This window comes from Litoreibacter albidus (genome assembly GCF_900107015.1).
GTDB lineage: Bacteria > Pseudomonadota > Alphaproteobacteria > Rhodobacterales > Rhodobacteraceae > Litoreibacter > Litoreibacter albidus.
The window spans coordinates 1-54,868 of the sequence record NZ_FNOI01000002.1; the positions used below are offsets into that span (position 1 = coordinate 1).

Genomic DNA, 54,868 nt, shown 5'->3' on the forward strand with positions numbered 1-54,868 from the left:
ATTGCTGCTGTCAGCGTGGTTTTACCGTGGTCAACGTGGCCGATTGTGCCGATGTTAACGTGCGGTTTAGAGCGTTCAAACTTTTCCTTAGCCATATCGGTAGGCGCCTTAAAATTAGGGGGTACAAAAGACCCGGTTCACTTCGCGCGCTACCTATGCAGGATCGACGGAAAAATCAAGCGTCAGTTAACCGCAGGTTTCGCAGGTGTAGCCGTTGTCGCACTGCTGCCCGCAGCCGCGTCCGCTTTGGCCTGCGCGGCCAACGCGGCAAGGTCGTCTTTGGCGGAGGCATCTTTCGCGTCTGCGTCCACATCCAGCCCAAACAAATCACCGTTTGCAACAAGCCAGCGCTCCACTGCTTTGGCGAATTGTGCACCCAGATTCTCCATCTGCTGTTCTTTGGTGTTGAAAAAGCCCGACCCTACGAATGTTTCGCCATCCAGTTGTTCCAGCACCAATATCTGCTTGGAGCGGTCTTTCAGAATTGTCTTGGTCTCACTGTCCCAAATATGCACGGTCATGCTCAATGCGGATCGAGGCGCGAGGGCCAAACGCCCCCCTTTCGTCGCAAGGATGTATCCGTCGAGGCTGTAGCTGATATGATAAAGCTTCTCGCCATCGTAGCGGCGGAACCGCTTGTCTATCGCCGCCTCAAGAACCTGCTCCCATTCCTCGGCCGTGGCCGCCCGCGTGACGCCCATCTTTTTGGCCTGATCCGTGACAGCCACATTGAGATCGAGTTTGAAGTCACCCAGCGGGACCTGCTCATCGGTGTCGGGGTTTGGCACGGCGCAGGCCGACAAAAAAGTGGCCGCAAACAAAGCGGTGAGAATGGCGCGCATGGATAGGTCCCCCCAACAGGTTTAGCCAAATGGATAGCCGAGCCGCACGCAGGGTGCAATCATACGCCGCGTTGCCGTGACGCAAAGGCCACTTATATTAGGACAGATGACGCACCAAAAACCCGAATACCCGCCACGCGCCCAGCTCGTTACCGAGAAATGGGGGATATTGCAGTCCCTGCGCGCCGCCCAACGAAACCTGTTGGAGATCATACCGGAGATCGCCCTGCACCAGCCTATAGTCACAGGAAAGATGGGCAAGCCATGGCATATGGTGATGGATCCGGACGCCATCCGACACATCCTGCGCGACCGGCTTGACGACTATCCGAAGTCCGACGTCACCAAGAACATTCTGCGCCCCGCCATTGGCGACAGCATGTTTGTCGCCGAGGGCGCGCATTGGCGGTGGCAACGACGCGCGGCCGCGCCCGTTTTCTCCCACCGCAATGTCGCCAACCTTGCGCCGATCATGAGCGCCGCTGCCGACAGATCATGCGCACGGATCGGCGCACATGGGGGGCGGGCAGCAGATATGTATTCCGAGATGGTCACAGCCACCTTTGAAGTCATCTCGGATGTAACGTTCTCCGGCGACGAAGGGTTCGACCGCTCCGCCATCCACCGTGCCATTGACGGTTACATCGACAGCACCGCGCGGGTCTCCCTATTCGATGTTCTGGGATTGCCCACATGGATACCAAGGCCTGGCCGGATGCTCTCATCTGGCAGCATGAAGACAATGAAATCCATGGCGGATGATGTGATCAGAAGTCGTGCCAGCAAGGGCGAGGACGAACTACCCGACCTTCTGGATTTGCTGCTGGCAGGGGAAGACCCCGAAACCAAAAGGTCCATGAACCCATCCGAGCTACGCGACAACCTGCTGACGTTTATCGTTGCAGGCCATGAGACCACAGCCCTGACGTTAGGGTGGGCATTGTATCTGTGCGCCTTTGACGAGGCGGCGCAGGATCGCGCCCGCGAAGAGGCGCAATCGGTATTAGCTGGACGCACGGCCACCGAGTCCGATATAGCCAACCTGCCCTATATTCGGCAGATCATAGATGAGACCTTGCGGCTTTATCCGCCTGCCGCGTTCTTATCACGCACAGCGCAAAAGTCGGACGAGCTTTGCGGGCGGCCCATCGCAACTGGCGACACAGTAATGCTGCCTGTGTATGCCCTCCATCGCTCCCGATTGCTGTGGGACGACCCCGATGCTTTCGATCCGGACCGCTTTGCCAAAGACCGTAAGGTTGACAGGTTCGCTTACTTGCCGTTCGGCGACGGGCCTCGCATCTGCATTGGGATGAGCTTTGCGGTGCAAGAGGCCGTGATCATTCTGGCCACGATCCTGTCACGGTTCAAGTTCACACGGGTTCAGGGTAAAGACCCTGATCCTGTCTTGATCCTGACGCTCCGGCCAGAAGGCGGAGTATGGTTGAACGTCGAGAAGGCGTGACACACTCGCCTGTCATTCAAGGTCCGTCGAACTCTGCCGGTGCACCCCAGCCGCGTCCAGCGTCCGCCCATCCACCACCACCGGCTCTGCGTTGTAATTGAACCAGAACCGCTCCTCGGCGCAGTCGCGGACACGAACGCCGTCGGGCAAATCCATCGTCGCAATACCCGCCGCCGCACATTTGCGCTTGATGAGTCTCCGCAGCGCGTTTTGGTCCAGCCACGCTCCCACGTAACTCAACCGGTCACTCCCCATGATAACGGGCGCTCCATCGACGCTACGCTCTTCGACATCGGCCGCGCCGTGCAAGGCCTCGCGGTAGATATGCAAGCACCCGCCGCCCTGAAGCCCAACGGGCATATCCGGTCGCAGGCTTTCGACATGGGTCACAGTAACATCAAGCCCCGGCATCGCGGGTGGCAGCGGGACAGGCATGGACATATCGACGTCACGCGCACCGCTTCTGGGCCCGAAGACAACTTGCGCCGCGCAGGATGACAGCGCGGCCTTCATAGCGTCCGGCATGTGCATCAAGCCCGGGGCCACGACCAGCTTGTAGCCCGTCAAATCAGGCTTTCCGGCTGGGACAATATCCAACGACAACCCAAGGCTACGCAGCGCTTTGTACCACTCAAAAACCAGCCCGAAGTAAGTCAGCCCTTGCCCGTGCGGTTGAACCGTCCAAGCGAAGTCCGCATCATAGTCGAACACGATGGCCACATCAGCGCGGCCTTGCGCAACATCGGGCGCGCTGGCAAGTTCCTCTGCCACTTGCCGCGCCTCTTGCAAGCCCGGGGCATCAACGCTGTCGGGTCGCAAAAGACCCGCGTGCATCTGTTCTTGCGCGAAAGGTGCCTGCCGCCACCGAAAGAAGCACACCGCCTCCGCGCCGTGGGCGAAGGCCTCCCAACTCCAGAGACGAACCATGCCTGGCCATGGCGCGGGGTTATAGGGGGCCCAATTCACGGGGCCGGGCTGCTGCTCCATGACCCACCACCGCCCGCGCCCGACGGCGCGGTACAAATCGTGGTGCATGGCCTGAAAGTCCGGATCCCCTTGCTGCGCGTAACGGCGTTGCCAGTCATCTTTTGCCCCGACGCGGTCCTCTAGAAAGCCCAACGGGTAGCTGTCCCATGATGCGATATCCAAATCTGCTCCGACGGCGAAATGGTCGAAGTCCGTGATCCGCCCCATGTAGTTGTGCGTGATCGGCGCATCCGTATGCGCCCGCAGGATATCCACCTGAAGCCTGTTAAACGCGACCACTTGATCAGAACTAAAGCGTCGGAACGCCAGACTGTGCGCGGGGTTCGGTTCTGTCACCGTCAGGTTTGGCAGATCGATCTGCCCGAAGTCATCATACTCCATCGACCAAAACTTGTTGCCCCAAGCACGGTTGAGCGCGTCAATGTCGCCAGAGTTACCGTTCCCTAAGTATCGGCCACGAAGCCATGATTGAAAAGCTTTGCGTGCCGCGTCGCTGTACGAAATCGTCGTGTCGTGACACCCGTACTCGTTATCTGTCTGCCATGCGCCCACATGCGGATTGTCACCGTAACGCTTCGCCATCGCGGTAACGATCCGCGCACACTCCGATTTGTACCCCTCATGGCTGAAGCAGTAGTGCCTGCGCGAGCCAAACTTGCGCGGGCGGCCCTCCACATCGACGGCCAGCATGTCAGGGTAACGGTCAATCATCCAGCGAGGGGGCGTGGCCGTCGGTGTACCCAACACGACCTTCAATCCAGCAGCACCCAAAACCGCAATGGCGTCATCCAGCCATTCAAAATGATAGTCGCCCCGCGCAGGCTCCAGCTGGCTCCACGAAAACTCCCCGATGCGGACCCACGTCAGGCCAAGCTCCGCCATGCGGCGGGCGTCGTCTTCCCAAATCTCACGCGGCCAGTGCTCTGGGTAGTAGCACGTCCCAAGGGTTCTTTTCATTACGCCAACTCGTCGTAGGCCGCGACGATCTCCGCCGCGCGCGCCTTGACATCGGCGACCGAAAATCCGGGTTTGTAAATGCCCGTACCAATGCCAAACCCAGCCGCCCCAGCCGCGATCCATTCGGCAAAGTTGGCTGGGCCAACCCCGCCCACAGCATACATTTCTGTCTTAGGAGGCAGGACTGCCGATATGGCTTTCAACCCGTCGGTCCCCATCAGGAATGAGGGAAAAATCTTTAACCCGTCAGCCCCTGCCCGCAGCGCGGCGAAGCACTCGGTCGGGGTCAGAACGCCCGGGTAGGACGCCATGCCCGCAGCTTTGGACGCCGCAATTACGTCTGTATTCGCGTCCGGAGACACGATCATCTTGCCGCCCGCTGTTGCCACATCCGCCACGTCTTGAGCACTTAACACGGTGCCCGCGCCAATTAGGGCATCTTGTCCGAAGGCATCCGCCATTCGCTGAATACTAACCAACGGATCGGGCGAATTCAGCGGCACCTCAATCCGGTCAATCCCTGCATCAATCAGCGCGGCGCATACGCCCACAGCTTCATCTGGCTGAACACCCCGCAATATGGCGATGACTTTACGGCTCATAGAGATGTCTCCTTCAATGTTTCAAACGCCGACTTCAGCCCGCTCAGCGTAGTGGCTTCTACGTTGGCGCAGGCCGCATCAACGCCTTGCTCTTGCAGCGCCGAGCGATACAAATCAGATAATCCACCGTCGCCAATGATGGCCACGTTCTGGCCCAGCCAGTAAGGCCGTGCACCAGCCAACTCGGCACCGATCAACAACCCCGACAACCTCGAACGCGCGGCAACCGGTGACATGTCAGCCACCAATGCGCCCGCACGCAAACCAAACAACGCCGCCGTCACGGATTGAGGCCGCGACATCGCGTCGGTCAACGCGTCTTTAAACACGCCTGAATCGAAGCCTTCCGCGGACACGCTGTGGCGCAATACGGATTGCTGCGACAGCAGCGCAAACACCTCACCAGTCATGAAGGTCTGAAAGCTAACGACCTCCCCGAGGCTGATGTGCACCCACTTCGTGTGCGTACCCGGCATGCAGAGCACGCCGTCAAAGTCCGGATTGTCCGCCAGATATCCGGAGATCTGAGTTTCCTCACCACGCATAACATCTGGCGGCGTCATCTGCTTTATTCCCGGTAGGATATGGACAGAAATGCGTGGGTCAGTCGCCACGACGTGAAAAGCGTTCTGACCGTCAGCAGGCGCACACGGCGTGCTTAAGTACGCCGCTTCGGCCCAACCCTGACGGGAGCCCACCATGCCACAGCACAGCACCGGCAAGGTTTTCCCTGTTTTCAAATATGGCTCAATCAGCGCGAGTAATGCGCCCTCGAACGCATCACGGGTGAGCACCCCCATACCCTGATCTGATGTATGGCTGGCGATTGCATTACCAGCCGCGTCAATTGCCCAGACGCGCAGGTTTGACGTCCCCCAATCAACCGCAATCCACGCAGCATGTTCCATCACCCAGTCACCACCACGCCGCCGTCAATAACAAGCGCTTGCCCGGTCATCATCCGGCTGGTGTTCGACGCCAAGAACAATACCGCATCCACCATGTCTTGTGGGGCCAGCGTATCCTTCAGGCATTGACGGGCCATATGCGCCTCCAAGCCTTCAGGCGTCACCCAGAGTTCCTTTTGCTTATCGGTCAACACCCAACCCGGTGCCAATGCGTTCACACGAATTCTGTCCGGCCCGAATTCGCGCGCAAGACTGCGCGTCATACCGTTGATGCCGGAGTTGGCTGTCGTGTAGGCAACGTAGCCTGCGTTGCCCATCATATAGCTGGTCGACGAGAAGTTGATGATAGAGCCACCGCCAGCCGCGCGCATCCCCTCAATAACCGCCTGACAGGTAAAGAAGTACGCCTTCAGGTTAATCGCCATCGACCAATCCCAGTAGTCCTCATCGACATCCAAGGACGCGTGGCGTTGGTCATTCGCTGCATTGTTGACCAGCACGGTGATCGGTCCATGCGCTTCGCTGGCCTCTGCAATGCAACTTTTCAGGCGATCAGTATCAGTGATGTCACATTGCAAAAACATAGGACGCACGCCGTGCTTCGCCTCCATCTCATCCGCAAATTCGGTCGCATCGGAGCGCTGCACAAAAGCGACTTTTGCGCCCTGTGCCATCAGCCCATCCGTCAGAGACGCACCAATACCCGAGCCACCACCGGTCACAAAAACCGAAGCGCCTTTAAGGTCGTGAAATGTCGCCGTCTGAGTCATATCCGTGTTCCTTCGATAACCCACATTGTTTCGGGAAAGGACCATGGCAGGGTCAGGCCATGGCTCATCAGGTAAGTACCGCTTAGTTCCAACGGGGTCGTTTTGATCGCCTGATCCCCGCGCGACAACGCAGTTGCATCATCACGGTTCACCAGTTCTATGCGGTACTTGGCATTGGGCGTAAGACGGGTCAGACGCAAGGGGCGCGGTGATATCTGGCGGCTCGTATCTGCCTTGCCTGCAAACACGATAAACTTGCCGCCGCCTTCAGCCAGTTGTTGCTCTGCGATCATCGCGGGGTCGGCGCTATCGAGCCGCAGAATGTCGGCCCGCAGCATCCAATCTCTGTTGGATTTCCACCACGCGGTCACATCTGTCAGAACTTCGGCCTCGACCTCGGTTAGCTCGCGCGGGTCCATCTCGAAGCCCATGTGTCGCTGCGCCGCGACCCACGCGCGAAAGCGGATATCCAAGACCCGTCCAGAGGTGTGACACGTGCGTGGACCCACGTGGCTGCCTGTGACGGCCATTGGTAGAAAAATTGCCGCGTTGTGCTGCATCCGGAGGCGCTCAAGCGCGTCGTTGCTGTCGGACAACCAAACGCGGTGGGTGCGCTTTAGAATGCCAAAGTCAATGCGTCCGCCACCGGACGCGCAGCTTTCGATCTCGACCTGCGGGAACGCCTCCTGCAAGCGGTCGATCAACTGGTAGGAGCCGCGTGTCTGTGCCGCATCAGGCATAGGCAGAACGCGGTTGTGGTCCCACTTGATGTAGTCGATCGCGTTGTCACGGAGGACTTTGCTGATCCGGTCAAACAGGAACGCCTGCACTTCAGGCAACGCCATATTCAGCGCTTTCTGGTTGCGGCCCAAGGTCTGATCCTCTGCGCCCAGTGCCCAGTCGGGGTGCGCTCGGTGAATGTCGCTGTCAGGGTTGATCATCTCCGGCTCAAACCAGATGCCGAATGTCATTCCAAGCCCGTGCACATGGTCGATTAGCGGCGTCAAGCCGTCGGGGTATTTACGTGGATCGACCTCCCAATCGCTCAGGGCGCGGGTATCATCATCACGACCGCCGAACCAACCGTCGTCCAAGACAAACCGCTCCGCACCCAGCTTGGCCGCACGGGTCGCGATGTCTTTCAACTCTGGCAGGTTATGGTCGAAATAAACGGCCTCCCAACAATTGAAATGGACTGGCCGCGTGCGATTGGGGTCGGGAAACTGCACTATCTCGTCACGCGTATGACGTTGAAATGCAACCGCGCAGCCGTTGATACCGTCGTCGGAGAACACAGCATAAAGCGGTGCTGTCTCGAAGCGGGTTTGCGGGGCGCTTTCCACCCGCGCGGCATGGCCGAACTGGATTTGCCTACGACCGTCCGGCAACTCCTCCGCCACCATCCGGTGACCACCCGACCAGCCGTAATGGAATGCATAGGCGTGCCCTTGTACATTCGTTGCGCCGCGGCAGGGCACGATCAGGCCGGGGAAATGCTCATGGCCGGTGCGCCCCGTGCGGTTCTCGCGGTACCGTATGCCAGCAGACCACGGTGTGCGGTTCAACTGAAACTCGCCACACCAGCGCCCCGCAACATCTATCATCTCATCCGATAGCTGGGGGGCGGGAAACACTGGCGCACTGAGCCAATGGAGGTGGACAGGATCCACAGCCTCCAATGTCGCGCGCGCCTCTATGATGTGGGTACGTCGGTTGATCGCAAACTGCGCGGTGTACGTTAGCGCGTTCACCTCATCAGTATACGTAAGCGTTAAGCTATCAGGCCCGCTGTCCGCTTTGGCAAAACAAAACTTCGGCAAAAGCGGCGTGCCGTCTTTCGCCCGCAAGATCAGCCCCGGTTGCCCGGGGAAGGTGCGCGTCGCCTCTGGGCACAGCGACAGCTCCGGATTGGCATCCAGCATGCCACCTGTGACGTCGATAGCGTAGGCATGGTAGAGGGTGGTGAGGTCTTCGTCCTCCGCCAGATGCGGCCCCCAATAGACCACCTCTGCGAGGCGATCATTATAGGAAGCGAGCACCAGCGATTGGCGGTCATCATCCAGTCGCCAGCATTGGATCATTTAACAGCTCCGAGAGTGAGGCCCGCGATGAAGTGCTTTTGCATCAAGAAAAACATCGCGACTGGTGGGAGTGCGGCGACAATCGCGCCTGCGCTCATCAAATGATAGGCGGCGCGGTATTGCGCGTTGAACGAGGTGATGCCCGCCGTCACGGGCTGCGATTCAGCGCCCTGCGTCAATACGACTGCCCAAAAGTAATCGTTCCAGATGAACGTAAAGATCAGCACCGCTAGCGCCGCGATTGCAGGCTTCATCAACGGCAGCACGACGTAAACGAAAATCTTCCATTCGGCGACACCCTCCACCCGCGCGGCTTCGATCAACGCAAACGGTAGCCCCTTGATGAAGTTGCGCATGAAGAGCGTGCAGAACCCTGTTTGAAACGCGATGTGAAACAGCACAAGTCCGGTCTTGGTGTTGTAAAGCCCAAGGTCCAGCGTCAGATCCCGCACGGGCACCATCAGGATTTGGAACGGCACAAAGTTACCCGCCACAAACATGAAAAACAGCCAAAGGTTAGCTTTGAATTTGTAGATCCCCAACGCAAAGCCCGCCATGCAGGACAACGCAACCGCACCTATGGCGGTCGGGACTGTGATAAGGATCGAGTTCAGCAAATACCGTGGCATGTCGGACTCGAAGAACACTTTTCCGTAGTTCTCCCAGCCGCCAAATTGCGACGGCAGCGTCCAGTAATCCCCGCTGGAAAAATCTGCCGCTGGCTTGACCGAGAAAAGAGCAACCGCGATCAGCGGCAGCAACCACAAGATCAGCGCGACGGGCAGCAGTGACTGATACCCCAGCTGAATGGAGCGCGAAGACTTCTCAATCGGTTTCGGAAACATCTCAGCGCCCTTTCTGGTCTTTGTACATCGAGTAGAGGAAATACGTGATGAAGCAGAGCATAATCAGGAACAAGACAACCGCGATTGCTGCGCCGTAGCCCATGCGGAAGCCGTACTCAGAGAGCGCCACCTCGAACATGTAAAAACTCAAGACTCGGCTTTCCCCGAATGGGCCACCGTTGGTCATGATCGAGATCAAGTCAAACGAGCGAAGCGCCCCCACGATGGTTACAACGAAAGCAATAAAAGTGGCAGGCTTCAATTGTGGAACGATGACGTACCACAGCATTTTCCAGCCCTTCGCGCCGTCCAGCCGCGCCGCCTCCACTTGCTCCGGATCGACTGCGTTCAGTCCTGTCAAATACAGGATCATGCAATACGCCGTCTGCGGCCATAGGCCTGCGGCGATGATGCCGTAAGTCACATATGCCGGATCACCCAGCACGTTCACCGGCCCAAGCCCAACAAGGCCCAGCGCCGAGTTCAGCAACCCAAAACTGGGATCGTAGAACCACGTGAAAACCAGCCCAACCACCACCTGACTGATCACGAACGGGAAGAAAAATAGCGATTTATAGATGCGGATACCGGTGACCGTCTGATTAAGGAACAGCGCTATAAACAGCCCTGCTGGTATCGCCAGCAGATACAGCAGCAACCAAATCAGGTTGTTGCGCAGCGACGTATAAAACGCCGGATCGTCCCACAGCTCCCTGTAGTTGCTTAGGCCTACGTATTCCTTTTCACCCAGCCCGTCCCATTGGAAGGCGGATAGCTGGAAGCTCTGTATGATCGGAAAGACGACGTACAAAAGAAAGAACAGGATTGCGGGGATCAAAAATAGCCAAGGCGTTAGGCTAATCTCATTCCGCTTATACCAAGAACGCGGTCTCTGCGGCGGCGGGGGGACTGCGGTAGATGTCATGGGAACCTCGGCTCACTGTACCGCCAAATCGCGAAGCGCGATTCAAACAGTTTGGGCGTCGAATGTCGGAACGGGGCGGGCTCGAATGCCCGCCCCGAAGGGTCAGTGCTTATTTGTAGATACGGCCGCGTGCTTTCTCCAGACGCGCAAGGATCGCCTCCAGATTGTCTGGGCGCACCATGAACTCCTGCAGGCCTTCCATGGCAACTTTTGCCATCTCGGCAGGGAAGTCGCGATCGAAGAACTGCGCAACACCACCCGGCGAGTTCGAGGAGAGCATTGTGAAGCCCTCATTCAGGAACTTATCATCGTCGACAGTCGACTTAGCGTTAACCGGCAGCTGCCCCAGTGCGTCACCCGCGTTGATGGTGGTTTGCACCTCAGGCGACACCATAAAGCGCAAGAACGCCTTGGCATTGTCCTTGTTGCTGGCTCCGGACGGGATGTGGAACGTGTCGGTCGGCGCGTCTTCCGCCAATGCAACGTCTGGGTTGATCACAGGGAACTGATAGAAGTCTAGCTGGTCATCTGTCAGGCCTGCCTCGCGCAACGGCGCAACTGCGAAGTTCCCGATCAGGTAAGACGCGGCTTCGCCTTGAACCATGAAGGGCAGCGCTTCTTGCCAGCTGTAGGACTGGTGGTTCTCGAGGAAGCCCCCCATGTCGATCAGTTCGCGCCAGTTCGCGAAGGTCTTTTGAACGCGCTCATCTTCCCAGCTTACGTTGCCGTTGGCGAGATCCATGTGGAAGTCAAAGCCGTTGGTACGAAGGTTCAGGTAGTCAAACCAGCCACCAGCAGTCCAAAGAAACTTGGAGCCAATCGCGTAGCATGCGCGCCCCGACTCGACGATCTTTGCGCAGTTGGCTTTTTCTTCTTCCCAGTTGGTAGGCTCTGTCAGGCCCAACTCCTCAAAGATATCTTTACGGTAGTAGATGCCCCACTGGTAATATGTGTATGGAACGCCCCATTGCTTCCCGTCGATGGTCATTGCGCCTTTGGTCGAAGCAAGGTTCTCGGCGATCTCGGGCTCGGCCCATAGGTCAGACACGTCCTCGAACAGGCCAGCCTCCACATATGGCTTCATCCGGTTCGCGGCATACCAGTTCGCAACATCCGGCGAGTTCGCCGTCAGGAAGTTACGGATCTGTGTTTTGTAGGCCTCGCGGTCAATGATCGTCGTCTCAATGTTGAGATCGGGGTGCATCTCGCCAAACTTGGCAATTGCGCCCTCCATTGTCGCGCGCGGCGCCGGATTTGACGTATCGAGAAAAATCTTCAGATCGCCGGTCAGCTGTTCAGCCGACGCGCTGAACGCGCCGCCCGATAGCACTGCCGCCGTGGATAGCGCAGCAATTGACGCCTTATAAGTGAAACGCATGGTGTCCTCCCTGAGTGTTTCAAATAGTGGAATCTTAGTTTATATATTGAAAACTGATCACGAATCGCCCTAACCTGTCAATAGGAGGCTCGACGGATCACACCTGTTGAGATTGGGAGGAACCAGCCAGATGCAAAGCTCGCAAACCGCTAGCGGCACTGTGAAGAAAGCGCTGCTTGTGCTTGATCAAGTCGCGTCGTTTGAGCGGCCTGTGCGCTTTCACGAGTTGTTGGATGGAAGCCCCTACCCGAAGGGCACGCTCTACCGGATGCTGCAAACCCTGCGCTCTGAGGGCATGTTATCCTACGACGAAATGATGCAGACTTATTCGCTAGGCATCCGGCTCGTCCGCCTCGCGCATACGGCGTGGACACAATCGTCACTTGCACCCGTCGCGCGGCCTATTCTTGACGCGCTAAGCAAATCACTTGGTGAGACGATCCACCTCGCACAGCTCGACAATGCGCAGGTTTTGTACGTCGACAAGCGCAACGCGAAAAGCGCTATCGAGATGTTTTCCCAAGCCGGAAAAGTAGGGCCCGCGTATTGCACTGGGGTTGGCAAGGCGATGCTTGCGTTCCTACCCGAGAACGAGTTGAGCCGAGCACTGGAATTGCAATCTTACCACCGTTTCACACCCCACACCTTAGGGACCGAGCAAGAGCTAAGCGCAGAGCTGGAAAACATCCGCAGCCGCGGCTACGCCTTCGACCGTGAAGAGCATGAGCCGGGCATCATATGCATCGCCATGCCAATACTGACGCAGGCCAAGCAGGTCATCGGTGCAATTTCTGTCACCAGCACAACCTCGCGCACGTCACTTGATCAATTGGAAACGCTGGCCCCCAAAATGCAGGACGCTGCCTCCGACATCGCCCGAACGGCAGAGCACTGGCGCTTCCCCGTCGAGCAGAAAACCAAAGAACCATTGGAGAACTGAAACATGTCAGGTGTAACGCTGCAAAACGTAATCAAACGCTATGGCGACGTTCAGGTGATCCACGGGATCGACCTCGATATCAAGGACGGCGAATTTTGCGTTTTCGTAGGGCCGTCAGGATGCGGGAAGTCGACACTGCTGCGGATGGTGGCCGGCCTAGAAGAGACAACACAGGGCGCGATCCACATTGGCGAGCGCGACGTCACCAGCATGGATCCGGCGGAGCGCGGGGTCGCAATGGTCTTCCAAACCTATGCGCTGTACCCGCACATGACTGTTCGCGACAACATGGGCTTTGGCCTGAAAATGAATGGCCACCCGAAGGCCGAGATTGCCTCCAAAGTGGCCGAGGCCACGCGCATTTTGAAACTGGAAGACTACCTCGACCGCAAGCCCTCCGCCCTGTCGGGCGGGCAACGCCAGCGCGTCTCTATTGGACGTGCGATTGTTCGCGGGCCGGAAGTCTTCTTGTTCGATGAACCCCTGTCAAACCTTGACGCGGAGCTACGTGTAGAGATGCGCGTAGAGATTGCGCGCCTCCACAAGGAAATTGGCGCCACGATGATCTACGTGACGCACGATCAGGTGGAGGCGATGACACTTGCGGACAAGATCGTAGTTCTACGCGCAGGCAACATCGAACAGGTCGGCGCACCGCTTGATCTGTACCGGAACCCGAACAATAAGTTCGTTGCGGGCTTCATCGGGTCACCAGCGATGAACTTCCTTGACGGGACTGTTGACGCAAAGGGCGTCGTGCTGCCGTCGCTGAAGGAAACCGTTAGCTTGCCTCTGACCCTGCCAGCGATCGGCACGGAGGTCTCGTTCGGAATCAGGCCTGAGCACATCCAAATAAACCCTGACGGCGACACCCATACCATTGAGATGACCGAAGCCTTAGGCGGCGTATCCTTCGCGCATCTCGTGTCGGACAGCGGCGAGAAAATAATCGTGGAAGAACGCGGCGATGAGCGCTCCCGCGAGGGCGCGCGGGTCGGTGTTAAACTTCCCCTAGAGCGTGCGATGTTGTTCGACCGCGAAACCGAAGCGCGTATCAGATAGGCGGTACGGCCCTACACCTCGCGGGTAGGGCCGTACCGCCATATCGCCTAGCTAAACTTGTAGTTCTTGGGGAACCCGTAAGGTGGGCGCTTGCCGACACCTGCACGCTTGCCCAACCATTCAGACATGTCTGGCTCGTGACGCGTTTTGCCGCCGCCCATGCCCCATGTCAGGCCGTCTTCCCAGTTAAACGTCGTCAAATCCGAAAGGCCGCCATCAAGCTCGAGCGATCCTTGCTTGCCCCGCGCCATGTTATACTTCTGGAGCCGGACGCCTTTGCCGCGGCCCATCTCTGGCAATTCGGACGATGGGAACACAAGGAACTTCCCGTTCTCGCTGACGATAGCAACGTGGTCGCCAGTGGCCGGCTTACAGATAACCGCGCGGGCGTCATCCTTGACGTTCAGCGCCTGTTTGCCCGTGCGCGTCTGCGCCACGATATCATCCTCTGGCACAACGAAGCCGTTGCCCTCGGACGACGCAACCAACAGCTTGCGGCCTGGAACGTGGATAAACATGTCAACAATCTCGGCCTCGTTCGGCAGGTCGACCATCAAGCGCAACGGCTCGCCCATGCCGCGACCGCCCGGTAAGTTCGCGGCCAAAACGGTATAGAAGCGGCCGTTAGAACCGAAGATCAAAAGTTTGTCGGTGGTTTCCGCGTGGAACGCGAACCGCGCTTCATCGCCGTCTTTGAACTTCAGCTCGCGGGCAAGATCAATGTGGCCGGTCATCGCGCGGACCCAGCCCATTTTAGAACATACAATCGTCACCGGCTCGCGGTCGATCATGGCCTCCAATGGGACTTCCGCGATCTCGGTTGCCTCAGCGAAGATCGTGCGCCGCGCGCCACCTTCACTGTCTTTGCCAAACAGTTTGCGGACGTCGCGCAATTGCTCCGTGATTTTCTTCCACTGCAGGTCATCATTGTCGAGCAGGTCTTCAAGCTCCGCCCGCTCCAGCATCAGCGCGTCGCGTTCGCGCTTCAATTCCATCTCTTCCAAGCGCCGCAACGAGCGCAGGCGCATGTTCAAGATCGCGTCTGCTTGAACTTCGGTCAGGGACGTCTCGCCAGTACGCGGAGACGGACCAACGTAGTCCTTCTCGTCCATCGCGCGCGGATGCGTTTTGCTCCAATCCTCGAACATGAGGCCCGACTTCGGATCATCGTCATAGCGAATGATGTCGATCACGCGGTCGAGGTTCAGGAAGGCAAGGATGAAGCCTTCCAACACTTCCAAGCGGTGGTCAATCTTTTGCAGACGGTGCTGCGAGCGACGCTGCAAAACCTCCCGGCGATGGTCCAGAAATGCGCGCAGAACTTCCTTGAGCGAGCAAACCTTCGGCGTTCGCCCGTCGATCAGCACGTTCATGTTAAGCGAGAAACGAACCTCAAGATCGGAGCTGCGGAACATCATGCCCATCAGCACCTCTGGGTCGACGTTCTTTGACCGTGGCTCCAGAACGATGCGAATATCTTCCGCGCTTTCGTCGCGGATGTCCGCGAGGATCGGCACCTTCTTGGTCTGAATAACCTCTGCGATCTTCTCGATCAGCTTCGACTTTTGAACCTGATACGGGATCTCAGTGACAACGATCTGCCAGACCCCACGACCAAGATCCTCGACCTCCCACTTCGAACGCAGCCGGAAGGAGCCGCGACCAGTCCGGTAGGCTTCCAGAATGTTCTCGCGAGGCTCCACAATTGTGCCGCCAGTTGGGAAATCAGGGCCAGGTACGTGATCCAGCAGGGTTTCGTCGCGGGCATTCGGCGATTTGATCAGGTGGATGCACGCGTTGATCAATTCATCGATGTTATGTGGCGGGATGTTCGTGGCCATCCCCACCGCAATACCGCTCGATCCATTCGCCAAAAGGTTGGGGAACGTTGCAGGTAAGACTGACGGCTCTTCAAGTGTGCCGTCATAGTTGGCGCGGTAATCAACCGCATCCTCGTTCAGGCCTTCCAGCAGCGCCTCAGCGGCCGCTGTCATACGGGCTTCTGTATACCGCGCCGCTGCAGGGTTATCGCCGTCGATGTTCCCGAAGTTGCCTTGGCCATCCACCAGCGGATAGCGCACGTTGAATTCCTGCGCCAAACGCGCCATCGCATCATAAATCGCGGCGTCACCATGCGGGTGATAGTTGCCCATCACGTCGCCAGAAATCTTCGCTGACTTACGGAAACCACCGTTCGACGCCAGCTTCAATTCGCGCATCGCATATAGGATGCGACGGTGAACCGGCTTTAGTCCATCGCGCGCATCGGGCAGCGCACGGTGCATAATTGTTGACAGCGCATAGGTCAGATACCGTTCGCCGATTGCGCGGCGTAGCGGCTCCAACATCTCTGCGGGCTCAGTGCTTGGGGTGTCGGCGTTGTCTGACATAAAGGCTGTGTAGCGCCACAAAACGAGGGGGTAAAGCGGCGACATCTATCCGTCGGGGAGTAATTCTTTAGATTTCCCCGTGGCCAACTTGTGATACTATGTGACAAGAGCATCCATACACCTTGGGGGATATAAGATGTTTAAATGGGTCGTCGGTCTTTGCGCGCTAATGTACTTAACCTTGCTGACGGTTGGCGAACCAACTGCCAGCGAATTGGCGGCGCGGGAAGCGCGCGATGCGTTGCAAGTCAGTCGAACTATCTCCAAGCCCCTTGAAACGGCCGCCGTCCAGATTGCAGCAGCAAATGCGAAGCTCGATTTGGAAGCAAGCCCCGCCGTTATAACCGCAGTGAGCGAAGTTAAGGCTCCAGCGCTGGTATCTGCCTCCACATCGACAACCTCTCCGGCTGCAACGGTCGATGTCACGACCCAACCCATCGCAGCGACGCCGCGCGAAACCAACCCCATCCGCCGCGTCACGGGTAAACGGGTAAACCTGCGCGCTGGCCCGTCCACCACATCAAAAATCGTCGGCCGCGCCGTTCGCGATGACAGTGCCGAAGTGGTCGAGATGCTGCCCAGCGGCTGGGCAAAGGTCTACATCCTAGAGACTGGCACCGAGGCATATATTTCGGCCCAGTTTCTGTCCGACGCGGGCTAGTCGCGCCTTCGCGGTTGCGTTACCCATACCCCATGACACGTAAAACAATCCTCATCACCGGCTGCTCCACTGGCATTGGCTATGACGCGGCTCACGCTTTGCACAAACGCGGCTGGCGGGTCTTCGCGACCTGTAGATCACAAGCCGACTGCGACCGCTTAATAAGCGAGGGGCTGGAGAGCTTTCCGCTTGATCAAAGTGATACCGCGTCGATGACCGCAGCGGTCGAGGAAACGCTATCACGGACCGGCGGCACGTTGGACGCGTTATTCAACAATGCGGCGTTCGGGTTCCCTGCGGCTGTTGAAGATGTGCCCACCGATGCTTTGCGCTCCATCTTTGAGACCAATCTCTTTGGCTACCACGAACTGACCCGACAGGTTATCCCGATCATGCGCGCGCAGGGGCACGGCCGCATCCTGAACTGCTCCTCGGTGTTGGGGTTCGCCGCATTAAAAATGCGCGGGGCTTACAACAGCACCAAATTCGCCATGGAAGGGCTGACGGACACCCTACGCATCGAGATGCGAGGAACCGGAATTGACGTCGTCTTGATCCAGCCTGGCCCAATCACATCGAAGCTACGGCAAAACTCCATCCCCCACTTCGAGAAATGGATCAATTGGCAGGCCTCTGCACGCAAGCAGGAGTATGAGGACAAAGTCCTGAAACGCCTCTACGAGGATCGCGGCACAGATCGCTTTGAACTTCCGGCCTCCGCAGTAAGCGACAAGGTTTGGCAGGCGCTGACGGATGAAAGCCCGAAGGCCCGCTATAAGATCACCACGCCGACCTACTTGATGGCAGTGCTGAAACGCATTTTGCCAACGCGCATGACAGACTGGCTAATTGACCGCATGTAACTCCGCCTAGTTTTTCGGTAAGGCTGCGTTAAATGCTATCAAACGTTATGCAATCAACAGGAGCTGAGCCATGTTCAACGACCCGCTTTTCATCGTAGTCGCCGTAGCCTGTGTCTCGGTACTGATTATTCTGCTCATCGGCATCGGCGGCTTTGCCAAGGGTGGCGACTTCAATCGCAAACACGCGAACCGCATCATGCGCTACCGCGTCGCGGCGCAATTCGTGGCCGTGGTGCTGATCTTGCTCTTCGTTTTCTTCCGGCGCATGGGAGGCGCGTAAATTCATGGTCGTACTAAATAAAATCTATACCAAGACGGGCGACGCTGGCGAAACCGCCTTGGGCAATGGCGTGCGCGTGGCGAAGCATTCGCGGCGGGTTAACGCATATGGAACCGTCGACGAGACGAACGCCACTGTGGGCTTGGCACGCCAACACGCCACTGCGACGATGGACGCACAACTGGCGATGATCCAAAACGACCTATTCGATTTGGGCGCAGACCTCTGCCGCCCTGATATGGAGAAAGACGCAGACGCCGAATACCCACCACTGCGCATAGCTGCCAACCAAGTTGCGCGCTTAGAGTCGGAAATCGACTCAATGAACGCTGCCCTGGAACCTCTAAGGTCTTTCATCCTGCCGGGCGGATCACCGCTCGCTGCGCAACTGCACCTCTGCCGCACGGTATCGCGCCGCGCGGAGCGGTTGACGGTGGAGTTGGCCGGTGTGGAATCAGTAAATCCCGACGCGGTGAAGTACCTGAACCGCCTCTCCGATTGGTTCTTCGTTGCGTCGCGCGTCGCGAATAATGACGGAAAAGATGACGTGCTCTGGGTCCCTGGGGCCAATCGCTAGCGCAAACATCTTGCGTTTGTGAAATTTTTAGTCTTTTTTTCATCAACGCGGCGTCACAGACGGTTGCCGTGTCGATTTTAGCCTATTTTTCGTGACGCCCGTCCGGTATCTCGGAAATTGGAATTATAACGTGCCCATTTCGGGCGCTGATCTAGGGAGATACCGCAGATGAAGGTCCTCGTACCCGTCAAACGCGTGATCGACTATAACGTGAAAGTCCGCGTCAAAGCGGACGGCAGCGGTGTCGATCTTGCTAACGTCAAAATGTCCATGAACCCATTTGACGAAATTGCCGTCGAGCAGGCTATCCGCCTGAAAGAGGCAGGAAAAGTCGAAGAAGTCGTTGCTGTATCCATTGGCGTGAAGCAAAGCCAAGAAACGCTGCGCACGGCCTTGGCAATGGGCGCGGACCGCGCAATTCTGATCGTAGCTGCGGATGACGTTCACAATGACATCGAGCCCCTCACAGTCGCCAAACTGCTCAAAGCAGTCGTCGACGAGGAGCAGCCAGGCATCGTACTTTGCGGCAAACAAGCTATCGACAACGACATGAACGCAACCGGGCAAATGCTGTCAGCGCTTCTGGGGTGGTCCCAAGCGACCTTCGCATCCGAGCTGGACATCGACGGCGACAAAGCAGTTGTTACGCGCGAAGTCGACGGCGGCTTGCAGACCATCAACGTGAACATGCCGACCGTCGTAACGGTTGACCTTCGCCTGAACGAACCACGCTACGCGTCGCTGCCGAACATCATGAAGGCCAAGAAAAAGCCTTTGGATGAAAAGACGCCTGCCGATTATGGCGTAGAGGTGTCGAACCGTTTGACTGTCGTCAAGACGTCAGAGCCAGAAACACGCAAAGCCGGTGTTAAAGTGGCCTCTGTGGACGAGCTGGTCGCGAAACTCAAAGACGAAGCGGGAGTGCTGTAAGATGGCTGTTCTTATGATTGCAGAACTAACCGGCGCGGAACTGGCGATGGACGCCACAGCAAAGGGTGTGACCGCAGCTAAGGCGATGGGCGATGTGACCGTTCTGGTTGCTGGCTCAGGCTGTGCAGGTGCCGCTGATGCGGCAGCGAAGCTGGACGGTGTGTCCAAAGTGTTGCTGGCAGACGATGCCGCCTACGCAAATGGCTTGGCCGAGCCTCTCGCTGACTTGATCATCTCTCTGGCGGATGGCTTTGAGCAAATCGTAGCCCCTTCCACAGCATCCGCAAAGAACGTGCTGCCACGCGTGGCAGCCCTGCTTGACGCGATGATGATCTCCGACGTCACTGCTGTGGTTGATGGCAACACGTTCGAGCGCCCTATCTACGCTGGCAATGCCATTCAAACAGTTCAGTCTGGCGATGGGACCAAGGTTCTGACCGTACGGACAGCCAACTTTGACGCGGCACCCGAAGGTGGATCTGCTCCCGTTGAAGCTGCTACCGCCGCCGCCAACCCGGGCCTGTCGGCTTGGGTTGAAGACAAGGTTGCAACGTCGGATCGACCGGAACTCACCTCCGCTGGTATCGTCGTGTCTGGCGGTCGTGGTGTAGGGTCAGAAGACGACTTCGCGCTGATCGAGAAGCTGGCCGACAAGCTGGGTGCCGCCGTCGGCGCGTCCCGTGCAGCGGTCGACAGTGGTTACGCCCCGAACGACTGGCAAGTCGGCCAAACCGGTAAGGTCGTGGCGCCAGACCTGTATATCGCAGTTGGTATCTCCGGCGCGATTCAGCACTTGGCTGGCATGAAAGACTCGAAAATCATCGTGGCCATCAACAAAGACGAGGAAGCACCTATCTTCCAAGTCGCAGACTATGGCTTGGTCGCAGATCTGTTTGATGCAGTACCCGCATTGATTGACGCGCTTTAAGTCGCGGAGTGCATTTATCTAGGGGCCCGCTGAACGCGGGCCCCTTTTTTGTGCCTATAAAACGGACAGCAGCTTGTCCGCGATTTTGCGATGCGCCGACGGCCCGATCATTTCACGCGCCGCTGCGGCCTCCATTGAGTTGTAGATCATCCCATCAAGTTTGCCCCGCTCGTCCGCGATATCAACTTCAACGATGTGATCCACCAAACCCGCCAAACGCCCGACCAGCGTAGCATCCAGAAACAGCGGCTCCTGCCCAAGACAGACGGGAACGCAAACTTCTGGCTGCGGCTCCCTGAGCCAAAGCAGGATGCAGCGTCCGTTAATCTGACGCAGCATCAGCTCCATCCGCGACACCCAAGCTGAGCGAAGTTCTATCTCAATGGCGGCAAATCTCTGTGGCGACACTGCCTTCAACGTCGTCAGCATATGCCGCGTGAAAGAAAACTCGCTGAAATCCACCTCCCTATAGATCGACTTTAACAAGGCAGACGCCTTCAAGAACCGGTCGTTTCGGCGCGCGTGAACGACGTAATAGCGGTTAGACATATTCTGCGCGCCCATAACCTGAATAACCGTCGTGCCTGCTTTCATACAAAGCCCCATCAACGACGGGTCGTGCACGAAGGCATCCACCCCCGCGTTGACCGCGCTAAAGTTCGCGCACGGCATTCCGACCGCATCCTCCACGATCTCAACGAAGGGCTTCTCCACAAACTTTCCGTAGGTTTCGCTGCCACCGATAAAGGAGATATATTCCTTCTTGAGACTTCTTCGCGGGCCACGAAACAATAGCTTCGACTGGCCATACCGACATTGATTGTAACTTAAAGGACTCGCGTCCGGTCTTTCATAGGCCATTGCCCCACCTCTATTTCGACTCACCCACGGTCACATTTGCAGTGCCAAGTTGCTAAAAACCTAAGGTGCAAATTCACCGAAATTTTTAGCAACCTGAGCGCCCTTGCACGCGCCCCTTGCAGCGGCCTATCTTGGCGCCAACCCGATGGAGTATGCGGACATGGAAATCTCGAAAGTTGGCGTTATTGGCGCTGGTCAAATGGGCAACGGCATCGCGCACGTATTGGCGTTGGCGGGCTATAAAGTTCTGATGAACGACATCTCGCAGGACAGTCTTGATAAGGCCATCGAGATCATTGAAGGCAATCTTGATCGCCAGGTCAGCCGTGAGAAAATTACCCAAAGCGAACGCGACGCAGCGCTGGCGAACATTTCGACCACCCTCACGCTCTCCGATGTAGGTCCGTCTGACCTGATCATTGAAGCTGCGACCGAACGCGAAACCGTCAAAGCGGCTATCTTTGAAGACCTGTTACCGCATCTGTTGCCGCACACAATTTTGACGTCAAACACATCTTCCATCTCGATCACGCGCCTCGCTTCGCGCACGGACCGCCCTGAAAAATTCATGGGCTTCCACTTCATGAATCCCGTGCCGATCATGCAATTGGTCGAACTGATCAGAGGTATCGCGACAGACAAAGAGACCTACGACGCCTGCCATGGCGTCGTGGAAAAGCTGGGCAAAACCGCAGCAAGCGCAGAGGACTTCCCCGCCTTCATCGTGAACCGCATCCTGATGCCCATGATCAACGAGGCGGTTTATACGCTCTACGAGGGCGTCGGGTCCGTCAAATCCATCGACGAGTCGCTGAAGTTGGGCGCAAACCACCCGATGGGGCCGCTGGAGCTTGCGGACTTCATTGGCCTCGATACCTGTCTCGCGATTATGAACGTGCTGCACGAAGGGCTGGCGGACACCAAGTACCGCCCTTGCCCGTTGCTTACAAAGTATGTGGAGGCCGGTTGGCTGGGTCGAAAATCGCAACGCGGCTTCTATGACTACCGCCAAGACCCGCCGGTTCCGACCCGCTAAACGCTACTTGCGCACCTGCGATTTCAGGGCCAGCGTTTTTTCTCTAAGCCACGCCACAAAGCCGCGTGGGTTACTGGCCCACTCTTTTATCTCGTTGGGGTCCACCGGCTCCCCAACGACGGGCGCTTGGGGCTTGTAGAGCGCATGGCGTACTTCGTAGATCAGTAGCCCCTGACGCAGGGTAGCGGAAATACGATTTGCGATTTGGTAAGCTCTGGAGTTTTGCCCCGGAAAGTAAATCGGCACGACCTTCGCGCCAGAGCGGTGGATCATCTTGGCAGTGAATGGATTCCACTCCGCCTCTACTGCTGGGCCAAACGCCGTCTCCGAGGTTGCCACCACACCGGAGGGGAACAGCACAATTGCGCCACCGGTTTTGAGATGCTCCATCGCTTTGCGGCGCATCTCCAGATTCTTCTGCAACGCGTCATCCTCATGGGGAAACGGGACAGGAATCATGAACATATCGATAGCGTTAACCCCCGTCAGTAAAGAGCGGGTCAGGATTTTGTAATCGGTACGCACTCGCCCGATCAACTCCGCAAGAACCATGCCGTCAACAAGCCCATGTGGGTGGTTGGCCACAAAAATAACGGGGCCATCTTTGGGAATGTTGTCGATCTGCGACTGCGGGGTCTGCAACTCGATGCCCATGACATCCAGCGCATCTTTCCAAAAGCCCTGCCCGAATTTCACGCCGCCGCGCTCAAACTTGCGGATAAGAAAAAGTAAGTGAAGTTTACCGGTTAGCAACTCCATCAAGCGGATTGCATTCGCCTTCCAAGGGTTCGTGAACGTGTTGGCATAAGACAGGTTGCGCTTGTCGTAAGCCACGTATTCGGGGTGGTCGAACGGGAAGTCTTCAGTTCGCTGGGTGGCGTTAGAAGTGTCGTCCATGTCCTGTTGCGGGCTCAAAAGCCTTCACCGAACTTGTCGGCGACCAGCTCGGCCAGCGCCGTCATTACGGCGTCGGCCTCCGCGCCCTCAGTGCGAACATCAATGGTCGTACCGCGCGACGCGGCCAACATGAGAAGACCCATGATGCTATCGCCCGACACATCCATCCCGTCTTTGCAGACTGTCACACGGGCGTCGAATTTCTCAACGACCTCAACAAATTTGGCGCTGGCACGTGCGTGCAGCCCTTTTTCGTTAACGATACTCAGCGTCTGTTCAACCATTGCTACACCGGTCCGTCAAAGCTGTTAATGTATTTACGCCCCGCTTCCATCGCGAGGTCGACGGCGGTGTTCACGCCCTGACCTCTGGATTTTGCCAGTTTGATAAGCATCGGCAAGTTTGCCCCGTAAAGGATGCGCCTGTTTTGCGGACTGCACGCGAGAAGAGATAAATTAGATGGCGAGCCGCCGAACATATCGGTGACAACGACAACGCCGTCACCCTCATCCACCGTATCCGCAGCATCGCAAATTTCGGTCTGCTTATCGTCGCGATTGTGGTTTTCTTCGATGGTGATCGCACGGATTCCGGTTTGTTTGCCGACAACATGCTCCACCGCTGACAAGTACTCCCTTGCCAGCCCGCCATGCGCGACGATGACTATTCCGATCACCCGACAAACATCCCGTTCATATAGTCCCAGCGTCGGGCTTGGCCCGCCGCTCTAATTCCCGATGCCTTATAGACACTTGCCAACCCTTATTTGCAAGGGTGTTACCCATCATTTCCGCGACGGCAACGGATCTGTGCTTCCCACCAGTGCACCCTAGCCCGATTGTTAGGTAAGACTTCCCTTCGTCATGAAACGCAGGAAGCAACAAATCTGTCAAATCCGTAATTTTTTCGAAGAATGGTGTGAAACGTTGGTCTTCTTTGATGTAATCGACCACCTTGGGTTGTTGGCCTGTCATGTCGCGCAGGCTTGCTTCCCAATGCGGGTTTCTTAGGAATCTACAGTCGAAAACCATATCGACCCCGTGCGGCACCCCTCTTTTATAGGAAAACGAGTTCAGCAGAACGGACAGTCCTGCATCCCCCGGAGCCGCGAACAATTTGGTAACCTCATCACGCAAGTCATGCGGTGACAGGCTCGACGTATCAATGACCACATCACTGCGCGACTGGATGGCACCCAAGAGTTCCCGTTCCCTTCGAATTCCCTCCTGAAGGCTTTCATTTGGTGCCATCGGGTGCGGGCGACGGGTCTCCGAATAGCGCCGGATCAAGACATCCTCGCGCGCATGCAAATACAGCAAACTGATCTGCGTATCCGTATCGCGGGACAAGGCGTCGACCAAGCTCATGAAGGCTTTGGTGGTGAAGTCGCGGTTGCGCACATCGACCCCAAGCGCGACCGATTTGGCCAGCGGCGGCCCGTCCAGAAGGCGCGGGATAAGGGACAGCGGAAGGTTGTCTATTGCTTCGAAGCCGACATCTTCCAGCACATTAATTGCAGTACTACGCCCCGCGCCGGACGGCCCTGTAACGATGACAATCTGATGCGGAGCGGGGAGGTTGGGGCCTGTACTCATGCGCCCATTGAACCGTGAAACCCGTGCTTAAGAAAGTGTAAAAGCGCGGCGACCAGATGAGTTTTATCGCCGGATGGGATCACCGGCAACCTGTGCGGCCCGATGCTGACATGCCGCAGCGCCGGCAGCCTCTCAACCGTGTTGCTGTCGAGGTCGACAATTGCCATCAAGACGGTGCTCTCGCAGCAAGGCGACGCCAAGATACCAACGCCCCGCGCTTCTATCGCTGCTGGTAGCGTGTCGGGTTTGCGGGCTATGACTCCTAGCTCCGTCACAGACAAGTCGCATCTGTCATCTGCGACCAACTCGGCACCATAAGCCATCATTTGAAGCGCGAGCGCCGATTTTCCTGACCCAGATTGCCCTACGATCAGAACCCCACGCCCCTGAACCGACACGCACGACGCATGTATCTGACACGGGACCGTGGGAATGGCGGTCAACACAGTGACAACCTCATGCGGGCCTTTTCCGCGGGAAACCCCACTTATGTAGGAAGGCCCACGACAAAACGTGCGCCCAGTGGTTCCGAGGTGACATCCGCATCTGTCGGGCGGATGTTCTCGGCCCAGATCACACCGCCATGCGCCTCGATGATCTGCTTAGAGATCGCCAAGCCCAAGCCCGAGTGATTGCCGAACTGGCGCTCCGGCCGTTCCGAATAAAAGCGGTTGAAGACCTTGTTCAAAGCCTGCTCCGGAATGCCCGGACCAGTGTCCTCGACGACGACCAGGATACGGTCGTCACGACGGCGCGCCCAAATACGGACTGCGTCGCCCGCCTCGCAAAAAGACGTGGCGTTGGTGATCAGATTCACGAAAACCTGCGCCAGACGGGCCTCTAGGCCATGAATAATGATCGGCTCGTTCGGCACATCCCGAATAAACTCGACACCGTTCTCCGCCGCTTGCTGCCCAAGGTATTCGGTAAGGTTGTTGATCATCTTCATCAAATCAAACGGCTCTTCGTCCTCTTTGACAAGCTCGCTGTCCAAACGGGACGCGTTAGAGATATCACTGACCAAGCGATCCAACCGGCGCACGTCATGCTCGATAACATCGAGCAATCTGCCACGTTGTTCGTCAGTCTTGGCCACACGAAGCGTGCCAACCGCAGAGCGCAAGGACGCCAGTGGGTTTTTGATCTCATGTGCCACGTCGGCAGCAAATTGTTCGTTCGCGTCGATGCGTTCATAAAGCGCCGAGACCATGCCGCGCATCGCCCCCGACAGCCGCCCGATCTCGTCGGGACGCGCCGTCAAATCTGGGATACGCACACGGCTTGGACTAACTTTACGGGCGTTTTTGTCTTGCCCCAGCTCCGCCGCCGCTGCGAGGTCGGACAACGGGTTTGCGATCGTCGACGCCAGAACAAGGCTAAGCCCGATCGAGACGAGTATCGCGATGACAAACATCTGCAAAACCTGCTCGCGCTCACTCCGCACCAACTGGTCAATCTGACCGGCTACCGTAGACAATGCCACGACACCGATCACTTGACCGTTTTGCTCTATCGGTGTGGCGACAGAGAAGATGCTACCACCCGCGCCGTCTTGCCCCGTCCGGATTTGCGTCTCTCCAAGGGCCGCTTTAGCCAGCAGCCTACGCGCCTCGTCCTCACCAGACACGTTCGCTTTGGGCGTAGTGGCACCAAAAGCGCCCGAAATGGTTTCCCATGCGCTGTTGAGGAAGCCGGTAATTGCCGTGCCGTTCCTGTCCGTCACCAAGCCCTCGGTGCCCGGCAGCTCGGGACGATCGGCCCCCAACGTGCTCGCAAGCAACGCCTCGCTTGTGGAAAACACGTAAACCTCGACGCCTGGCGCAATATCTAACGCGCTCAACGTCGCCGAGGGGTTTTCAATGCTTGCGTCCCCACCGGCAATCGCGATCTGCGCCTCAAAGACGTCCGCAATAAGCTGCGCCTCAGAAACAAGGGCCACCTCGCGTTGGGCAACCAGACTGTCACGGAAGGGGTTCAGAAACAGAACGCCTGCAACCAGCAGGACCAAGGCCAGCAGATTGAAGGTGATAATTTTACGTGCCAAGGGTGACCGGTTCAGCGAAATAAGATTTCGCTTCTCCCGTTTGGTCCTAAGCTCTTGCTCAACGCTTTCGCCAGATCGAGTCCAATCCTCGCCCATAACCAATTCTGCGTTTTTGGCCGGCCTAGAACTCGCCATGGAAAACCTCGACACTAAAGACATAGTTACTCTTCGTTATACCTGTAACCGATACCGTAGAGTGTCTCAATCGCAGAGAATTCGTCATCAGCCGTGCGCATCTTTTTGCGCAGACGTTTGATGTGGCTGTCGATTGTACGGTCATCCACGTACACTTGGTCGTCGTAGGCCACGTCCATCAACTGGTCGCGCGACTTCACGAAACCCGGGCGTTGCGCCAAAGCTTGCAACAGTAAGAACTCTGTAACGGTCAGCGAGACATCATTGCCCTTCCACTTCACCGTATGGCGCAGCGGGTCCATGACCAAATCGCCACGCACCATAGTTTGGGCCACTTCGCCCTCACCCGCGTCGTCTTTTGCGATGGCGTCTTTGCGGCGCAGGATTGCGCGGATACGCTCCACCAGAAGGCGTTGCGAAAACGGCTTACGCACGTAATCGTCGGCGCCCATGCGAAGCCCTAGAACTTCATCGATTTCATCGTCTTTGGATGTGAGAAAGATGACAGGAACCTCAGATTTCTGCCGCAAGCGCTGCAACAGGTCCATCCCGTCCATACGGGGCATCTTGATGTCCAAAACTGCCATATCAGGCATTTTACGGGTGAAAGCGTCTAAAGCGCTTTGACCGTCATTGTATGTTTCCACCTCAAAGCCTTCGGCCTCAAGAGTCATTTGAACTGACGTCAGGATATTCCTGTCGTCGTCCACCAACGCAATTTTAGACATTGGACGCCCCTTTTGTACTGCTCATTGCTCTTTATTTTTCATGCACCATCTGCGCTTGGCTCTCTAGAATCAATGAAATTGTGGCGAATCAAGGCAGTTGCGCCATCATTTGGGCATTTCCGCCCTAATGTTTGACTAATTTGCCGCACCTGAACCCAATGATAACGCTATCACCCCGCTTACGACCGGTTTCCTCTAAAAATCGACGTGATATACGAAGGGCAGTCGCCTCGTCGGGGCGACACCGGCCGAAACAGACCTCCGCCGGACCCTAAGATACGCGGGATTTCCCGCTACAGGAGCAAGCTCATGATCACAGGACGCGTCAATCCAGCTTTCACGTTGGACAAACAGGGTATTTCCGGCCTTGGGGGCGTCTATTACAACTATCTGGAGCCTGCTCTTGTCGAAGAAGCCCTGAAGCGTGACGAAGGAACGCTGGGAAAAGGTGGCTCATTTCTGGTGACGACCGGCAAGCACACCGGCCGCTCCCCGAAAGACAAGTTCGTGGTTCGCACACCCTCCGTCGAAGATAGCATCTGGTGGGATAATAATGCCCCCATGGAGCCCGACGCGTTTGACGTGCTGTACGCCGATATGGTCGCGCACATGAAGGGTCACGACTACTTCGTTCAGGATTTGTTCGGCGGCGCCGACGCAGAACACCGCCTCGATGTGCGCGTTGTAACCGAACTAGCGTGGCACGGCCTGTTCATCCGGCACCTGCTACGTCGTCCAGAAGCGGAAGAGCTCGCCTCTTTCGTTCCGGAATTCACCGTGATTAACTGCCCGAGCTTCCAAGCCGATCCAGAACGCCACGGCTGCCGCTCCGAGACAGTTATCGCGATGAACTTCGACAAAAAGCTGATCCTCATCGGCGGCACGGCATACGCGGGTGAAAACAAAAAGTCTGTATTCTCGCTGCTAAACTACCTTCTGCCCGCGAAAAACATCATGCCGATGCACTGCTCTGCCAATCACGCGCATGGCGACCCGGAGGACTCCGCAGTGTTCTTCGGGTTGTCGGGCACAGGGAAGACCACGCTATCTGCCGATCCGTCCCGCACCCTTATCGGTGATGACGAGCACGGCTGGTCCGATCGTGGCATCTTCAACTTCGAGGGTGGCTGCTACGCCAAGACCATATCCCTCTCCGCTGAGGCAGAGCCGGAAATTTTCGCAACAACCGAGAAGTTCGGCACAGTTATCGAGAACATGGTGTTCGACAAGGACACCAAAGACCTTGATTTCGAAGACGACAGCCTCACCGCAAACATGCGCTGCGCTTACCCGCTGCCGTATATCTCCAACGCGTCCGACACGGCGCTTGGCGGCAACCCCAAGAATATCATCATGTTGACCTGTGATGCGTTCGGCGTTCTGCCTCCAATCGCGCGCCTAACCCCTGCGCAGGCCATGTACCACTTCCTGTCCGGCTTCACCTCTAAGGTGGCCGGCACAGAGCGGGGCGTGACCGAGCCGGAGCCTACGTTCTCCACATGCTTCGGCGCGCCTTTCATGCCGCGCCGGCCAGAAGTCTACGGTAACTTGTTGCGTGAAAAGATCGCGGCACACGGTGCATCTTGTTGGTTGGTTAACACCGGCTGGACCGGCGGCGCTTACGGTACAGGATCCCGCATGCCAATTCGCGCGACCCGCGCATTGCTGACTGCGGCGCTTGACGGCTCGCTAAGCAAAGGCGAGTTTCGCAAAGACCCTAACTTCGGCTTCGAAGTTCCGGTTGCCTGTGGCGGCGTCGCAGATGTCCTTCTTGACCCCCGCCGCACGTGGGAAAACGCAGAGGCATACGACGCGCAGGCCGCGAAGCTGGTGGAAATGTTTGCAGACAACTTTGGCCAATACGTCCCGTTCATCGACGACGACGTGAAAGACGCCGCAATCGGATGACCTTTTCGATGCTCAAAGCCGTCCTTGTGGGTGGGCTATTGAGCCTATCAACAACCACTCAGGCGCAACACTTGGACAGTGTTGCGCCTGAGCGCTTTTTCAACGGGCGCATGCTCGCACAAATCAACTACGGCTTGGTATGCCCCGCGGGAACCGCGACAAAGCTGCCCGCGCCTGGCACGCATTTGGGTTTCATCACCCAACGGGATCAAAGCCAGTTCATCGAGCATCAGACCCAGATCATCCCTCTGACTAAAGGCATCGGGTTTGGTGTGGACGCCAAGGTTTTGGGTGACATAGATCTGCGGGGCGTGGAGGTGACGGTGCTGCACCCACCCTACGCTGGCACCGACGTCACAGAGGAAAGCTGGCAGACCGACATCGTGCGCGACGCGTCCAACCTGAACTTCTTCCTGTTCGAGTTCCCGTTTGAAATGGTGGCTGGTGAATGGGCCATTCAAGCCAGCCACAGGGGCCAGATCGTTTATTCCGTCAGCTTTAAGGTTGTTGATCCGGCACGGGTTCCCAACTTGGCGAGCTATTGTTCGGGCAGTCTGCTATCTTAGCCAACAAGCCCGCGACGGATCAGGTTAAGCCCTGCCAATAGCAAAACGCACGACGTGACTTTTCGGAACATTGCTTGGTCGATACGGTCCTGAACCTTAAACCCAAGCCAGATCCCAAACACCGCAGGCACCACAAGCAGCGCGGAGAACGGCACCGTCTCTGGCCGTAGAATTCCTGACTTGATGTGTGCGGCCATCAGCAGTACCGCCCCCAGCCCGTAAACCACCCCCTGCACGCGCATTTGCTCCTGCTTTGGCGTGCCAACTGCGGTCAGATACAAAACTGTTGGCGGGCCCCATACTCCAGACACCCCGCCAATTAGCCCCGCGAACGCGCCCACGAAAGCTTCTACTGCGCGGCTTCGTCCGGCAAGCGAGGGTCGCCAACCAAACAGCTGCAACGCGGTGAAGCCCGTCACGAATACCCCGATCATCAGATATAGTGTGTTCGACGGGATCACAGCTACCATCTGCGCACTCAGAAGTAGCGCCACGGCGCCAACCCCCAAGAACACCTTAAAGTGCTTTAGCGACTCCCAAGCAGCAGAACCGCCTTGCCTCAGCGCCTGCATTCCGTTTGACGCAACGGTGGGCAAAATTAAGCCCGCCAGAGCCAGCTCCGGTGACAAAAAACTGCTGAGGCCCGATATGAAGATCATCGGCATGCCAAATCCGACGACGCCTTTAACGAAGCCAGATGCCGCGCCGATAATGAAAGCGAGCACCAGAAATTCAGGCGCGATGATCTGCGTAAACAAGTCCATGACTTCTGGTAACCGCCTTCTCGCGGAAGTGCAGCAACAATTACCCTGCGACACTTTAGTTCAATTATGAAACATTTAGCGCATTAAAGTTGCGCTGCAGCTGCAAAGTGATTATTTGAGGGTAAAGTCGTATAAAGGATTCGAGAAATGCCCCATGACGGACAGGATATGAGCCTCTCAACCACAACCGATGCGGTTATCCCGAATTTGCTGACACTCACCGCAGCTTCTCTCGTGCCGTTGCAGGAATTACTGGACAGTGCAAAAGAGGTTGTTCGCGCGCAACTCACTGATAATGGGCGGATTTCCGGTGCACTGCTGGAACAAAACCAGACGGCCGCGCATGGGCTCGCTTGGCTTGCCACCTATGTTCAAGCCCTCACCCAGATGCAAAAATGGGCAGAGAAGCTTAGCGCCGCTGGTAAGTTCTCCGAGGTGGAGCAACTGATTCACCAGATAGCGTTTGGCGAATATCTGAACCAAATCCGAGGCGGCATCCCCATGTCCCAAGGCGAAATTCTGCGCTTGCAAGATATCGGCGTATCGAGCGAAGCACAGCTTTCGGCGATCACCCCTGAAATCGAGACGCTCTCGCAAACCGCCAACACGCAGAACGCCCGCACGCGTCTGGTTGCACTAATGGAAGAACGTTCAGCCGAAATCATAACCGGGGCTTCCGGCTTGGATGACGAGTTGGAAATGATCCGTGAACAATTCCGCCGCTTCTCGGTCGAAAAGGTAGAGCCCTTTGCACATGAATGGCACCTCAAGGACGACCTGATCCCTATGCAAATCATCGAAGAGTTGGCCGAAATGGGCGTCTTCGGCCTCACCATCCCAGAGGAATACGGCGGCTTCGGGTTGTCAAAGGCGTCGATGGTTGTCGTCTCTGAAGAGCTATCACGCGGTTACATCGGTGTGGGCTCTCTGGGCACGCGGTCCGAGATTGCAGCAGAGCTGATCCTGTGTGGTGGCACGGAAGCGCAGAAGGAAAAGTGGCTGCCGAAGCTCGCAACCGCCGAAACCTTGCCCACCGCCGTGTTCACCGAACCGAACACTGGCTCCGATTTGGGCGCTTTACGGACACGCGCCGTGAAAGACGGAGACGACTACAAGATCACGGGCAACAAGACATGGATCACCCACGCCGCCCGCACGCACTTCATGACGCTGCTCGCCCGCACAGATCCAGACACGACCAACTACAAAGGTCTGTCCATGTTCATCGCGGAAAAAACCCCCGGCGACGACGCGAACCCTTTCCCTACCGAAGGCATGACGGGCGGCGAGATTGAGGTGTTGGGCTACCGCGGCATGAAAGAATATGAGCTCGCCTTCGACAACTTCCACGTTAAAGGCGAGAACCTCCTAGGCGGTAACGAAGGGCAGGGCTTCAAACAGTTGATGCAAACCTTCGAGTCCGCACGCATCCAAACCGCCGCCCGCGCGGTCGGGGTGGCCCAATCGGCAATCGACGTCGCGGTTCAATACGCCAACGACCGCAAGCAATTCGGAAAATCCTTAATCGATTTTCCGCGCGTCTCCGGCAAAATCGCCATGATGGCGGTGGAAACCACAATCGCGCGCCAACTGACATATTTCTCCGCGCAAGAAAAAGACAACGACCGGCGATGTGATCTGGAAGCGGGCATGGCCAAGCTGCTGGGCGCACGCGTAGCTTGGGCCTGCGCGGACAACGCGCTGCAAATACACGGCGGAAACGGCTTCGCGCTGGAGTACAAAATCAGCCGAATTCTATGCGACGCCCGAATACTGAACATCTTCGAAGGGGCCGCAGAGATACAGGCCCAAGTCATTGCCCGTCGCCTGCTTGATTAAGCAATTGTGACTAAACACCTAGGGCGCAGCCTGATACGTTGCGCCCTATGAAACTATACGCCCTCATAGCCCTTGCCCTGCTGTCCGCGTGCAAAGACGAAACGATTTCCGGCTATGCGCCCAACGGTGCGGTTTGGCGCTTAGAAACACTCAACGGCGCAGTATTCGGCGCGCGTGCCACGCTGAGTTTTCCTGAAACGGGTCGCATTGCGGGCCACGCACCCTGCAATACCTATTTCGGGTCACAAACGGCCCCCTACCCGTGGTTCGCAGTCGAAGGTTTGGGCAGCACCAAGCGCGCGTGTCCCGACTTAAACGCTGAAAGCGCTTACTTCGAAGCATTGGCGAAAGTGACATTGTCAGAGGTCAGTGGTGGCACCCTCATCCTGTCCAACGATGTCGGTGATCAGATGGTATTCAAGACGTCGGACTAGCCCGAAGCGCCTCTACCAACCGGTCGCGTGCAAGCGGCAACGGCTTGTTACCCAGTTGCGGGGCCATCCGTGTCGATAGGAAGTGGCCGGTCGTGGCCAAAGCATCCGGAACGCCTTCTAAAGAACCGTCGCCGACCCCGCGCAAGCAATTCGGCAACGACAACAAGCGCGACGCCCACTCCCCCGCCCCTTGGCGAGAGACCGCACGCCCTGTGCGTGGCGATACGTAGATCAGTTCTTGCATGGAGCCCGTCACAGCGCATGATGAAAGGTCCAAGCCGAACCCCAACTCCTCTAGCAAAGCCAGCTCCCACTGAACGTAGGCCAGCGGCCACGCTTCGCTTTCGCCCAGAAGGTCGAACACAAGCAAAGTCCGCTCATAAAGGTCAGGGTGGGGATCACGCTCGGCCAAGGCGAACTGTAGCAATCCGCAAAGCGCATTCAGCCCCGCTAGCGCCTTACGGTCACCCATAACAGCGGCAGCGCGCGACTTGATCGGCTCAACCGTAAATGCCCCCAAGTGTCCTTCCAGCCTTGCACGCCAAGCGACGTCCAGCTGCGCACCAGGTTGTAGGATAGGCGCCATCTTGCGCCCCGCGCCGCCGCGCACGACGCCCGCATGGCGACCAAATTCAGAAGTAAAGACGTCGATAATGGCCGCGTTCTCGCCGTGGCGCCGCGCTGACAGCAATACCCCTTGGCTTCGCCAGTCCATTACCTGCCCTCCGTCAGCTCAGGCCCTCTTCGTCCAGAAGATGCCGGCCCGCTTTGTCTTCGACCTCAATCACCCAAAGATCGGTGTCAAAGCTGCGTTGCTTAGCGATCGCACTGTCCACGTCGCGTTCCGCCCCGTCACTTAAAACAACCCAAGCCCGCTCGCCACTCATCAGGTCATACGATCGTTGATAGGCAACAGCTTGGCCGTCCAACGTGTTCATCTTAACCAAAACTACCCCCGCAGTGGCGTCGCCCTTCGCAGTGACAAAGGCTGGAATGTTTTCTAACCTTAATCGGTTCAGATAGGCAGAAACCCAAAAATCGGTGGTCAGGCGGTTACTCATTACCGTCTTTGAAGTTCAGGCCCATTTCCGAGTACCGTTCGCTGTCTTCCAACCAACCGGGGCGTACTTTGACTTGCAAAAACAGGTGGACTTTGCGGCCAAGGAATTCCGTCAATTCCTCCCTCGCGGCTTTGCCTACCGCCTTGATCGTCTCACCTTTATTGCCGAGGACGATGCCTTTGTGCCCGTCGCGAACAACATAAATCAGTTGCTCGATCCGTGCGGAGCCGTCTTTCTGCTCCTCCCACTTCTCCGTCTCCACGGTCATCTGGTAAGGCAGCTCCTGATGTAGACGAAGCGTCAGTTTCTCGCGGGTGATCTCTGCCGCGATGTTGCGCATTGGGGCGTCAGCCAGTTGGTCTTCTGGATAGAGCCACGGCCCCTCGGGCACTTGGCCGGCCAGCCAGCCGCGAAGCGCGTCCGTGCCATGGCCTTTTTCTGCTGAGATCATGAACGTCTCATCGAAAGCAAAACGGTCGTTCAGTTCCTTGGTCAAGCCGAGCAGCGCATCAGACTTCACTCGGTCAATCTTGTTAATCGCCAGAACCACAGGCGCGCCGCCTGTGCGCTCCGCCAGACCGTCCAAGATTGCGCCGACGCCTTCAGTAATACCGCGATGGGCCTCGACCAACAGAATGACGATATCGGCGTCAGACGCACCGGACCAAGCCGCTGCAACCATCGCGCGGTCCAACCGGCGGCGGGGACGAAAGAGACCCGGCGTGTCGACAAACACCAGTTGCGCCTGACCTTCCATCGCGACGCCACGAATACGTGCGCGCGTGGTCTGCACTTTATGCGTCACGATCGACACCTTGGCGCCAACCATACGGTTCAACAACGTCGACTTGCCCGCGTTAGGCTCTCCGATCAGCGCGATAAAGCCCGCGCGAGTTGCCTCAGTCATGTGTCTAGCCTTTCCAAAAGCGCCTTGGCCGCAGCCTGTTCCGCTTGCCTCTTGGCCCCTGCCTTCGCTTCCGCGCGCTCGCCAGAAGCGAGCGTCACCGCGATTGTGAATTCCGGCGCGTGGTCGGGGCCTTCGCGCTTGATTATCTCATAGATTGGCGTTGTTTCGCCACGTGATTGCACAAATTCCTGCAACGCAGTCTTCGGGTCTCTGGCGTCTTCCTTAACGTCGAACACGCGCTTACCCCACAAACGCAGGATCAGGGCGCGCGCAGCAGAGAACCCACCATCGCGGTACACCGCCGCGATCAGCGCCTCCATACCGTCGCCTAGCAGCGCCTCTTTGCGTCGACCGCCAGATACCATTTCTGATTTGCCGAGCTTCAACACCGCGCCAAGGCCGATGTCACGGGCCACATCAGCGCAAGCTTCTTTGCGCACCAGCGCGTTATAGCGCGGGGCTAGGACACCCTCGGTCGCATCGGTGTCAGCGTCCAGCAATGCCTCCGCCATGACCAAGCCCAAAACGCGGTCGCCCAGAAACTCAAGCCGCTGGTTGTCTGGACGTGTGGCGGACGAAATAGAGCCGTGGGTGAGTGCCCGCACAAGCAGCTCTGGCTGCTCAAATCGGTACCCGATCCGGTCGCAGAAAGCGGAAAGTTCGCCGGACAGTTTCATCGCAGGCCTACTCAATCGCTTTGAAGAACCGGTCGCTACGCCAGGTCCAGAAATACAGCATACGCGACCCCGCCGAAGAGAAGATCACACGGTCCGCACGACCCAGCAGGTTAGCAAATGGCACCATGCCGACGCCGCCGCCTGCCTGCGAGAAACGGCTGTCGATCGAGTTGTCGCGGTTGTCACCCATGAAGAAGAAGTGCCCCTCTGGCACGTCAAAGACAGGCGTGTTGTCTGCCCCCAACCCGTCGCGGATGTTCAGGATGCTATGGGACACGCCGCCTTCCAGCGTCTCGATGGCTTTCTCTTTTTCGCAATCGCCGCCAAGGCCCACTGCCCCGTTGCTACACGCAGGGAACCCGCCAACAGAGCCTTGCGCCTCGTATGTCTCGACGAAGGGCGCCACGGGCTCTTGCTTCTGGGCTTTGCCGTTCAAAAACAGCACGCCGTTTTGCACTTGGACTTTATCACCGGGCAGGCCGATCAGCCGCTTGATGTAATCTTGTCCGCTGACGGGATGGCGGAAGACTACCACATCGCCACGTTCAGGCTCGTCACCAAACAAACGATCAGGAATAGGGCAAACACCAAACGGGCAGCTATAGCGAGAGTAGCCGTAAGCCATCTTGTTCACGAACAAGAAGTCACCAACCAGCAGTGTATCTTTCATCGAACCTGATGGAATCCAGAACGGCTGGAAAAACAACGTGCGGAACACGGCGGCAATTGCCAATGCGTATACCACCGTCTTGACGGTTTCCATGATGCCTTCGGGCTCTTTTTCACTGCTGCGTGCCATCAATATTCTCTTGTTTTAAAGGTTGGTCGCTACATGCGACCACAGGGAAGTGGAGTCAAGGCACAGCCACGCCAACGGGACGTGCTTCAATCACCACGAAGGCCTGCGCCCAAGGGTGATCGTCCGTCAGGGTGACGTGGATTATAGCCTCATGTCCGGCCGGCGTCATCTCGCGCAATCGCTCCGCCGCCCATCCGGTGACCTCCATCACTGGCTGGCCCGTTCGCAAGTTACTGACCGCCATGTCCTTCCACGCGATCCCCATGCGTAACCCTGTGCCCAACGCCTTGGAGCAGGCTTCCTTCGCAGCCCACCGTTTCGCGTAAGTTCCGGCGACGTCCTTGCGGCGCTCGGCCTTTTGTTGCTCAATTTCCGTAAAGACACGATTGCGAAAACGATCCCCGAAACGCGCCAACGTGGCCTCGATACGCTCGATGTTGGCCAAGTCGGTCCCGATGCCGAGTATCATGTGAGCCTCGCGGTCAGGATTTTTATCCCCGCAAAGCCGAACATCAGGCCGAAACTGATTTCAAACCAGCGGCGCATTTTTTGGTAGCCACGAATAAACGCCTCAGTTGAGAACAGCAGCGCGTAGCCGAAAAACACAACATTAGACACCGCGAAAAGCGCGGCAAAGGTTTCCCAGACCACGCGCGCATCAGAGCCGGGTGGTACGGCGATTGCAAATATAGCGCCCCAGCCGAAAACCGCCTTGGGGTTGGTCAAATGCAGGAGTAATCCTTTCACGTAGACAGACCGCAAGCCGCCACGTTTGGCCTGAACTGTGGCCAGCGGTTTATCGGAAAGGCCAGAGCGCAGCGCCTTAAAACCCAGATACATCAAGTAGGCGGCGCCGACGTAGCGCAAGATTTCAACCAGCCATGCGTTTGCAACCATCAGCGCGCTCATCCCTAACGCCGCCGCGATCCCCCACGAAGCTGATCCGCAAACGATGCCCGCTGCGACTACCAACCCAGCAGCCCGCCCCCGCTCCATAGAGGTGCCTGCAATAGCCAATGTGGCAGGGCCGGGCGATGCGCCCCCAATAGCCCACGCCAACAAGAGCAACGCAAACTCCGCTCCGGTCACGTGCGCGCCTCGTCCATCAGCCGCCGCATCTCTTTGATAGCTGGACCAAGCCCCGTAAAGATCGCTTCGCCAATAATGAAGTGGCCGATGTTCAGTTCTACGATCTCCGGCAGTGCCGCGATCGGCTTCACGCTGTCAAAAGTAAAGCCGTGGCCCGCGTGGACCTCCAGTCCAAGGGAATGGGCCAACGTCGCCATATCCCGCATTTTCACGAACTCTGCATCGCGGTCATCAACACGGCCCTCCGCATGCGCGTCACAGTAGCTGCCTGCATGTAACTCAATGATATCGGCCCCGATGCGGGCAGCCGCGCGCACCTGCCGCTCATCCGCACCTATGAACAAGGAAACACGCGTTCCCGCTGCCTTGAACGGGGCGATATATGCCGCCAAGCGATTGTCGTCGCCCGCAACATCCAAGCCACCTTCGGTGGTTTGCTCCTCACGCCGCTCCGGCACAAGACATACCGCATGCGGATTGGTGGCCAGCGCGATAGTTTGCATCTCGTCCGTTGCGGCCATCTCAAAGTTCAAAGGGACGGTGATGGCCTCCTTAATCGCTGCCATGTCGGCATCGCGAATGTGGCGGCGATCTTCACGCAGATGTGCGGTGATACCGTCCGCACCAGCCTCCTGCGCCAGAAGCGCAGCACGCACTGGATCCGGCACCTCGCCGCCCCGAGCATTTCGAACAGTCGCAACATGGTCGATGTTGACGCCAAGGCGGAGCTTGCTGGTCATGAAGTGAGTCCTTTGAGTAACCTTCGTGCGGATCATAGGACAACGCGCAGCAACCTCAACATCGCTTATTGCGCGTGTGTATCGTCCGACTTCTTGGCCGCCTTGCGCGCCCGAATTTCTTCGAGCTTCTCTTTGATCCTGCCTTTGCGGCGGTTTTGGTACGCCGCTATCAGAGGAGCGCTTATGTAGTAGGCAATCGTCCCCACGATCACGCCCGGGATCAATCCGCCGATCATATATGGGAAAAACACTTCATCGTAGAACCCCGACAAGCGATCCCAATGCGCCACATCATCGGTGAACATCGCCATGAAGTTATCCTTAAGATCCCGCCACGCTCCCGCGAAACGCCGACCGATGTTCATGTTCGGCTCAAATTCGGTTCCCAGCAGGAAGTGCCCCGTTTTAAGCGACACAACACCAATGGGCAGGTAGGTCAGCGGATTGCCAAAAAAAGTCGCCATCAGCGCGGCCAACATGTTGCCGCGCATCACTTTGGCCATGAACGCCGCAATAAAAAAGTGAAACCCGTAGAACGGGGTGAACGTCGTAAACACCCCTGCGAAAACCCCCCGCGCAATGCGGTCTGGTGCATCGGGCAAGCGGCGCACGCGGTGCTTCACATATCCAAACGCCCTGCCCCAACCACCCTTGGGCCAGATCATATGCAGGGCCCAAAGGGCCCAGCTTTTCGGGGTTCGGCGCTTAAACACGTTTGGTCTTTCACCTCTCTGCCCCAACCATGTCAGGGCTACTCTTTACGGCTTGCGGCTAAGGTCCCTGTGCCGCTCCAACGTGGCAACATCGCTATCCGCCTCGATCGCGGTCATAACACCGTGCAAGTGCTCCGCGTCGCGCACATCCACATCTACCAGCAACTGGAAATAGTCCGGCTTACGGTCGATGAAATGCATGTCTGAGATATTCGCCTTCTGCTCGCCTATCAATGTGCAAATGCGACCTAAAACACCAAAGCTGTTACCGATGGTCAGCGCGACAGTCACTGCATTGCTGGCGGCATGGCGCCCAGCGTGCCAGCGTATGTCCAGCCATCGCTCCGGTTGCTCTTCAAACTCAACCAGCGCATCGCAGGCAATTGCGTGAACAAACACGCCCTCACCTTTGTACTTGATGCCGACGATACGTTCACCTGGAACCGCCTGACAACACGCCGCGCGTTTAACCTGTACGCCTTCGGGCAACCCGACCACCGGGCGCTTGCTGTCCACAACATCCATATCGGCCTTGTCAACCAGTTCCGGATAAAGCGCCGTCACAACTTCGCGCGCCGACAGCTCGGTGGATCCCACGTATTCCAAAAGCTGCGAGGCGTCGATCAGGCTCAACTCCTTCGCCGCCGTCTCAAGCGCCTTGTCCGTGGACTTCTTGCCGATGTGCTCGAACGCCACGCGGGTCAATTCGCGCCCCAGCTTGATATAGCGGTCGCGGTGCTCTTCCCGCAACGACTTGCGGATCGCGGATTTTGCACGGCCCGTTACCGCAATATCAATCCACGTGGGCTGCGGGCGTTGCCCCTCAGCCGTGATGATTTCGACCGATTGCCCGTTGCGCAACCGCGTCCAAAGCGGGACGCGAAGGCCGTCCACCTTGGCCCCGACACAACTGTGACCAATCCGCGTGTGGATCGAATAGGCGTAATCCAGCGGGGTCGCCCCGCGCGGCAGTTTGATCACTTCGCCTTTAGGGGTGAAGCAGAACACCTGATCGGAGTACATCTCCAGCTTCACGTGCTCTAGAAAGTCGTCGTGATCATCCGCGTGGTCGAACCGCTCCGTCATTGTCGACACCCACGTGGAAGGGTCAACGGCGAACGGGTTTTCTACCCGCTCACCATCGCGGTATGCCCAGTGAGCAGCAACGCCTGCCTCGGCCACGTCATGCATTTGGCGCGTGCGGATCTGGATTTCCACACGCTTGCCGTCGCGGCCCGATACGGTCGTGTGAATTGAGCGGTAGCCGTTCGTTTTCGGCTGGCTAATATAGTCTTTGAACCGCCCGGGCACAGAGCTCCACCGGCGGTGCATGACACCCAACGCGCGGTAGCAATCATCCTCGGAGTTGGTGATAACGCGGAACCCATAGATGTCGGACAGGCGAGAGAAGCTTTGCTTCTTCTCCTCCATCTTACGCCAGATAGAGAACGGCTTTTTGGCGCGGCCGTAAACTGTGCCCTCAATATTCGCGCGCGCCAATTCCGCACGAATATCGTCCGTAATTTTCGGAACCACATCGCCCGTCTCTTTTTGCAACGTGATAAAGCGGCGGATGATCGACGCGCGGGCGTCTGGGTTGAGGACACGAAAGGCGAGGTCTTCGAGCTCCTCACGCATCCAATGCATACCCATGCGACCTGATAGCGGCGCGTAGATATCCATCGTTTCACGCGCCTTCTGGACCTGCTTGTCCGGCCGCATGTGCTTGATCGTCCGCATGTTATGCAAACGGTCAGCAAGCTTCACCAGAATGACCCGCAGATCCTTCGACATAGCCATGAAGAGCTTGCGGAAGTTCTCCGCTTGCTTCGTCTCGGTCGAACTCAGCTCAAGATTGGTGAGCTTTGTAACGCCGTTCACCAGCTCTGCAATTTCGGAGCCAAACCGCCGCTCTACTTCGGAAAACGTCGAACCCGTGTCCTCAATCGTGTCGTGCAAAAGCGCCGTCACGATTGTCGCATCATCCAGACGCTGCTCCGTCAGAAGCGCTGCGACTTCAACCGGGTGGGTAAAATAGGGCTCGCCGGAATGCCGCGTCTGCCCCTCGTGCATCTTTGCACCATAAGCATAGGCATCCCGTATCAGAGCTTCGTTCGTCTTGGGATTGTAGGCGCGGACCAATGCGATCAGGTCGCTGTCAGAAATCATCCGTGTGGTCCGTCGCCATTCTTGAGGGCCTTATTTAGGCCCTTGTGCTTCCATCAAGGCCCGCAGCAGCTTCTCTTCGGACATGTCGTCTTCAGCAGGCTTGTCCTGCTCAACGCCCATCAGAAGCGCCATAGCGTCTTCTTCTGGCTCATCCACTTCGATCTGCGTTTGGTTGCTTTCGATCATGCGCTCGCGCAGCTCGTCAGCAGTTTGGGTCTCGTCTGCGATCTCGCGCAGCGAAACGACTGGGTTTTTATCGTTGTCACGATCCACAGTCAGGGCACCACCAGCCGCGATTTCGCGGGCACGATGGGACGCAAGCATAACCAGCTCAAAGCGGTTAGGAACTTTGTCTACGCAATCTTCAACCGTCACGCGGGCCATTGGGGACTCCAGTCATTCACAGGGGATGTCAGACCGCACAATTAGGACCGTTGACAGCTAAATACAACCTCAAAACCCGCCATATCTATCAGTTCAAAGGGCAAATCGCGTCTTTTTCCGCCTGCGGCAACGCAGACAGAAGGCTCTGCAACGTCTGCGACGTGATTGGATGCACCCAGTTAGGCACGATGTCCGCCAAAGGAATCAGCACGAACGCACGGTCTTGAATGCGCGGGTGCGGTAAAATCAACTGCTCCGGCGTGTCCTTGAGTTGTCGATCCAGCGGGAGCTGCGCCCAATGCGTCACCGTGTCGGCATCAGGACACACCAGCCCGGCGTAGTCCAGCAGGTCCAGATCCAGCGTACGCGCGGCCCAGCGCACCTCACGGACCCTATCAAAACGGGCCTCGACGTCGTGAAGATGGGCCAACAATGCCTCTGCCGAAAGGCTGGTCGCTACGGTTATCGCGGCGTTGACATAGTCGGGCCCGCTGTTCGCCGGAAAGGCAGGGCTTTGGTAAAAGCGGCTCTCCGCCACAACGTCAACCGAATCGCAAGAAACCGCCGTCTTTACCTCTTGCAGCGTGATTTTAGGCGACCCTGAGCTTGACGTCACGTTACTACCCAGCGCAACATGGGCTATTATCAGCTCTTTGCGACCCTCCTTGGGTTGCGGCATAAGCATTTTTCCTTATGTTCGTTGAAGCGCGTTCGCCTGCGCCCTTCACTCGGGGATTATTAGTTGGGCTGAACGATTATCGGAAGGACATTTAATGTTTTATAAAGACGAACGGTTGGCGCTGTTTATAGACGGGTCGAATCTATACGCCGCAGCCAAGTCTTTGGGGTTCGACATTGACTACAAGCTCCTCAGACACGAGTTCATGCGTCGCGGCAAAATGCTTCGCGCGTTCTACTACACAGCACTACTAGAGAACGACGACTATTCCCCCATACGGCCACTTGTCGATTGGCTGCACTACAATGGGTTCACGATGGTCACAAAACCGGCCAAAGAGTACACGGACCGCGAAGGTCGGCGTAAGGTCAAAGGCAACATGGATATCGAACTCGCTGTCGATGCCATGGAGCTAGCGCCGCACGTCGATCACATCGTGATCTTCTCCGGCGACGGTGATTTCCGCCCTCTTATCGAAGCTATCCAGCGCAAAGGTGTGCGCGTATCGGTCGTGTCGACGATCCGGTCCAACCCGCCAATGATCTCTGATGAACTCCGCCGTCAGGCTGACAACTTCATCGAGCTGGACGAGTTGCGTGACGTCATAGGTCGCCCCCCTCGGGAAGGTGATGTAGGCTTCGCGCGCGAGCCGAGGGAACGCGAAACAACTGAATAATCGTAAAACGCCGGGGCAATGCTCCGGCGTTTTGCTTTTCTAACCCTTAGCGCTGCGGTTTATGTGCTCCCAAGCAGCACGCAGGGAAGATGGCCGGTCCTACTGGCCTACTGACTCATCGCGGTGTGGCGCTCTTGGATTTCAGCGGGCCAAGTGCTTTTGATGTACGCGAGGACAGCCTTAATCTGCGCATCGGTAAGCTCATCCTCGAACCCGCGCATATCGCTTTCGTAGGTGCCCCCGACTAACGCTTCCGTTCCGTATTTGGTTATCGCGAACAGCTGCTCGTCGGCGTGGTGCCACGTGTGGCCAGAGGCATCATGCGGTGGGGCTGGCAATTTGCCGTCAGGGCCCCGCTCGCGCCAATTCTCTTGGCCTTCCAGATTGGTGCCATGGCACGCCGCACAAGCACCGTCGTAGATCAACTTCCCCTCACCAATGATGTTCGGGTCGGCAGAAGGCTTCAGCCACTGCGCGTCCGCGCTTTGCGCGGTTAGCGCCATTAGCAGGGCCAAGCCCACAGTCATCTTTCGCTTCATATCTTTGGTCGCTCCTTGCTTGGAGTCGCCTTATCCAGCTTCCAGCGGGTGGAGGGTCAACAACCTAAAAACACAACTTTCCGCGAGGCGACACTGGACCCCACGCCGCCCAACCCCTAATTCAGGACCAAGCAGGAGCGCCCAACCATGACCAAATCCCCCCTCACCTTGTATCTCGCCGCGCCGCGCGGCTTTTGCGCTGGCGTCGACCGCGCCATCAAGATTGTTGAGATGGCACTGAGCAAGTGGGGCGCGCCCGTCTATGTGCGCCACGAAATTGTGCACAATAAATACGTGGTCGACGCCCTGCGCGATCAAGGCGCAGTGTTCGTGGAAGAGTTGGACGAATGCCCCGACGACCGCCCCGTGATTTTCTCCGCGCATGGGGTGCCCAAAGCGGTTCCGGCCGCCGCTGCCAAACGCGAAATGATATATGTGGACGCGACATGCCCGCTCGTCTCCAAAGTCCATATCGAGGCCGAACGCCATCACGCCAACGGTCTACAGATGGTCATGATCGGCCACGCAGGTCACCCCGAAACAGTCGGCACTATGGGGCAGCTCCCTGAAGGGGAAGTGATCTTGGTAGAAACCGCAGACGACGTTGCGAGCATCGCGCCGCGCGATCCGAACAAACTAGCCTTTATCACCCAGACCACCCTATCCGTCGATGACACCGCCGACGTGGTCGCGGCACTGAACGCCCGCTTCCCCGCGATCATCGGACCGCACAAAGAAGACATCTGCTACGCCACCACCAACCGCCAAGAAGCGGTCAAAGCGATGGCCACGAAGACCAAAGCGATGCTTGTCATCGGCGCGCCGAACTCCTCCAACTCCAAGCGACTCGTCGAAGTTGGCGCAAAAGCTGGCTGCTCTTATGCGCAACTGGTGCAACGCGCGGCGGACATTGACTGGCGGGCGTTAGAAGGGATCGACAGCATCGGGATCACCGCCGGCGCATCCGCGCCAGAGGTGCTAATCAACGAGGTCATCGACGCCTTCAAAGATCGCTACGACGTGACCGAGGAAGTCATCGAGACCGCGGTTGAGAACGTCGAGTTCAAGGTCCCCCGCGTGCTGCGAACACCCGCTTGATCAACCTGCTCTAACCATATTCCAAACGGTATTCATTCATGAGCGACCAAGAAACACTCAAAGCCTACGCCTCCAAGGCACAGGACTACGCAAATCTGGTTTCTAGAACCGAGCCTGATGGTGACTTACAAGCCTTCCTCGACGCCATCCCGCAAGGCGGACGAGTGCTTGACCTTGGCTGTGGCCCGGGAAACTCCGCAAGGATGATGTCAGAGGCAGGTTTGCAGGTCCAAGCCACCGACGCCTCTCCTGAAATGGTTGCGATTGCCAAGGAACGCCACGGGGTGAACGCGCAAGTTCAAAGCTTCGATGAGCTTTCCGCGCAAAACCTCTACGACGGCATTTGGGCAAACTTCTCTCTCCTCCACGCGCCCCGCGCCGACATGCCCCGCCATTTGGCCGCCATTCATAGAGCCCTGAAACCAGGCGGTTTGCTGCATCTTGGCCTCAAAACAGGAAACTCAGAGGAGCGCGACGAAGCCGGTCGGTTCTACGTATACTACACAGAAGCCGAACTTCGCGATCTGCTGAGCGACGCAGGCTTCAAACTCAACACCATTCGCCACGGCGAAATGCCCGGCCTCGTACGCGGGCCTGAACCCTTCATGATTGTGACCGCCCATGCCTGATCTATTTGCCTACACTGACGGCGCTTGCTCCGGAAACCCCGGACCGGGCGGCTGGGGTGCCATCTTGATTGCACGCGAAGGCGGCGCAGTTGTCAAAGAGCTGGAACTCAAGGGCGGCGAGGCCAACACCACCAACAACCGCATGGAAATGCTCGCCGCGATCAACGTGCTGGAAACGCTGAGCCGCGCATCAGAGCTGACCGTCGTGACCGATAGCTCTTACGTCAAAGACGGGATCACCAAGTGGATCCATGGCTGGAAGGCAAAGGGCTGGAAGAAAAAGGGCGGCGAGATCAAGAACATTGATCTGTGGAAGCGCTTGGACGACGCGCAAGCCCGTCACCGCGTCAAATGGGAGTGGGTCAAAGGCCACGCTGGCCACCCCGAGAACGAGCGCGCCGATGAGTTGGCGCGCGCTGGCATGGCGCCGTACAAGAAATGACCGCACTGGCCCTGCTCGATTATGCGTCCGTTTTTGTATTCGCGCTAACCGGCGCGCTGGTCGCCAGCCGTGCACAACTTGATATCGTGGGGTTCGTGTTTATTGCTTGCCTCACCGCTGTTGGGGGCGGCACGGTGCGCGACATCATTTTGGACCGCGAGGTCTTCTGGATCAGCAACCCAAGTATCATCATGGTCGCATCAGCCGCTGCATTCGTGGTGTTCTTCACGGCACACCTGCTGGAATCCCGCTACCGCACAATCCTGTGGATCGACGCCTTGGCGCTTGCGGTAGCTGTGCCCGCGGGCGTGGCCGCCGCGATTGCGGTTGGGGCGGTTTGGCCGATCGTGCTTATCATGGGGGTAGCGACCGGCTGTTTTGGCGGCCTGATGCGCGATGTTGTGTGTAACGAGGTCCCACTCGTCCTGAAACAAGGGGAGCTATACGTGACCTGCGCGTTCGTTGGGGCGGGCGCAGCCTTGGCGTTGTTGTACCTAGGTCAACCACTGTCCGTCGCCCTCATCGGCTGCGCGGGGGCGACGCTTGTTCTGCGCATGGGATCGCTGGCCTTCGGGTGGAGTTTGCCCGTCTACAAAAGCCGCCCACCGCGCGTGTAGCGCCCTAGGTGAATCTGTCGGGCGGCGTCCAGCCAAGTAAAACACTCGCGGCGCTCGCCGCTTTTTTGCCCGCGCGTTGCAGCTCATGCACTGTGATGGCACCTTCACCGCAGCCTACGACCAGTGCATCACCAACCGCATCTACCGCCCCAGCGGTAAGCTTCGCGGTAGCCTGCGAAGCGCGAAGCAGTTTGATCCGCTCGCCATCGGCCTCCGTCCATGCACCGGGGAACGGTGACAGGCCATTTATCTGGCGTGCAATCTCCGAAGCACTTCGCGACCAATCAACACGGGCCTCTGCCTTGTCGATTTTGGAAGCATAGGTCACGCCCTCCTCCGGCTGCAGCTCCGGTTTCAAAGAGGGCAATTCCGCGACCGCATCGACGATCATCCGCGCGCCCATCTGGCTCAATCGATCATGAAGCTGGCCAGTGGTCTCGCCCTCCGCGATCGGGGTCTCTTCGCGTAGCAACACGGGGCCGGTATCCAAGCCCGCCTCCATCTGCATTATGCAAACGCCCGTATGCGTGTCCCCCGCCATAATCGCGCGGTGGATCGGGGCAGCGCCCCGCCAACGTGGCAACAAGGACGCGTGTATATTCAGGCAGCCGTGCTCCGGCGCATCCAAGATGGCTTGCGGCAGTATAAGCCCATAGGCGACCACAACAGCGATGTCGGCACCTAGGGCCGCAAACTCGGCTTGTTCCCCCGCGCCCTTCAAGGACACAGGATGACGCACACTCAGGCCCAGCTCTTCTGCCCGTGCTTGCACGGGCGACGGGCGGTCCTTCTTGCCGCGACCAGCTGGGCGCGGCGGTTGGGAATACACGGCAACAACCTCATGGCCTGCATCAACTAATGCATCCAGCACGGGAACCGAAAACTCTGGCGTGCCCATAAACACAAGCTTCATCGTGCCAACTTCCTCGCCTTCTTAATCAACATCTCGCGCCTGGTGCGGCTAAGGTGGTCAAAATACATTTTGCCTTTGAGGTGGTCGATCTGGTGCTGGGCCGAGGTTGCCCAAATGCCCACGAAATCGCGCTCTTCCATGTCACCGGATACGTTCATAAAACGCACCGTCACAGCACGGGGGCGCTCAATGACCGCCGACACACCTGGCAGGTTCGGGGAAGCCTCTTCATGCTCGCGCAACTGGGCACTTGCATGAAGCACCTCAGGATTTGCCATAAGCACGGCCTGTCCACGCTGGTCCGAGGCGTCCACCACGGCCAAACGCTGCATCACCCCAATCTGCACGGCGGCCAGCCCGACGCCCGGCATGGCGTCCATCGTCTCAACCATGTCCGCCCAAATAGCCTTGGTCTCATCCGTCACTTCTGTCACGTCTTGCGCAATACTGCGCAGCCGCTTGTCCGGCCACATTACGTAGTCACGCTTCATGGTTGGTCCTCGTAATCCAAAATCAAGACCCCATCGAGGTGGTCCATTTCATGCTGAATGCACGCGGCCTCGAAGCCCTCGAACGCGCCACGTTTTTGGGCGCCAGTTTCGTCAATCCACATCACTTCAACCCGCTCTGGCCTCTCGACCCAAACAGGGTGATCCGCGATGGATAAACAGCCCTCTTCGTTGCGCTGCAACTTGGCAGACCGCGATAGATACTCAGGGTTGATCATGACGACAGGGCTGCGCGTGCCTTCTTTCCAGGTGCAGTCCATCACGAACAAGCGAATGGCTTGCCCCACCTGCGGCGCGGCAAGTCCGCGCCCCGTTGCCGCATACATCGCGTCAAACATATCGGCGATCAGATTGCGCGTTTGCGCGACATCCAGCACCGGTTGGCACAGTTGGCGCAACACAGGATCGGGGTGCTGCACGATGGAGAGTCCCATCAGCTTCGCGCCATTTCACGTTTTAGCTTCACCATCTTGCGGGTGATCAGCTGCCGTTTTAGCGGGCGCAGATAGTCGATGAAAAGCTTACCCTCAAGGTGATCAATCTCGTGCTGAACGCATGTCGCCCAAAGCCCGCCAAAGGTTTCCTCGCAGGCCTCGCCGTCACGATCCATCCACCGGACGGTTACATCCGCAGGGCGTGTCACATCCGCGTATTGCTCCGGTATGGACAGGCACCCTTCCTCGTAGGTGTTCTGCTCATCTGAAGAGGCCACAACCTCAGGGTTGAACATCACCATAGGACGCGGGGTGTCCCCCTCGTTTTTCTCGCAGTCCAGCACGATCAGCCGATCCATGATGCCGATTTGCGGCGCGGCCAAACCAATGCCCGGCGCGTCATACATGGTTTCCAGCATGTCATCTGCCAAAGCCCGAAGCGCGTCAGAGACGTCAGCAACGGGCGCAGCCACTTTTTTCAGACGCGGGTCGGGGTGGATCAAAATAGAGCGTTTCATGCCGCCCAGATAGCGCTTTCACGTGTGCGGAACAAGGGCATCCGGCCGCAAGCTTGACGCCACATCTACCCCCATCTAATTTGCCGGTGGGGGCTATACACATGGGATATCCCGCCATGCGCATTGCCGAAGACCTAGCCTTAGCCCGTTGGATCAACGCCACGTTAGGCGTCGTCGGGATTACAACCGCCGGTTCGGGTCGCTGGCTTGCAGAGTATTTTGATGGAACGCCCTTCGTGTATTGGGCGCTCGGCGGAGCGACCTTTCTGACGGCCCTGCTGTTTCAGGGCTTTCTCTACAGACCGCTTCCCTCCGTGACATCACCGGATGAGATTGCGGATTCGCGACATCGGAGTTTAGTTCATGTCACCATCGCGACTGTGGGTACGTGGCTATACGTATTGGGCGGGGCGATGGTTTGGGCACAACCTTTCGGTGCAATGCTGGTCATTGGCGGGGGCTTAATGCTTCTGGGTGTATTCACAGGGCTAAGGGGCGGGCTTCCACTGCTACGCTTAGCACGCTTTGCACGGACTGACCCAACGCTGACCAGCGACTATGCGAAAACAAGCCAACAGCTGTCCTGCCGGAATGCGTATCTGGTCGGCCTGCAGTTCGCGCTGGTACTTGCCCTGCTTGCCTCACGGAACATGGTGGAGCTACACGCCAGCACTGCCGCTTTCGCGATCACCGCCACGATGGTCCTCACCCAAGTTACAACACTCGCATGGCGCGAATGGACGCGCGACGACGCTTAAACAGGCGGCTCGTGTAGCAATCGCTGGAAATTCAGCCAGCTAAGGTCCGCGCGAACATTGACCCTTGCAGCCCAACGGGAAACCCGCAACTTTGCACTGACCAACAAGGAGAGCTGATCCATGAGTTTCGACACCCAAATTGACCGCCGCGGCACCCATTGTGTGAAATGGGACAGCATGGAGACCCTTTACGGGGTATCGCCAGACGAAGGCATCGCAATGTGGGTCGCCGATATGGAGTTCCAGCCCCCTCAATGTGTCAAAGACGCCATCCAGAAGATGTCCGACCACGGCATATACGGCTACTTTGGCGACGACAGCGCCTATCGCGCGGCGATCCAATGGTGGATGAAGACGCGCCACAATTGGGCGTTGGACACGGACCACATCTTCACAACACATGGGTTGGTCAATGGCACCGCGATGTGTGTCGATGCCTTCACCGCACCGGGCGACGGCATTGTGCTGTTTACCCCTGTTTACCACGCCTTCGCCAAAGTCATCAAAGCGGCGGGCCGCGAGGTCGTAGAATGCGAGCTGGTAAACACTAACGGTCGCTACGAGATGGATTTCGACGCCTACGACGCTAAAATGACCGGCAATGAAACCATGCTAATCCTCTGCTCCCCTCATAACCCCGGCGGGCGGGTTTGGAGCAAGGGCGAACTACAGGCCGTCGCGGCCTTTGCCAAGCGACACGATCTGATCCTTGTGTCCGACGAAATCCACCACGACCTTGTCTACTCGGGCAACACGCATATTCCGATGGCGAACTTGTCGGGTATCGAGGATCGTCTCGTGATGATGACCGCGACGACCAAGACCTTCAATATCGCGGGCTCTCACTCGGGCAACGTGATCATTGCGGACCCTGATCTGCGCGCCCGATTTGCCGCGCGTATGGCCGCACTTGGCCTGAGCCCGAACAGCTTCGGGTTGTTTATGGCAACCGCAGCCTATTCCCCCGAGGGCGCGGCGTGGGTCGATGAGTTGGTCAATTATCTCGACACCAATCGCAAGATTTTCGATGCGGGCATCAATGCCATTCCAGGCCTGTCATCCATGCGGATGGAATCGACGTATTTGGCGTGGGTCGACTTCTCCGGCACCGGCATGAGCCGTCGGGAATTCACCGACCGCACACAGAACGCCGCCAAGATCGCTGCCAACCACGGGCCAACATTCGGCACCGGCGGCGAAGACTTCTTGCGCTTCAACATCGCAGCCCCACGGGCGGTCGTCGAAGACGCCGTGGCCCGCATGCAGGCCGCGTTTTCAGACCTGCAGTAAAGAGTTTACTCGCGGGCGCGCAACACGCGCGCTGGCCGCGTTGCCAACGGACGCCATGCGAACATGAGCCCAGTTGCCAACGTGGCCAGTATGCCGCCGAGTATGATCGTAACCGCCGAGCCGTACGCGACTTGGAACTCTGTCTCCATCACGAAGACCGAGACAGCCCAGCCCGCCGCAACGCCCGCAACAAGAGCGATCACGCCCGCCGTCAAACCCAACAACGCGGAGCGTAACGCAAAGTTGGCCAATACCGCAGCCCGCGATGCGCCCAACGTCTTCAGCACAGCCCCCTCATAGACCCGCGCTTTCTCGCCAGCCGCCGCGGTGCCGATCAGCACAATCGCCCCTGTGAACAGCGTCGCAAGCGCACCATATGTGATGGCAGCCGCAATACCCTCCAATACTTCGCTCACGCGGTTAATTGCGTCCCGAACGCGAATTGCGGTGATGTTTGGATAGGTCTTTGCCATGTCGCGCAGGATGGCGCCTTCGTCAGCCTCTTGCGCATAGATAGTGGCGATATGCGTATGCGGAGCCCCGCTAAGCGCGGCCGCGTTCATCGACAGTACGAACCCTAAGCCGCCAGTCGAAAAATCGACTTCTCGGAAGCTGGTAATCGTCGCGGTGATGTCGCGCCCTAAGACGTTCACCGTCAGGTCGTCACCCAGTTTCAAGCCGATCTCGGCAGCCTCTTCAGCAGCAAAACTGATCTGCGGGGGGCCGTCATACCCTTCACCCCACCATGATCCTTCAGTGATTTTCGTACCCGCTGGCAACGCATCAGCATAGGTCACGCCGCGGTCACCGCGCACAACCCAGTGATCGCCCGCGACCTCCGTTGCGGGGCGGTCGTTTATCCGCGTGATTACCCCGCGCAACATCGGTGCGCTCTCGACCTTTGAGACGCTGGGGCGCGCGGTCAGCGATGCCACCAATGGCTCCAATTGGTCCGGCTGCACATCCACCACAAAATAACTCGGCGCGACATCGGGCAGATCGCCTGCAATTGCATTGCGAAGGTTCCAGTCAATTTGCCCAACGGCCGCTAAGACAGACAGCCCTAACCCGAGTGACACTACTACAGCCTGCGCATCGCGCCCTGGCCCACCTACGGCCCCCAACGCAAAACGTAGCGTTTTGAACCCGCGTAGCCGCCGCGCCGCAACCCGCGCCAGCCCCCTGACGCCAAGCGCCGCCAGAACCAGCAACACGAACGCCGCGACGATACCAGCGGCGGCCCAAAGCGTGAGAACCACTAAGCCGGACAACCACGCCGCCGCGCCAATAAGCGCGGCAAAAAGCAGGCCGCACACGGCGATCCATAGCGGCCTTGGCCAGCCCTTGATGCCACTTTGTGCGTCCCTGAACAGGGCGGCGGCGCGGATGTGTTCCGCCTGCCCCAACGGCCAAAGGGTAAACACAGCCGCAGCCAACGCGCCATAAAGCGCCGCCTCCGCCAAAGGCCGCACGCGAAGCGCTAAATCAACAGGGACCGGCAAACTAGCCTCGATAATCGGCCCAAACGCCAAGGGTAGGAGACCGCCCAAAACCAGTCCCATCACAATGCCCAGTGCCGCCAACGCACCCACTTGCAGGAGGTACACCTGAAACACCAATGCGCCCGACGCGCCGAGGCTGCGAAGGGTGGCGATGACTTCCGTTTTACCTGCCAAGTAAGCCCTTACAGCCGCCGACACACCTACGCCACCGACCGCCAATCCGGTGAGGCCAACCAGTACAAGAAAGGCCGACAACCGCTCCACGAAACGCGAGATCCCGGGCGCGCCATTGCGCCTGTCGCGCCAGCGAAAGCCAGTGCCTTCCAGCACGGTCTCGGCCTCGGCTTGCGCCGCGTCCAGATCCAGCCCTTCTAGTGTTTTTATCCGGTATTCTGTTTCGAACAGTGTCCCCGGTGCCAACAACCCTGCGGACGTCAATTCTTGACTGGCCACGAGCGTCGGCGGCCCCAAAGAAAACCCGGCCCCAGCACTGTCGGGCATCCGCTCTAATGCGGCAGTAACAATGAACTCCGTCGCCCCCAGCTTCACATGATCGCCTATATCAAGGCCCAGCCGCGCCAGCAGCACCGGATCAACCGCAGCGCCCGGCATCCCGTCGCGCCCTGCAAGAGCTTGTTGCACGGTCATCTTCGGATTTAGCGTCACCTCGCCATACAGCGGATACATATCGTCGGCGCCTTTTACCTGCGTCAACGCGCGCTCATCTCCAGCTGCCAGCATGGACCGAAAGTCGACGATCTCTGACACACTGCCCAAACCCTCGAAAAACGCGCGCTCCTCTGGTTCGGCAAAACGGTAGGTTAACTGCACCTCAGCGTCCCCTCCCAGAATCACGGCGCCCTGTTCGGTCAATCCGGCCTCAATCGCGCTGCGCACGGTGCCAATGGCCGCGATTGCGGCCACACCTAATGTCAGACAAGCAAGAAACACCCAGAAGCCCCGCAGCCCTCCACGCAGTTCACGGCGCGCGATCCGCCATGCAAGCGTCATTGCGCTGCCACCGCCAGAGTGTCGCTAAGCACTTGACCATCCCGAAGCTGGACAACACGGTCGCACCGCGACGCTAGCTCTGGGGCGTGGGTCACCAGGATCAAGGTCGCGCCGTATTTGTCACGCAGGTCAAACAGCAAGTCCATGACCATCGCACCAGTCGCGGCATCCAGATTTCCGGTTGGTTCATCTGCGAGTAAAATCTTCGGTCGTCCGACCACAGCGCGTGCCAATGCAACGCGTTGCTGCTCACCGCCGGACATTTGTGACGGGTAGTGATCGCCACGCGCACCCAAGCCCACAGCTTCCAGTTCAAGCGCTGCGCGCCCGAAGGCATCCGCCTCCCCTGCCAGCTCCAGCGGCAAAGCCACGTTTTCCAAAGCCGTCATCGTAGGAATAAGATGGAAAGATTGGAACACGACCCCCATATTGTCTCTACGAAAGCGTGCCAGCCCGTCCTCCCCCATGGGCGTTAGATTTTGGCCAAGCACGGATATAAGACCCGATGTGGCGCTCTCAAGCCCGCCCATCACCATTAGGAGAGACGATTTGCCTGACCCAGATGCGCCCGTAAGCCCCAAGGTTTCACCCGCTTCGACATCCAGCGTGATGCCTTTGAGGATCTCGACCACCCCCGCATTTCCGTCCAAAGACAGTGTCACATCTTTCAGGCGCATCACGGGGTCGGTCATTTCTTGGTCCTTGGGCTTGAGGCAACCTCTCTTAGATAGCCCGTTGCGGGTGCTACGCAACCTCACGATTGCATCAGCACTGGCCAGCCCAGCCGTTGCGGAGCCAGTAACCATCGCAGCGCTCGGCGATAGCCTAACCCAAGGTTACGGACTAGCACCCGAAGATGGCTTCGTCCCCCAACTGCAAAACTGGCTGACGGTCAACGGCGCAGACGTGGTGTTGATCAACGCGGGCGTCTCAGGGGACACCACTGCTGGTGGCCTATCCCGTGTCGACTGGACCCTGACGCCAGAGGTTGATGCGGTGATCGTCGCCTTGGGCGGGAACGACGTGCTGCGCGGCCTGCCGCCATCGCAAGCTCGCTCAAACATTGACGCCATTTTGACCAAAATCGCCGCGCGCGATCTGCCCGTGTTGCTGGCGGGGATCGACACGCCCAACAACTACGGCCCCGACTACAAAGCGGAGTTCGACGCGCTCTATAGTGAGTTGGCCAGCAAGCACGGAGCATTGTTGGTGCCGGACTTTCTAGGTGGCCTGACCCGCATCGAGGATCGCGCGATGGTGATGCGTGAGCACATGCAAGGCGATGCGATCCATCCGAATGCCTCCGGCGTTGCCCTAATCGTGGAGGCTATCGGTCCGAAAGTTTTGGAACTTATTGAACGCGTTCAGGCTCCAACTCAGCAAAGCGGATTGCCCAAGAGCGATAGGTATTATTCCAGTGGCGACCGTGCCGGATCAGATTTTTTCTGGTGTTGTCCCAATTGTTGAAGCCTCGGCGGGATGCGCACCTACACTCCATAGCGCCCAAAAGCTTTGC

General features: G+C 57.9%; 61 protein-coding genes. 22 read left to right on the plus strand and 39 right to left on the minus strand.

The window, feature by feature from the left end:
• Positions 1-95, minus strand: a 95-nt coding sequence (locus BLW66_RS04935) for a GTP-binding protein (protein WP_002583150.1), incomplete at its 3' end; no start/stop codon positions are given.
• Between the two features lie 87 nt (positions 96-182).
• Positions 183-842, minus strand: a complete 660-nt coding sequence (locus tag BLW66_RS04940) for a hypothetical protein (RefSeq protein ID WP_089945712.1) — start codon at positions 840-842, stop codon at positions 183-185.
• A gap of 106 nt (positions 843-948) precedes the next feature.
• On the opposite strand from BLW66_RS04940, the gene BLW66_RS04945 reads away from it, so the two are divergent.
• On the plus strand, positions 949-2,307 hold the full coding sequence (locus BLW66_RS04945) for a cytochrome P450 (RefSeq protein WP_089945714.1): 1,359 nt from the start codon (positions 949-951) through the stop codon (positions 2,305-2,307).
• A 12-nt stretch (positions 2,308-2,319) separates the two neighbouring features.
• On the opposite strand, the gene BLW66_RS04950 is transcribed toward BLW66_RS04945, so the two are convergent.
• From BLW66_RS04950 to BLW66_RS04985, 8 genes are all read right to left on the minus strand, one after another.
• The gene (locus tag BLW66_RS04950) at positions 2,320-4,251 is read right to left on the minus strand and encodes a beta-galactosidase (RefSeq protein WP_089945716.1); all 1,932 of its coding nucleotides are present in this window, start codon (positions 4,249-4,251) and stop codon (positions 2,320-2,322) included.
• Entirely contained in the window at positions 4,251-4,853 is a 603-nt protein-coding gene (locus tag BLW66_RS04955; RefSeq protein WP_089945718.1) for a 2-dehydro-3-deoxy-6-phosphogalactonate aldolase, read from the minus strand. Before BLW66_RS04955 ends, BLW66_RS04950 begins: the two co-directional genes overlap by 1 nt.
• A complete protein-coding gene (locus tag BLW66_RS04960; protein ID WP_089945721.1) occupies positions 4,850-5,761 on the minus strand; it encodes a 2-dehydro-3-deoxygalactonokinase in 912 nt (303 codons plus the stop codon). Before BLW66_RS04960 ends, BLW66_RS04955 begins: the two co-directional genes overlap by 4 nt.
• Entirely contained in the window at positions 5,761-6,531 is a 771-nt protein-coding gene (locus BLW66_RS04965) for an SDR family NAD(P)-dependent oxidoreductase (RefSeq protein ID WP_089945723.1), read from the minus strand. Before BLW66_RS04965 ends, BLW66_RS04960 begins: the two co-directional genes overlap by 1 nt.
• The gene (locus BLW66_RS04970) at positions 6,528-8,612 is read right to left on the minus strand and encodes an alpha-galactosidase (protein ID WP_089945724.1); all 2,085 of its coding nucleotides are present in this window, start codon (positions 8,610-8,612) and stop codon (positions 6,528-6,530) included. The genes BLW66_RS04965 and BLW66_RS04970 overlap by 4 nt, the downstream gene beginning before the upstream one ends.
• Entirely contained in the window at positions 8,609-9,457 is an 849-nt protein-coding gene (locus BLW66_RS04975; protein ID WP_089945726.1) for a carbohydrate ABC transporter permease, read from the minus strand. The genes BLW66_RS04970 and BLW66_RS04975 overlap by 4 nt, the downstream gene beginning before the upstream one ends.
• Before the next feature lies 1 nt (position 9,458).
• Positions 9,459-10,382 (minus strand): carbohydrate ABC transporter permease, encoded by a 924-nt coding sequence (locus BLW66_RS04980; RefSeq protein ID WP_089945728.1) that lies wholly within the window; start codon positions 10,380-10,382, stop codon positions 9,459-9,461.
• Between the two features lie 109 nt (positions 10,383-10,491).
• A complete protein-coding gene (locus BLW66_RS04985) occupies positions 10,492-11,760 on the minus strand; it encodes an ABC transporter substrate-binding protein (protein WP_089945730.1) in 1,269 nt (422 codons plus the stop codon).
• 130 nt (positions 11,761-11,890) lie between these two features.
• Here BLW66_RS04985 and BLW66_RS04990 point away from each other — a divergent pair, with 130 nt between their 5' ends.
• Positions 11,891-12,700: an IclR family transcriptional regulator gene (locus tag BLW66_RS04990; RefSeq protein WP_089945732.1), complete on the plus strand. Its 810-nt coding sequence runs from the start codon at positions 11,891-11,893 to the stop codon at positions 12,698-12,700.
• A gap of 3 nt (positions 12,701-12,703) precedes the next feature.
• The gene (locus BLW66_RS04995; protein ID WP_089945734.1) at positions 12,704-13,762 is read left to right on the plus strand and encodes an ABC transporter ATP-binding protein; all 1,059 of its coding nucleotides are present in this window, start codon (positions 12,704-12,706) and stop codon (positions 13,760-13,762) included.
• A 47-nt stretch (positions 13,763-13,809) separates the two neighbouring features.
• Here the strand turns inward: BLW66_RS04995 and BLW66_RS05000 are convergent, their stop codons facing one another.
• Positions 13,810-16,152, minus strand: a complete 2,343-nt coding sequence (locus tag BLW66_RS05000; protein ID WP_089946683.1) for a DNA topoisomerase IV subunit A — start codon at positions 16,150-16,152, stop codon at positions 13,810-13,812.
• Positions 16,153-16,288: 136 nt separating this feature from the next.
• On the opposite strand from BLW66_RS05000, the gene BLW66_RS05005 reads away from it, so the two are divergent.
• The 6 genes from BLW66_RS05005 (at position 16,289) to BLW66_RS05030 (ending at position 20,391) form a co-directional block, all read left to right on the plus strand.
• Complete coding sequence (locus BLW66_RS05005) at positions 16,289-16,813, plus strand: SH3 domain-containing protein (protein WP_089945736.1); 525 nt, start codon at positions 16,289-16,291, stop codon at positions 16,811-16,813.
• A gap of 32 nt (positions 16,814-16,845) precedes the next feature.
• Positions 16,846-17,676, plus strand: a complete 831-nt coding sequence (locus BLW66_RS05010) for an SDR family NAD(P)-dependent oxidoreductase (protein WP_089945738.1) — start codon at positions 16,846-16,848, stop codon at positions 17,674-17,676.
• 70 nt (positions 17,677-17,746) lie between these two features.
• A complete protein-coding gene (locus BLW66_RS05015; protein ID WP_089945740.1) occupies positions 17,747-17,956 on the plus strand; it encodes a twin transmembrane helix small protein in 210 nt (69 codons plus the stop codon).
• Between the two features lie 4 nt (positions 17,957-17,960).
• A complete protein-coding gene (locus BLW66_RS05020; RefSeq protein ID WP_089945743.1) occupies positions 17,961-18,533 on the plus strand; it encodes a cob(I)yrinic acid a,c-diamide adenosyltransferase in 573 nt (190 codons plus the stop codon).
• 168 nt (positions 18,534-18,701) lie between these two features.
• Positions 18,702-19,463: an electron transfer flavoprotein subunit beta/FixA family protein gene (locus BLW66_RS05025; RefSeq protein ID WP_089945745.1), complete on the plus strand. Its 762-nt coding sequence runs from the start codon at positions 18,702-18,704 to the stop codon at positions 19,461-19,463.
• A 1-nt stretch (position 19,464) separates the two neighbouring features.
• Positions 19,465-20,391: an electron transfer flavoprotein subunit alpha/FixB family protein gene (locus BLW66_RS05030; protein WP_089945747.1), complete on the plus strand. Its 927-nt coding sequence runs from the start codon at positions 19,465-19,467 to the stop codon at positions 20,389-20,391.
• A 54-nt stretch (positions 20,392-20,445) separates the two neighbouring features.
• Here the strand turns inward: BLW66_RS05030 and BLW66_RS05035 are convergent, their stop codons facing one another.
• A complete protein-coding gene (locus BLW66_RS05035; RefSeq protein ID WP_089945749.1) occupies positions 20,446-21,252 on the minus strand; it encodes a DUF6473 family protein in 807 nt (268 codons plus the stop codon).
• A 160-nt stretch (positions 21,253-21,412) separates the two neighbouring features.
• Between BLW66_RS05035 and BLW66_RS05040 the strand changes: the two genes are divergently transcribed.
• Entirely contained in the window at positions 21,413-22,288 is an 876-nt protein-coding gene (locus tag BLW66_RS05040) for a 3-hydroxybutyryl-CoA dehydrogenase (protein ID WP_089946684.1), read from the plus strand.
• Positions 22,289-22,291: 3 nt separating this feature from the next.
• On the opposite strand, the gene BLW66_RS05045 is transcribed toward BLW66_RS05040, so the two are convergent.
• Genes BLW66_RS05045 through BLW66_RS05075 form a run of 7 tightly spaced genes read right to left on the minus strand, consistent with a single transcriptional unit; the run spans position 22,292 to position 27,687 of the window.
• Complete coding sequence (locus BLW66_RS05045; RefSeq protein WP_089945751.1) at positions 22,292-23,185, minus strand: lysophospholipid acyltransferase family protein; 894 nt, start codon at positions 23,183-23,185, stop codon at positions 22,292-22,294.
• Between the two features lie 14 nt (positions 23,186-23,199).
• A complete protein-coding gene (locus BLW66_RS05050) occupies positions 23,200-23,469 on the minus strand; it encodes an HPr family phosphocarrier protein (protein WP_089945753.1) in 270 nt (89 codons plus the stop codon).
• 2 nt (positions 23,470-23,471) lie between these two features.
• Positions 23,472-23,861: a PTS sugar transporter subunit IIA gene (locus tag BLW66_RS05055; RefSeq protein WP_089945755.1), complete on the minus strand. Its 390-nt coding sequence runs from the start codon at positions 23,859-23,861 to the stop codon at positions 23,472-23,474.
• A gap of 16 nt (positions 23,862-23,877) precedes the next feature.
• A complete protein-coding gene (gene rapZ, locus BLW66_RS05060) occupies positions 23,878-24,780 on the minus strand; it encodes an RNase adapter RapZ (protein WP_089945757.1) in 903 nt (300 codons plus the stop codon).
• Entirely contained in the window at positions 24,777-25,226 is a 450-nt protein-coding gene (locus tag BLW66_RS05065; RefSeq protein WP_342027813.1) for an HPr kinase/phosphorylase, read from the minus strand. The genes rapZ and BLW66_RS05065 overlap by 4 nt, the downstream gene beginning before the upstream one ends.
• A 41-nt stretch (positions 25,227-25,267) precedes the next feature.
• Positions 25,268-26,983 (minus strand): sensor histidine kinase, encoded by a 1,716-nt coding sequence (locus BLW66_RS05070; protein WP_089945760.1) that lies wholly within the window; start codon positions 26,981-26,983, stop codon positions 25,268-25,270.
• 2 nt (positions 26,984-26,985) lie between these two features.
• Entirely contained in the window at positions 26,986-27,687 is a 702-nt protein-coding gene (locus BLW66_RS05075) for a response regulator transcription factor (protein WP_089945761.1), read from the minus strand.
• A gap of 309 nt (positions 27,688-27,996) precedes the next feature.
• Here BLW66_RS05075 and BLW66_RS05080 point away from each other — a divergent pair, with 309 nt between their 5' ends.
• A complete protein-coding gene (locus tag BLW66_RS05080) occupies positions 27,997-29,595 on the plus strand; it encodes a phosphoenolpyruvate carboxykinase (RefSeq protein WP_089945763.1) in 1,599 nt (532 codons plus the stop codon).
• A gap of 110 nt (positions 29,596-29,705) precedes the next feature.
• Positions 29,706-30,161 carry a DUF3859 domain-containing protein gene (locus BLW66_RS05085; RefSeq protein ID WP_170833400.1) on the plus strand — a complete coding sequence of 152 codons (456 nt, stop codon included), beginning with the start codon at positions 29,706-29,708 and terminating at the stop codon, positions 30,159-30,161.
• Here BLW66_RS05085 and BLW66_RS05090 read toward each other — a convergent pair.
• Positions 30,158-30,925 carry a sulfite exporter TauE/SafE family protein gene (locus BLW66_RS05090; protein WP_089945767.1) on the minus strand — a complete coding sequence of 256 codons (768 nt, stop codon included), beginning with the start codon at positions 30,923-30,925 and terminating at the stop codon, positions 30,158-30,160. The two genes, BLW66_RS05085 and BLW66_RS05090, sit on opposite strands and share 4 nt — an antisense overlap.
• A 147-nt stretch (positions 30,926-31,072) precedes the next feature.
• Here BLW66_RS05090 and BLW66_RS05095 point away from each other — a divergent pair, with 147 nt between their 5' ends.
• The gene (locus BLW66_RS05095; protein ID WP_089945769.1) at positions 31,073-32,764 is read left to right on the plus strand and encodes an acyl-CoA dehydrogenase family protein; all 1,692 of its coding nucleotides are present in this window, start codon (positions 31,073-31,075) and stop codon (positions 32,762-32,764) included.
• A gap of 47 nt (positions 32,765-32,811) precedes the next feature.
• Positions 32,812-33,198 carry an META domain-containing protein gene (locus BLW66_RS05100; RefSeq protein ID WP_089945771.1) on the plus strand — a complete coding sequence of 129 codons (387 nt, stop codon included), beginning with the start codon at positions 32,812-32,814 and terminating at the stop codon, positions 33,196-33,198.
• Here BLW66_RS05100 and recO read toward each other — a convergent pair.
• From recO to folK, 12 genes are all read right to left on the minus strand, one after another.
• Positions 33,182-33,913, minus strand: a complete 732-nt coding sequence (gene recO, locus BLW66_RS05105) for a DNA repair protein RecO (RefSeq protein WP_089945773.1) — start codon at positions 33,911-33,913, stop codon at positions 33,182-33,184. The genes BLW66_RS05100 and recO overlap by 17 nt on opposite strands.
• Positions 33,914-33,926: 13 nt before the next feature.
• On the minus strand, positions 33,927-34,259 hold the full coding sequence (locus BLW66_RS05110; protein WP_089945774.1) for a DUF1491 family protein: 333 nt from the start codon (positions 34,257-34,259) through the stop codon (positions 33,927-33,929).
• The gene (gene era, locus BLW66_RS05115) at positions 34,252-35,166 is read right to left on the minus strand and encodes a GTPase Era (RefSeq protein WP_089945776.1); all 915 of its coding nucleotides are present in this window, start codon (positions 35,164-35,166) and stop codon (positions 34,252-34,254) included. Before era ends, BLW66_RS05110 begins: the two co-directional genes overlap by 8 nt.
• Entirely contained in the window at positions 35,163-35,843 is a 681-nt protein-coding gene (gene rnc / locus BLW66_RS05120) for a ribonuclease III (protein ID WP_089945779.1), read from the minus strand. Before rnc ends, era begins: the two co-directional genes overlap by 4 nt.
• A 7-nt stretch (positions 35,844-35,850) precedes the next feature.
• The gene (gene lepB, locus BLW66_RS05125; RefSeq protein ID WP_089945781.1) at positions 35,851-36,642 is read right to left on the minus strand and encodes a signal peptidase I; all 792 of its coding nucleotides are present in this window, start codon (positions 36,640-36,642) and stop codon (positions 35,851-35,853) included.
• 55 nt (positions 36,643-36,697) lie between these two features.
• Entirely contained in the window at positions 36,698-37,111 is a 414-nt protein-coding gene (acpS, locus tag BLW66_RS05130) for a holo-ACP synthase (RefSeq protein ID WP_089945783.1), read from the minus strand.
• Entirely contained in the window at positions 37,108-37,731 is a 624-nt protein-coding gene (locus BLW66_RS05135) for a LysE family translocator (protein ID WP_089945785.1), read from the minus strand. The genes acpS and BLW66_RS05135 overlap by 4 nt, the downstream gene beginning before the upstream one ends.
• Entirely contained in the window at positions 37,728-38,471 is a 744-nt protein-coding gene (locus tag BLW66_RS05140) for a pyridoxine 5'-phosphate synthase (protein ID WP_089945787.1), read from the minus strand. The genes BLW66_RS05135 and BLW66_RS05140 overlap by 4 nt, the downstream gene beginning before the upstream one ends.
• A gap of 65 nt (positions 38,472-38,536) precedes the next feature.
• Positions 38,537-39,136, minus strand: a complete 600-nt coding sequence (locus tag BLW66_RS05145; protein WP_089945789.1) for a DUF2062 domain-containing protein — start codon at positions 39,134-39,136, stop codon at positions 38,537-38,539.
• 93 nt (positions 39,137-39,229) lie between these two features.
• The gene (locus BLW66_RS05150; protein ID WP_089945790.1) at positions 39,230-41,353 is read right to left on the minus strand and encodes a RelA/SpoT family protein; all 2,124 of its coding nucleotides are present in this window, start codon (positions 41,351-41,353) and stop codon (positions 39,230-39,232) included.
• 30 nt (positions 41,354-41,383) lie between these two features.
• On the minus strand, positions 41,384-41,737 hold the full coding sequence (rpoZ, locus tag BLW66_RS05155) for a DNA-directed RNA polymerase subunit omega (protein ID WP_089945792.1): 354 nt from the start codon (positions 41,735-41,737) through the stop codon (positions 41,384-41,386).
• 88 nt (positions 41,738-41,825) lie between these two features.
• Positions 41,826-42,416 (minus strand): 2-amino-4-hydroxy-6-hydroxymethyldihydropteridine diphosphokinase, encoded by a 591-nt coding sequence (folK, locus tag BLW66_RS05160; protein WP_089945794.1) that lies wholly within the window; start codon positions 42,414-42,416, stop codon positions 41,826-41,828.
• 94 nt (positions 42,417-42,510) lie between these two features.
• Between folK and BLW66_RS05165 the strand changes: the two genes are divergently transcribed.
• The gene (locus BLW66_RS05165; RefSeq protein WP_089945796.1) at positions 42,511-43,092 is read left to right on the plus strand and encodes a LabA-like NYN domain-containing protein; all 582 of its coding nucleotides are present in this window, start codon (positions 42,511-42,513) and stop codon (positions 43,090-43,092) included.
• 107 nt (positions 43,093-43,199) lie between these two features.
• Here BLW66_RS05165 and BLW66_RS05170 read toward each other — a convergent pair whose 3' ends face one another.
• Complete coding sequence (locus BLW66_RS05170) at positions 43,200-43,631, minus strand: c-type cytochrome (RefSeq protein ID WP_089945798.1); 432 nt, start codon at positions 43,629-43,631, stop codon at positions 43,200-43,202.
• 147 nt (positions 43,632-43,778) lie between these two features.
• On the opposite strand from BLW66_RS05170, the gene ispH reads away from it, so the two are divergent.
• The 4 genes from ispH to BLW66_RS05190 are packed head-to-tail and all read left to right on the plus strand — an operon-like array spanning position 43,779 to position 46,417.
• Positions 43,779-44,729 (plus strand): 4-hydroxy-3-methylbut-2-enyl diphosphate reductase, encoded by a 951-nt coding sequence (gene ispH, locus BLW66_RS05175; RefSeq protein WP_089945800.1) that lies wholly within the window; start codon positions 43,779-43,781, stop codon positions 44,727-44,729.
• A gap of 38 nt (positions 44,730-44,767) precedes the next feature.
• Entirely contained in the window at positions 44,768-45,358 is a 591-nt protein-coding gene (locus BLW66_RS05180) for a class I SAM-dependent methyltransferase (RefSeq protein ID WP_089945802.1), read from the plus strand.
• The gene (gene rnhA, locus BLW66_RS05185) at positions 45,351-45,800 is read left to right on the plus strand and encodes a ribonuclease HI (protein WP_089945803.1); all 450 of its coding nucleotides are present in this window, start codon (positions 45,351-45,353) and stop codon (positions 45,798-45,800) included. The genes BLW66_RS05180 and rnhA overlap by 8 nt, the downstream gene beginning before the upstream one ends.
• Positions 45,797-46,417 (plus strand): trimeric intracellular cation channel family protein, encoded by a 621-nt coding sequence (locus tag BLW66_RS05190; protein ID WP_089945805.1) that lies wholly within the window; start codon positions 45,797-45,799, stop codon positions 46,415-46,417. The genes rnhA and BLW66_RS05190 overlap by 4 nt, the downstream gene beginning before the upstream one ends.
• 4 nt (positions 46,418-46,421) lie before the next feature.
• Here BLW66_RS05190 and fmt read toward each other — a convergent pair whose 3' ends face one another.
• From fmt to def (BLW66_RS05210), 4 genes are read right to left on the minus strand one after another with little or no spacing between them, the layout of a single operon-like run.
• On the minus strand, positions 46,422-47,330 hold the full coding sequence (gene fmt / locus BLW66_RS05195; RefSeq protein WP_089945807.1) for a methionyl-tRNA formyltransferase: 909 nt from the start codon (positions 47,328-47,330) through the stop codon (positions 46,422-46,424).
• Complete coding sequence (def, locus tag BLW66_RS05200; RefSeq protein WP_089945809.1) at positions 47,327-47,821, minus strand: peptide deformylase; 495 nt, start codon at positions 47,819-47,821, stop codon at positions 47,327-47,329. The genes fmt and def (BLW66_RS05200) overlap by 4 nt, the downstream gene beginning before the upstream one ends.
• On the minus strand, positions 47,818-48,273 hold the full coding sequence (gene def / locus BLW66_RS05205) for a peptide deformylase (RefSeq protein WP_244508557.1): 456 nt from the start codon (positions 48,271-48,273) through the stop codon (positions 47,818-47,820). Before def (BLW66_RS05205) ends, def (BLW66_RS05200) begins: the two co-directional genes overlap by 4 nt.
• Entirely contained in the window at positions 48,273-48,791 is a 519-nt protein-coding gene (gene def / locus BLW66_RS05210) for a peptide deformylase (protein ID WP_089945812.1), read from the minus strand. Before def (BLW66_RS05210) ends, def (BLW66_RS05205) begins: the two co-directional genes overlap by 1 nt.
• A gap of 101 nt (positions 48,792-48,892) precedes the next feature.
• Here def (BLW66_RS05210) and BLW66_RS05215 point away from each other — a divergent pair, with 101 nt between their 5' ends.
• Together BLW66_RS05215 and BLW66_RS05220 are read left to right on the plus strand one after the other, a co-directional pair.
• On the plus strand, positions 48,893-49,549 hold the full coding sequence (locus BLW66_RS05215) for a hypothetical protein (protein ID WP_139254524.1): 657 nt from the start codon (positions 48,893-48,895) through the stop codon (positions 49,547-49,549).
• 120 nt (positions 49,550-49,669) lie between these two features.
• Positions 49,670-50,839, plus strand: coding sequence for a MalY/PatB family protein (locus BLW66_RS05220; RefSeq protein WP_089945816.1), 1,170 nt, complete (start codon positions 49,670-49,672; stop codon positions 50,837-50,839).
• A 5-nt stretch (positions 50,840-50,844) separates the two neighbouring features.
• Here the strand turns inward: BLW66_RS05220 and BLW66_RS05225 are convergent, their stop codons facing one another.
• Together BLW66_RS05225 and BLW66_RS05230 are read right to left on the minus strand one after the other, a co-directional pair.
• Positions 50,845-53,352, minus strand: coding sequence for an ABC transporter permease (locus tag BLW66_RS05225; RefSeq protein WP_089945817.1), 2,508 nt, complete (start codon positions 53,350-53,352; stop codon positions 50,845-50,847).
• A complete protein-coding gene (locus tag BLW66_RS05230) occupies positions 53,349-54,044 on the minus strand; it encodes an ABC transporter ATP-binding protein (RefSeq protein ID WP_089945819.1) in 696 nt (231 codons plus the stop codon). Before BLW66_RS05230 ends, BLW66_RS05225 begins: the two co-directional genes overlap by 4 nt.
• 49 nt (positions 54,045-54,093) lie before the next feature.
• Here BLW66_RS05230 and BLW66_RS05235 point away from each other — a divergent pair, with 49 nt between their 5' ends.
• Positions 54,094-54,819: an arylesterase gene (locus tag BLW66_RS05235; RefSeq protein ID WP_244508558.1), complete on the plus strand. Its 726-nt coding sequence runs from the start codon at positions 54,094-54,096 to the stop codon at positions 54,817-54,819.
• Positions 54,820-54,868 lie beyond the last annotated feature (49 nt).

Excerpts from the sequence above, each read along its gene's own strand:
- era (WP_089945776.1), bottom strand. The coding sequence starts at position 35,166 with ATGACTGAGGCAACTCGCGCGGGCTTTATCGCGCTGATCGGAGAGCCT.
- BLW66_RS05170 (WP_089945798.1), bottom strand. The coding sequence starts at position 43,631 with ATGAAGCGAAAGATGACTGTGGGCTTGGCCCTGCTAATGGCGCTAACC.
- fmt (WP_089945807.1), bottom strand. The coding sequence starts at position 47,330 with ATGAAGCTTGTGTTTATGGGCACGCCAGAGTTTTCGGTTCCCGTGCTG.
- BLW66_RS04950 (WP_089945716.1), bottom strand. The coding sequence starts at position 4,251 with ATGAAAAGAACCCTTGGGACGTGCTACTACCCAGAGCACTGGCCGCGT.
- rnhA (WP_089945803.1), top strand. The coding sequence starts at position 45,351 with ATGCCTGATCTATTTGCCTACACTGACGGCGCTTGCTCCGGAAACCCC.
- folK (WP_089945794.1), bottom strand. The coding sequence starts at position 42,416 with ATGCCGCAACCCAAGGAGGGTCGCAAAGAGCTGATAATAGCCCATGTT.
- BLW66_RS05190 (WP_089945805.1), top strand. The coding sequence starts at position 45,797 with ATGACCGCACTGGCCCTGCTCGATTATGCGTCCGTTTTTGTATTCGCG.
- lepB (WP_089945781.1), bottom strand. The coding sequence starts at position 36,642 with ATGGCACGCAGCAGTGAAAAAGAGCCCGAAGGCATCATGGAAACCGTC.
- BLW66_RS05165 (WP_089945796.1), top strand. The coding sequence starts at position 42,511 with ATGTTTTATAAAGACGAACGGTTGGCGCTGTTTATAGACGGGTCGAAT.
- acpS (WP_089945783.1), bottom strand. The coding sequence starts at position 37,111 with ATGATACTCGGCATCGGGACCGACTTGGCCAACATCGAGCGTATCGAG.
- def (WP_089945809.1), bottom strand. The coding sequence starts at position 47,821 with ATGAAGCGTGACTACGTAATGTGGCCGGACAAGCGGCTGCGCAGTATT.
- BLW66_RS05040 (WP_089946684.1), top strand. The coding sequence starts at position 21,413 with ATGGAAATCTCGAAAGTTGGCGTTATTGGCGCTGGTCAAATGGGCAAC.
- BLW66_RS05050 (WP_089945753.1), bottom strand. The coding sequence starts at position 23,469 with ATGGTTGAACAGACGCTGAGTATCGTTAACGAAAAAGGGCTGCACGCA.
- def (WP_089945812.1), bottom strand. The coding sequence starts at position 48,791 with ATGAAACGCTCTATTTTGATCCACCCCGACCCGCGTCTGAAAAAAGTG.
- recO (WP_089945773.1), bottom strand. The coding sequence starts at position 33,913 with ATGGACTGGCGAAGCCAAGGGGTATTGCTGTCAGCGCGGCGCCACGGC.
- BLW66_RS04970 (WP_089945724.1), bottom strand. The coding sequence starts at position 8,612 with ATGATCCAATGCTGGCGACTGGATGATGACCGCCAATCGCTGGTGCTC.
- BLW66_RS05145 (WP_089945789.1), bottom strand. The coding sequence starts at position 39,136 with ATGATCTGGCCCAAGGGTGGTTGGGGCAGGGCGTTTGGATATGTGAAG.
- BLW66_RS05085 (WP_170833400.1), top strand. The coding sequence starts at position 29,706 with ATGCTCGCACAAATCAACTACGGCTTGGTATGCCCCGCGGGAACCGCG.
- rapZ (WP_089945757.1), bottom strand. The coding sequence starts at position 24,780 with ATGAGTACAGGCCCCAACCTCCCCGCTCCGCATCAGATTGTCATCGTT.
- BLW66_RS04985 (WP_089945730.1), bottom strand. The coding sequence starts at position 11,760 with ATGCGTTTCACTTATAAGGCGTCAATTGCTGCGCTATCCACGGCGGCA.
- BLW66_RS05025 (WP_089945745.1), top strand. The coding sequence starts at position 18,702 with ATGAAGGTCCTCGTACCCGTCAAACGCGTGATCGACTATAACGTGAAA.
- BLW66_RS05220 (WP_089945816.1), top strand. The coding sequence starts at position 49,670 with ATGAGTTTCGACACCCAAATTGACCGCCGCGGCACCCATTGTGTGAAA.
- BLW66_RS04980 (WP_089945728.1), bottom strand. The coding sequence starts at position 10,382 with ATGACATCTACCGCAGTCCCCCCGCCGCCGCAGAGACCGCGTTCTTGG.
- BLW66_RS05035 (WP_089945749.1), bottom strand. The coding sequence starts at position 21,252 with ATGGCCTATGAAAGACCGGACGCGAGTCCTTTAAGTTACAATCAATGT.
- BLW66_RS05095 (WP_089945769.1), top strand. The coding sequence starts at position 31,073 with ATGCCCCATGACGGACAGGATATGAGCCTCTCAACCACAACCGATGCG.
- BLW66_RS05000 (WP_089946683.1), bottom strand. The coding sequence starts at position 16,152 with ATGTCAGACAACGCCGACACCCCAAGCACTGAGCCCGCAGAGATGTTG.
- BLW66_RS04960 (WP_089945721.1), bottom strand. The coding sequence starts at position 5,761 with ATGGAACATGCTGCGTGGATTGCGGTTGATTGGGGGACGTCAAACCTG.
- BLW66_RS05070 (WP_089945760.1), bottom strand. The coding sequence starts at position 26,983 with ATGTCTTTAGTGTCGAGGTTTTCCATGGCGAGTTCTAGGCCGGCCAAA.
- BLW66_RS05180 (WP_089945802.1), top strand. The coding sequence starts at position 44,768 with ATGAGCGACCAAGAAACACTCAAAGCCTACGCCTCCAAGGCACAGGAC.
- ispH (WP_089945800.1), top strand. The coding sequence starts at position 43,779 with ATGACCAAATCCCCCCTCACCTTGTATCTCGCCGCGCCGCGCGGCTTT.
- BLW66_RS05230 (WP_089945819.1), bottom strand. The coding sequence starts at position 54,044 with ATGACCGACCCCGTGATGCGCCTGAAAGATGTGACACTGTCTTTGGAC.
- def (WP_244508557.1), bottom strand. The coding sequence starts at position 48,273 with ATGGGACTCTCCATCGTGCAGCACCCCGATCCTGTGTTGCGCCAACTG.
- BLW66_RS04940 (WP_089945712.1), bottom strand. The coding sequence starts at position 842 with ATGCGCGCCATTCTCACCGCTTTGTTTGCGGCCACTTTTTTGTCGGCC.
- BLW66_RS05215 (WP_139254524.1), top strand. The coding sequence starts at position 48,893 with ATGGGATATCCCGCCATGCGCATTGCCGAAGACCTAGCCTTAGCCCGT.
- BLW66_RS04990 (WP_089945732.1), top strand. The coding sequence starts at position 11,891 with ATGCAAAGCTCGCAAACCGCTAGCGGCACTGTGAAGAAAGCGCTGCTT.
- BLW66_RS05225 (WP_089945817.1), bottom strand. The coding sequence starts at position 53,352 with ATGACGCTTGCATGGCGGATCGCGCGCCGTGAACTGCGTGGAGGGCTG.
- BLW66_RS04945 (WP_089945714.1), top strand. The coding sequence starts at position 949 with ATGACGCACCAAAAACCCGAATACCCGCCACGCGCCCAGCTCGTTACC.
- BLW66_RS05140 (WP_089945787.1), bottom strand. The coding sequence starts at position 38,471 with ATGACCAGCAAGCTCCGCCTTGGCGTCAACATCGACCATGTTGCGACT.
- BLW66_RS05110 (WP_089945774.1), bottom strand. The coding sequence starts at position 34,259 with ATGAGTAACCGCCTGACCACCGATTTTTGGGTTTCTGCCTATCTGAAC.
- BLW66_RS04965 (WP_089945723.1), bottom strand. The coding sequence starts at position 6,531 with ATGACTCAGACGGCGACATTTCACGACCTTAAAGGCGCTTCGGTTTTT.
- BLW66_RS04975 (WP_089945726.1), bottom strand. The coding sequence starts at position 9,457 with ATGTTTCCGAAACCGATTGAGAAGTCTTCGCGCTCCATTCAGCTGGGG.
- BLW66_RS05080 (WP_089945763.1), top strand. The coding sequence starts at position 27,997 with ATGATCACAGGACGCGTCAATCCAGCTTTCACGTTGGACAAACAGGGT.
- BLW66_RS05090 (WP_089945767.1), bottom strand. The coding sequence starts at position 30,925 with ATGGACTTGTTTACGCAGATCATCGCGCCTGAATTTCTGGTGCTCGCT.
- BLW66_RS05150 (WP_089945790.1), bottom strand. The coding sequence starts at position 41,353 with ATGATTTCTGACAGCGACCTGATCGCATTGGTCCGCGCCTACAATCCC.
- BLW66_RS05020 (WP_089945743.1), top strand. The coding sequence starts at position 17,961 with ATGGTCGTACTAAATAAAATCTATACCAAGACGGGCGACGCTGGCGAA.
- BLW66_RS05075 (WP_089945761.1), bottom strand. The coding sequence starts at position 27,687 with ATGTCTAAAATTGCGTTGGTGGACGACGACAGGAATATCCTGACGTCA.
- BLW66_RS05030 (WP_089945747.1), top strand. The coding sequence starts at position 19,465 with ATGGCTGTTCTTATGATTGCAGAACTAACCGGCGCGGAACTGGCGATG.
- rnc (WP_089945779.1), bottom strand. The coding sequence starts at position 35,843 with ATGAAACTGTCCGGCGAACTTTCCGCTTTCTGCGACCGGATCGGGTAC.
- BLW66_RS05100 (WP_089945771.1), top strand. The coding sequence starts at position 32,812 with ATGAAACTATACGCCCTCATAGCCCTTGCCCTGCTGTCCGCGTGCAAA.
- BLW66_RS04995 (WP_089945734.1), top strand. The coding sequence starts at position 12,704 with ATGTCAGGTGTAACGCTGCAAAACGTAATCAAACGCTATGGCGACGTT.
- BLW66_RS05010 (WP_089945738.1), top strand. The coding sequence starts at position 16,846 with ATGACACGTAAAACAATCCTCATCACCGGCTGCTCCACTGGCATTGGC.
- BLW66_RS04955 (WP_089945718.1), bottom strand. The coding sequence starts at position 4,853 with ATGAGCCGTAAAGTCATCGCCATATTGCGGGGTGTTCAGCCAGATGAA.
- BLW66_RS05045 (WP_089945751.1), bottom strand. The coding sequence starts at position 23,185 with ATGGACGACACTTCTAACGCCACCCAGCGAACTGAAGACTTCCCGTTC.
- BLW66_RS05005 (WP_089945736.1), top strand. The coding sequence starts at position 16,289 with ATGTTTAAATGGGTCGTCGGTCTTTGCGCGCTAATGTACTTAACCTTG.
- rpoZ (WP_089945792.1), bottom strand. The coding sequence starts at position 41,737 with ATGGCCCGCGTGACGGTTGAAGATTGCGTAGACAAAGTTCCTAACCGC.
- BLW66_RS05015 (WP_089945740.1), top strand. The coding sequence starts at position 17,747 with ATGTTCAACGACCCGCTTTTCATCGTAGTCGCCGTAGCCTGTGTCTCG.